The sequence below is a fragment of the Geodermatophilus sp. TF02-6 genome, from assembly GCF_003319115.1.
In the GTDB taxonomy this organism is placed as follows: domain Bacteria; phylum Actinomycetota; class Actinomycetes; order Mycobacteriales; family Geodermatophilaceae; genus Geodermatophilus.
Genome location: NZ_QOHF01000019.1, coordinates 56,274 through 99,401 on the forward strand (window position 1 = coordinate 56,274; position 43,128 = coordinate 99,401).

38 protein-coding genes (1 of these 38 cut by a window edge) are annotated in these 43,128 nt (G+C 76.0%); 35 read left to right on the forward strand and 3 right to left on the reverse strand.

Annotation, left to right across the window (positions count from 1 at the left end):
* From alaS to nusB, 12 genes are all read left to right on the forward strand, one after another.
* A protein-coding gene (gene alaS / locus DQ238_RS16815) for an alanine--tRNA ligase (protein WP_113782410.1) crosses the window boundary here: on the forward strand, positions 1–2,288 show its 3' portion. Its footprint begins 427 nt before the window's first position; 2,288 of the gene's 2,715 nt are visible here — the last part of the coding sequence; its start codon lies off the left edge, out of view; the stop codon is at positions 2,286–2,288.
* A 5-nt stretch (positions 2,289–2,293) separates the two neighbouring features.
* Positions 2,294–2,956 carry a Holliday junction resolvase RuvX gene (gene ruvX, locus DQ238_RS16820; RefSeq protein ID WP_113782411.1) on the forward strand — a complete coding sequence of 221 codons (663 nt, stop codon included), beginning with the start codon at positions 2,294–2,296 and terminating at the stop codon, positions 2,954–2,956.
* Positions 2,957–2,999: 43 nt separating this feature from the next.
* The gene (gene mltG, locus DQ238_RS16825; RefSeq protein ID WP_233496040.1) at positions 3,000–4,754 is read left to right on the forward strand and encodes an endolytic transglycosylase MltG; all 1,755 of its coding nucleotides are present in this window, start codon (positions 3,000–3,002) and stop codon (positions 4,752–4,754) included.
* The gene (locus tag DQ238_RS16830) at positions 4,747–5,577 is read left to right on the forward strand and encodes a shikimate dehydrogenase (RefSeq protein WP_113782412.1); all 831 of its coding nucleotides are present in this window, start codon (positions 4,747–4,749) and stop codon (positions 5,575–5,577) included. The genes mltG and DQ238_RS16830 overlap by 8 nt, the downstream gene beginning before the upstream one ends.
* A gap of 5 nt (positions 5,578–5,582) precedes the next feature.
* Positions 5,583–6,242 carry an A24 family peptidase gene (locus DQ238_RS16835; RefSeq protein ID WP_199506411.1) on the forward strand — a complete coding sequence of 220 codons (660 nt, stop codon included), beginning with the start codon at positions 5,583–5,585 and terminating at the stop codon, positions 6,240–6,242.
* A 138-nt stretch (positions 6,243–6,380) separates the two neighbouring features.
* Entirely contained in the window at positions 6,381–7,574 is a 1,194-nt protein-coding gene (aroC, locus tag DQ238_RS16840) for a chorismate synthase (RefSeq protein ID WP_113782413.1), read from the forward strand.
* Positions 7,571–8,107, forward strand: a complete 537-nt coding sequence (locus DQ238_RS16845) for a shikimate kinase (RefSeq protein WP_113782414.1) — start codon at positions 7,571–7,573, stop codon at positions 8,105–8,107. Before aroC ends, DQ238_RS16845 begins: the two co-directional genes overlap by 4 nt.
* A gap of 67 nt (positions 8,108–8,174) precedes the next feature.
* Complete coding sequence (aroB, locus tag DQ238_RS16850; RefSeq protein ID WP_113782415.1) at positions 8,175–9,263, forward strand: 3-dehydroquinate synthase; 1,089 nt, start codon at positions 8,175–8,177, stop codon at positions 9,261–9,263.
* Positions 9,264–9,354: 91 nt separating this feature from the next.
* The gene (aroQ, locus tag DQ238_RS16860) at positions 9,355–9,789 is read left to right on the forward strand and encodes a type II 3-dehydroquinate dehydratase (protein ID WP_113782416.1); all 435 of its coding nucleotides are present in this window, start codon (positions 9,355–9,357) and stop codon (positions 9,787–9,789) included.
* On the forward strand, positions 9,786–10,910 hold the full coding sequence (locus tag DQ238_RS16865) for a Xaa-Pro peptidase family protein (protein ID WP_113782417.1): 1,125 nt from the start codon (positions 9,786–9,788) through the stop codon (positions 10,908–10,910). Before aroQ ends, DQ238_RS16865 begins: the two co-directional genes overlap by 4 nt.
* Positions 10,911–11,471 carry an elongation factor P gene (gene efp / locus DQ238_RS16870; protein ID WP_113782418.1) on the forward strand — a complete coding sequence of 187 codons (561 nt, stop codon included), beginning with the start codon at positions 10,911–10,913 and terminating at the stop codon, positions 11,469–11,471.
* A gap of 22 nt (positions 11,472–11,493) precedes the next feature.
* Entirely contained in the window at positions 11,494–11,901 is a 408-nt protein-coding gene (nusB, locus tag DQ238_RS16875; protein ID WP_113782419.1) for a transcription antitermination factor NusB, read from the forward strand.
* Positions 11,902–11,933: 32 nt separating this feature from the next.
* On the opposite strand, the gene DQ238_RS16880 is transcribed toward nusB, so the two are convergent.
* Positions 11,934–12,371 carry a hypothetical protein gene (locus DQ238_RS16880; RefSeq protein ID WP_113782420.1) on the reverse strand — a complete coding sequence of 146 codons (438 nt, stop codon included), beginning with the start codon at positions 12,369–12,371 and terminating at the stop codon, positions 11,934–11,936.
* Positions 12,372–12,730: 359 nt separating this feature from the next.
* Positions 12,731–13,576 (reverse strand): glutaminyl-peptide cyclotransferase, encoded by an 846-nt coding sequence (locus DQ238_RS16885; protein WP_113782421.1) that lies wholly within the window; start codon positions 13,574–13,576, stop codon positions 12,731–12,733.
* A gap of 418 nt (positions 13,577–13,994) precedes the next feature.
* Here DQ238_RS16885 and DQ238_RS16890 point away from each other — a divergent pair, with 418 nt between their 5' ends.
* The 5 genes from DQ238_RS16890 to DQ238_RS16910 all read left to right on the forward strand — a co-directional run bounded on the left by DQ238_RS16890 (position 13,995) and on the right by DQ238_RS16910 (position 21,161).
* On the forward strand, positions 13,995–14,198 hold the full coding sequence (locus tag DQ238_RS16890; RefSeq protein WP_113782422.1) for a hypothetical protein: 204 nt from the start codon (positions 13,995–13,997) through the stop codon (positions 14,196–14,198).
* 375 nt (positions 14,199–14,573) lie between these two features.
* Positions 14,574–14,756: a hypothetical protein gene (locus DQ238_RS16895; protein ID WP_113782423.1), complete on the forward strand. Its 183-nt coding sequence runs from the start codon at positions 14,574–14,576 to the stop codon at positions 14,754–14,756.
* A gap of 421 nt (positions 14,757–15,177) precedes the next feature.
* A complete protein-coding gene (locus DQ238_RS16900; protein WP_113782424.1) occupies positions 15,178–15,378 on the forward strand; it encodes a hypothetical protein in 201 nt (66 codons plus the stop codon).
* A gap of 114 nt (positions 15,379–15,492) precedes the next feature.
* The gene (locus tag DQ238_RS16905; protein WP_113782425.1) at positions 15,493–18,213 is read left to right on the forward strand and encodes a hypothetical protein; all 2,721 of its coding nucleotides are present in this window, start codon (positions 15,493–15,495) and stop codon (positions 18,211–18,213) included.
* A 257-nt stretch (positions 18,214–18,470) separates the two neighbouring features.
* Positions 18,471–21,161 carry a LuxR C-terminal-related transcriptional regulator gene (locus DQ238_RS16910; RefSeq protein WP_113782426.1) on the forward strand — a complete coding sequence of 897 codons (2,691 nt, stop codon included), beginning with the start codon at positions 18,471–18,473 and terminating at the stop codon, positions 21,159–21,161.
* A gap of 74 nt (positions 21,162–21,235) precedes the next feature.
* On the opposite strand, the gene DQ238_RS16915 is transcribed toward DQ238_RS16910, so the two are convergent.
* Entirely contained in the window at positions 21,236–21,787 is a 552-nt protein-coding gene (locus tag DQ238_RS16915) for a transcriptional regulator (protein ID WP_113782427.1), read from the reverse strand.
* Positions 21,788–22,076: 289 nt separating this feature from the next.
* On the opposite strand from DQ238_RS16915, the gene pyrR reads away from it, so the two are divergent.
* The 18 genes from pyrR to DQ238_RS17005 all read left to right on the forward strand — a co-directional run bounded on the left by pyrR (position 22,077) and on the right by DQ238_RS17005 (position 42,989).
* Positions 22,077–22,676, forward strand: a complete 600-nt coding sequence (gene pyrR, locus DQ238_RS16920; protein ID WP_113782428.1) for a bifunctional pyr operon transcriptional regulator/uracil phosphoribosyltransferase PyrR — start codon at positions 22,077–22,079, stop codon at positions 22,674–22,676.
* Complete coding sequence (locus tag DQ238_RS16925; RefSeq protein ID WP_113782429.1) at positions 22,673–23,593, forward strand: aspartate carbamoyltransferase catalytic subunit; 921 nt, start codon at positions 22,673–22,675, stop codon at positions 23,591–23,593. The genes pyrR and DQ238_RS16925 overlap by 4 nt, the downstream gene beginning before the upstream one ends.
* Positions 23,594–23,702: 109 nt before the next feature.
* Positions 23,703–25,019 carry a dihydroorotase gene (locus DQ238_RS16930; protein WP_113782430.1) on the forward strand — a complete coding sequence of 439 codons (1,317 nt, stop codon included), beginning with the start codon at positions 23,703–23,705 and terminating at the stop codon, positions 25,017–25,019.
* On the forward strand, positions 25,016–26,185 hold the full coding sequence (gene carA, locus DQ238_RS16935) for a glutamine-hydrolyzing carbamoyl-phosphate synthase small subunit (RefSeq protein WP_113782431.1): 1,170 nt from the start codon (positions 25,016–25,018) through the stop codon (positions 26,183–26,185). The genes DQ238_RS16930 and carA overlap by 4 nt, the downstream gene beginning before the upstream one ends.
* Positions 26,185–29,523 carry a carbamoyl-phosphate synthase large subunit gene (gene carB / locus DQ238_RS16940; protein ID WP_113782432.1) on the forward strand — a complete coding sequence of 1,113 codons (3,339 nt, stop codon included), beginning with the start codon at positions 26,185–26,187 and terminating at the stop codon, positions 29,521–29,523. The genes carA and carB overlap by 1 nt, the downstream gene beginning before the upstream one ends.
* Positions 29,520–30,455 carry a dihydroorotate dehydrogenase electron transfer subunit gene (locus tag DQ238_RS16945; protein ID WP_233496041.1) on the forward strand — a complete coding sequence of 312 codons (936 nt, stop codon included), beginning with the start codon at positions 29,520–29,522 and terminating at the stop codon, positions 30,453–30,455. The genes carB and DQ238_RS16945 overlap by 4 nt, the downstream gene beginning before the upstream one ends.
* A 95-nt stretch (positions 30,456–30,550) precedes the next feature.
* Positions 30,551–31,462: a dihydroorotate dehydrogenase gene (locus DQ238_RS16950; protein ID WP_233496042.1), complete on the forward strand. Its 912-nt coding sequence runs from the start codon at positions 30,551–30,553 to the stop codon at positions 31,460–31,462.
* Complete coding sequence (gene pyrF, locus DQ238_RS16955) at positions 31,459–32,349, forward strand: orotidine-5'-phosphate decarboxylase (RefSeq protein ID WP_113782434.1); 891 nt, start codon at positions 31,459–31,461, stop codon at positions 32,347–32,349. Before DQ238_RS16950 ends, pyrF begins: the two co-directional genes overlap by 4 nt.
* Before the next feature lie 347 nt (positions 32,350–32,696).
* Entirely contained in the window at positions 32,697–33,050 is a 354-nt protein-coding gene (mihF, locus tag DQ238_RS16960; RefSeq protein WP_113782435.1) for an integration host factor, actinobacterial type, read from the forward strand.
* Between the two features lie 59 nt (positions 33,051–33,109).
* Complete coding sequence (gene gmk, locus DQ238_RS16965) at positions 33,110–33,670, forward strand: guanylate kinase (RefSeq protein ID WP_233496043.1); 561 nt, start codon at positions 33,110–33,112, stop codon at positions 33,668–33,670.
* A 102-nt stretch (positions 33,671–33,772) separates the two neighbouring features.
* On the forward strand, positions 33,773–34,036 hold the full coding sequence (rpoZ, locus tag DQ238_RS16970) for a DNA-directed RNA polymerase subunit omega (RefSeq protein ID WP_113782437.1): 264 nt from the start codon (positions 33,773–33,775) through the stop codon (positions 34,034–34,036).
* Positions 34,037–34,348: 312 nt separating this feature from the next.
* Positions 34,349–35,560, forward strand: coding sequence for a bifunctional phosphopantothenoylcysteine decarboxylase/phosphopantothenate--cysteine ligase CoaBC (gene coaBC, locus DQ238_RS16975; RefSeq protein ID WP_113782438.1), 1,212 nt, complete (start codon positions 34,349–34,351; stop codon positions 35,558–35,560).
* Positions 35,561–35,683: 123 nt separating this feature from the next.
* A complete protein-coding gene (metK, locus tag DQ238_RS16980) occupies positions 35,684–36,880 on the forward strand; it encodes a methionine adenosyltransferase (RefSeq protein ID WP_113782439.1) in 1,197 nt (398 codons plus the stop codon).
* Between the two features lie 340 nt (positions 36,881–37,220).
* Positions 37,221–39,176: a primosomal protein N' gene (locus DQ238_RS24265; protein WP_113782440.1), complete on the forward strand. Its 1,956-nt coding sequence runs from the start codon at positions 37,221–37,223 to the stop codon at positions 39,174–39,176.
* A gap of 211 nt (positions 39,177–39,387) precedes the next feature.
* On the forward strand, positions 39,388–39,921 hold the full coding sequence (gene def, locus DQ238_RS16990; protein WP_113782441.1) for a peptide deformylase: 534 nt from the start codon (positions 39,388–39,390) through the stop codon (positions 39,919–39,921).
* On the forward strand, positions 39,918–40,859 hold the full coding sequence (locus tag DQ238_RS16995; protein WP_113782442.1) for a methionyl-tRNA formyltransferase: 942 nt from the start codon (positions 39,918–39,920) through the stop codon (positions 40,857–40,859). Before def ends, DQ238_RS16995 begins: the two co-directional genes overlap by 4 nt.
* Positions 40,856–42,238, forward strand: a complete 1,383-nt coding sequence (locus DQ238_RS17000; protein ID WP_113782443.1) for an RsmB/NOP family class I SAM-dependent RNA methyltransferase — start codon at positions 40,856–40,858, stop codon at positions 42,236–42,238. The genes DQ238_RS16995 and DQ238_RS17000 overlap by 4 nt, the downstream gene beginning before the upstream one ends.
* Before the next feature lie 58 nt (positions 42,239–42,296).
* A complete protein-coding gene (locus DQ238_RS17005; protein ID WP_113782444.1) occupies positions 42,297–42,989 on the forward strand; it encodes a DUF1775 domain-containing protein in 693 nt (230 codons plus the stop codon).
* Positions 42,990–43,128: the final 139 nt, after the last annotated feature.

The window sequence follows — 43,128 nt, forward strand, 5'->3', positions numbered from 1 at the left end:
CCGGGCTGCCCGACGAGCGCATCCAGCGCCGCGGGCTCAAGGACAACTACTGGCACACCGGCCAGCCCGGGCCGGGCGGCCCGTGCAGCGAGATCTACTACGACCGGGGTCGGGAGCACGGCCCCGACGGCGGCCCGGTCGTCGACGAGGACCGGTTCCTCGAGATCTGGAACCTCGTCTTCATGCAGTACGAGCTCGCCGACGTGAGGTCGAAGGAGGACTTCCGCATCGTCGGGGACCTGCCGAAGAAGAACATCGACACCGGCATGGGCCTGGAGCGGGTGGCCTACCTGCTGCAGGGCGTGGACAACCTCTACGAGATCGACGAGGTGGCGCCGGTGCTGCGCCGCGCCGCCGAGCTCGCCGGGGTCGCCTACGGCCGGGGAGGGCGGGAAGGCCACGAGGACGACGTCCGGCTGCGGGTGGTCGCCGACCACGTGCGCAGCGGGCTGATGCTCATCGGCGACGGCGTCACCCCCGGCAACGAGGGCCGCGGCTACATCCTGCGCCGGCTGCTGCGCCGCGCCGTCCGCTCGATGCGGCTGCTCGGTGTCGACGAGGCCACCCTGCCGGAGCTGCTGCCGGTGTCGAAGGACGCGATGAAGGCCAGCTACCCGGAGCTGGAGACCGACTTCGCCCGGATCGCCAGCGTCGCCTACGCCGAGGAGGAGGCGTTCCGGCGCACCCTGGCCACCGGCACCACCCTGTTCGACACCGCGGTCGCCGAGGCGAAGCGGGCCGGCGCGCCGACCCTCTCCGGCGAGCAGGCGTTCACCCTGCACGACACCTACGGCTTCCCCATCGACGTCACCCTCGAGATGGCCGCCGAGCAGGGCGTGACCGTCGACCAGGAGGGTTTCCGCGCGCTCATGCAGCAGCAGCGCGACCGGGCCCGCGCCGACGCCCGCGCCAAGAGGACCGGTGCGGTCGACGTCGAGGCCTACCGCCGGCTGCTGGCCGAGCACGGGCCCACCGACTGGCGGGCCTACGACACCCTGCGCACCGACTCCCGCGTGGTGGGCGTGGTCTCGGACCTGGCCGACGACCTGGCCGACGACCTGGCCGACGAGGGCGCGGCGGTCGCCGGCCCCGGCGAGATCACCCGCGTCGTGCTCGACCGGACGCCGTTCTACGCCGAGTCCGGCGGCCAGGTCGCCGACGCCGGCGTCCTCGTCTGGGACGGCGGGCGCGCGGAGGTCCTCGACGTGCAGCGCCCGATCAGGGGCCTGGTCGCCCACCAGGTGCGGGTGCTCGACGGTGAGCTCCGCGAGGGCGCCGAGCTGGTCGCCGAGGTCGACCGCGAGTGGCGGCTGTCGGCCTGCCAGGCGCACTCAGGCACCCACGTGGTGCACGCCGCGCTGCGCCAGGTGCTCGGCCCGCAGGCGCTGCAGTCGGGCTCCTACAACCGCCCCGGCTACCTGCGGCTGGACTTCGCCTGGCAGGGCGCGCTCACGCCGCAGCAGCGGCACGACATCGAGGACGTCGCCAACGCCGCCGTCCGCGCCGACCACCGGGTGAGCGCCACCTACATGACGCTGCCCGAGGCGCAGGCGATCGGCGCCCTGGCGCTGTTCGGCGAGACCTACGGCGAGCAGGTCCGGGTCGTGGAGATCGGCGGGCCGTGGTCGCGGGAGCTCTGCGGCGGCACCCACGTGCAGGGCAGCGCGCAGATCGGCACCCTGGCGCTGACCGGCGAGTCCTCGGTGGGCTCCGGCTCCCGCCGGGTGGAGGCCGTCGTCGGCCTCGAGGGCTTCCGCTACCTGGCCCGCGAGCGCGACCTGGTCCGCCAGCTCGGCGAGATGCTCAAGACGCCGACCGACGACCTGCCCGAGCGGGTCAGCGGCATGCTGGCCCGGCTGCGCGACGTCGACAAGGAGCTGGCCGAGCTGCGCGCCCAGCAGACCCTCGCCGCGGCCGGGGAACTGGCCGCGGGGGCCCGGGACGTCGGCGGGGTCGCCGTGGTCACCGGCTCGCCCGGCGGCCTGTCCGGCGGGGACCTGCGCAGCCTCGCCCTCGACGTCCGCGGCCGGCTGCCCGCCGACCGTCCGGGTGTCGTCTTGCTCGCGTCCGAGTCCGGGGGCAAGGTGGCCCTCGTCACCGCCCTCAACCCGGCCGCCCAGCAGCGCGGGCTGTCCGCCAGTGACGTGCTGCGCGCGGCGGCGCCCCCGGTCGGTGGCCGGGGCGGCGGGAAGGCGGACGTGGCCCAGGGGGGCGGAACCGACCCCGCGGGCATCCCGGCGGCCCTGCAGGCCGGCGAACAGGCGGTCGCGACCGCCGCAGGGAGGTGAGCGAGGTGTCCGAGCAGCGCCCCGACGACACGGGTCCGGTGGGGCAGCGCCGGGTGCGCCGCCCGGCGGTGCCGCCACCCCCGCCGGTCCGACCCCGGTCGAACCCCGCCCAGCCGGTGCACCACCGCACCGAGCAGATCGACCTGTCCGCCGGGTTCCCGCCGGTGCGGCACGAGACCGCGCAGATCGACCTGTCCGGCGGGCTGCCCGGTGGCCTGCCCATCCCGCCCCGCCGGCCGCGGCAGGGACGCCGGCTGGGCCTCGACGTGGGCACCGTCCGCGTCGGCGTGGCGATCTCCGACCCGACGGGGACGCTGGCCAGCCCGCTGGAGACGGTGCGGCGGGCCCGTGACGAGTCCGACCTGGACCGCATCGCCGCCCTCGTGGCGGAACACGAGGTGACCGAGGTGGTCGTGGGGGAGCCGAGGCACCTCTCGGGTGCGTCGGGCGCCTCGGCGCGGGAGGCCCGTGCCTACGCTCGGGCCCTGGGCGGGCGCATCGGCTCCGTGCCCGTGCACCTCGTCGACGAGAGGCTCTCCACCGTGACCGCAGCCAGCTCCCTCCGGGCGAACGGTCTCGACAGCCGTCAGCAGCGCGGGGTGATCGACCAGGCCGCGGCCGTCGTCATCCTCCAGGCCTACCTGGACGCCCAGCGGGAGCGCACGTGAACGAGCGCGCGAGCTCACCGCCGAGCACAGCGGCGACGCCGGCGTGGCCGACGAGCGCCGGCGGGGCGGGCCGGTGAGCGACCCGACCCCGCCGTACCGGCAGGGTCGGCACGCCTCTCCCGACGTCCCGGGCGGGACGCCCGCACCCGCGCGGCCGGCCGGCCCGCGGGCCGCCGCCCCCCCGGCCGGCGTCCGTCCGCGCGAGGAGGCGCCGCGGCCGGGAGCCGCGCAGCGCCCCTCCGGCCCCCGGCCCACCACCCCGGACGACGACCGCAGCACCGGCCCCCTGGTCCGCCCGGCCGGCAGCACGGTCGCCGGCGCCGCGCTGCGCTCCGGCGACCCGGCGGACCCCGAGCGCCCCGCGCACCCGTCGGCCCCGCTGCCCGACCTGCCCCCGCGGCCGGCGGGCACCTGGTCGCGCCTGCAGCGCCGCGCCGACGGCGCCCCCGACGACGACGCGACCGTGGCCCGGCCCGTGGGCGCCGTCCCCGGGGTGCCCGGCGGCCCGCACGACGACGACACCGGCGCCCAGCCGCTGGACCCGCACGCCCGGGACGACCGTGCCCGGGACGACCGTGCCCGGGACGACCGGGCCTGGGACGACGAGGACTCGACCGGCGGCCTGGAGGTGCTCGGCACCGCCGGCACGGAGGAGCCCCGCCGACCGCGGCGCCGGTCCCGACGCGACCAGGGCGACCTCGACGGGGGCTCCGGCGACCGGTCCTCCGGCGGGGCGCGCCGGCCCCGCCGCCGGCGCAGCCCGCTGGCCGTCGTCCTGTCCCTCGCGGTCCTCGCCGGCCTGGTGGCCGGGATCGTGCTCGGCGGAAAGGCGCTGATCGGCCTGGTGAACCCGCCCGACGAGGACTACACGGGCCAGGGGAGCGGCAGCGTCGAGGTGCGGATCGCCGAGGGCGACACCCTCAGCGACATCGCCCGCACCCTGCAGACGCAAGGGGTCATCGCCTCGGTGGGCCCGTTCGTCGACGCTGCAGAGACCCAGCCGGCGGCGACCGGCATCCAGCCCGGCGTCTACGCCATGCGCGCGCAGATGAGCGGGCAGGCGGCCCTCGACCTGCTGCTCGACCCGGCCACCCGACAGGTCACGCGGGTGACGATCCCGGAGGGCTTCACCGTCCGGGCGGTGCTCGAGCGGCTGGCCGAGGACACCGGCCGGCCGCTGGCCGACTTCGAGGCCGCCGCCGCCGACCCCGCCGCGCTGGGCCTGCCCGCCTACGCGGGCGGTCAGCTGGAGGGCTTCCTCTTCCCGGCCACCTACGAGTTCACGCCCGACGACACCCCCGCCGACGTGCTCCGGGAGATGGTCGGCCAGTTCACCGCCACCGCCGCGCGCCTGCAGCTCGAGCAGCGCGCGGCCGCGGCCGGCCGGTCGCCGTACGACGTGGTCACCGTGGCCTCGATGGTGCAGTCCGAGACCCGGCTGGACGACGAGCGGCGAGACGTCGCGCAGGTGGTCTACAACCGGCTCGACCGGGGGATCGCGCTCGGCATCGACGCCACCATCGCCTACGGGCTGGGCAAGAACGGCAACGACCTGACCGTCACCGACCTGCAGACCGACGACCCGTACAACACGCGCACCCGCCCCGGTCTGCCACCGACGCCGATCAGCAACCCCGGCGAGGCCAGCCTCGAGGCGGCGCTGGCGCCCACCACCGGGGACCTCCTGTACTACGTGCTCGAGTCCGCCGACGGGCGACACTTCTTCACGGCCGACTACGGACAGTTCCAGGCGGCGCGGGAGCGCTGCGCCGCCGCCGGCCTCGGCTGCGGTGGCTGACCGGGCCGGTCCCGGGTCCCGGCGGGCAGCCGTCCTCGGCCGCCCGGTGGGCCACTCGCTGTCCCCGCTGCTGCACCGGGCGGCCCACGCCGCGCTCGGCCTGACCGACTGGACCTACGACGCCCTCGACGTCGGCGCCGACGAGCTGCCCGTCCTGCTCGCCGGGCTCGGCGAGGAGTGGCGCGGCTTCTCGGTGACCATGCCCTGCAAGCAGGCCGCCGTCGACGCCGCCGACGTCGTCGAGCCGCTGCCGCGGCTGCTGCACGCAGCCAACACCCTCGTCCGCACCGACGCCGGGTGGCGGGCGGAGAACACCGACGTGGCCGGCATCGGCACGGCCCTGCGCGCAGCGGGCGTCACCGAGGTCGGCCGGGCGGCGATCGTCGGCGCCGGGGGGACGGCGGCGGCCGCCGCGGTGGCGCTGGCCTCGTTCGGCGCCGAGCACGTGGACGTCGTCGTCCGGGAGCCGGCGCGCGGCGCCGACCTGCTCCGGGTGCTGGCCACCCTCGCCGTCCCGACGACGGCCGTCTCGCTGGCCGGGGCCGTCGTGGACGCCGACGTCGTGGTCAGCACCGTGCCCGTCGGCGGGCAGGACGCCGTCGCCGCGCTGCCCTGGCACGCCGAACAGACCGTCCTCGACGTGCTGTACGACCCCTGGCCCACGCCGCTGGCCACCCGGGTCGCCGCGGTCGGCGGCACCGTGGTCGGCGGCCTCGAGGTGCTGTTCTGGCAGGCCACCGTGCAGGTCGAGCTCATGACCGGGCAGCCCGCGCCGATCGCCGCCATGCGCGCCGCGCTCGACACCGTCCTCGACGCCCGCTGAGCCGGGTGCCTCCCGCCACCGTCCTCGCGGTCGCCGCCGTCGGCGCGCTGGCCCTCGGCCCGCAGCTGGCCCGCGCGTCGGTCCGCCTGGCGCTGCGCGACGACGCCACGGGGGCCGGCCCGCTGCGGACGGCGGTCACCACCGTGCTGGTGGCCGCCGCCCTCGCCGGTGCGCTGCTGCTCACCGGGTGGCGCCCGGCCACCGTCGGCCTGGCCTGGGCCGCCGCGGCCGGCGTCGTGCTCGGCGCGGTCGACCTCGCCGTCCACCGGCTGCCGGACCGGGTCACCTTCCCCGCGTACGCCGCGGTCGCCGCCGCCCTGCTGCTCGACGCGCTCCTGCTCGGCACGTGGCCGGCGCTGCTGCGCGCCGTCCTCGCCGCCGCGGCGGCGTTCGGCCTCGCCGCGCTCGCCGCGCTCGTCTCGCCCGAGGGGCTGGGCTACGGCGACGTCAAGCTGCTGGGCCTGCTCGGCCTGGTGCTGGGCTGGGTCGGCTGGGGCGCGCTGCTGGCCGGGGTGTTCCTCGGGCTGCTGACCGGCGCGCTCGTGTCCCTGGCGCTGCTGGCCACCGGCCGCGCCCGCTGGCGCACCGCGCTGCCGTTCGGGCCACCGCTGCTGGTGGGCGCCGTCCTCGCGCTGGCCCTGGAGGGCCCGGTGCCCCTGGGGTGAAGGGGCGGGCCCCCTTCTCGGCGGCCCTCCTGCAGGGGCCCGTCACGAGCCTGCGAGTGGCGGGGGGCAGGAGGTCCTTCTACCGAGCTTGCGAGGGGTGGGGAGGAAGGGGGTCCTCCTCCTGGCACAATCCGGGGCATGTTGCGCTGGCTGACCGCCGGTGAGTCGCACGGCCAGCAGCTCACCGCCATCCTCGAGGGGCTGCCCGCCGGCGTGCGGGTGCAGACCGCCGACCTCGACCTGGACCTGGCCCGCCGGCGGCTCGGGCACGGCCGCGGCGCGCGGATGTCCTTCGAGCAGGACGTCGTCACGCTGACCGGCGGAGTGCGGCACGGGCAGACGCTGGGCGGGCCGATCGCCGTCGGTGTCGGCAACACCGAGTGGCCGAAGTGGCAGACGGTCATGGCCGCCGACCCGGTCGACCCCGAGGTGCTCGCCGGGCAGGCCCGCAACGCGCCGCTGACCCGGCCCCGCCCGGGCCACGCCGACCTGCCCGGCATGCAGAAGTACGGCTTCGCCGACGCGCGGCCGGTGCTGGAGCGGGCCAGCGCCCGGGAGACCGCCGCCCGGGTCGCCCTCGGCGCGCTCGCGCGCGCCTTCCTGCGCCAGGCCCTCGACGTCGAGGTGGTCAGCCACGTGGTCGGCATCGGGCCGGTCGTCGTCCCCGACGGCGTGCTGCCCGGCCCGCACGACAACCCGCGCATCGACGAGGACCCGGTGCGCTGCGCCGACCCGGCCACCAGCGCGCTCATGGTCGCCGAGGTCGACGACGCCCGCGAGAACGGCGACACCCTCGGCGGCGTGGTCGAGGTCGTGGTGCACGGCCTGCCGCCGGGCCTGGGCAGCCACGTGCACTGGGACCGCCGGCTGGACTCCCGGCTGGCCGCCGCGCTGATGGGCGTGCAGTCGGTCAAGGCCGTCGAGGTCGGCGACGGGCTGGCCACCGCCCGCCGCCGCGGCTCGGTGGCCCACGACGAGATCGTGCTCGCGCCCACCTCCGACGGCCGGGCGCGCACCCAGCGGCTCTCCGACCGCGCCGGCGGCATCGAGGGCGGCATGAGCAACGGCGAGGTGCTGCGCGTCCGGGCCGCGATGAAGCCGATCTCGACCGTGCCGCGGGCCCTGTCGACCGTGGACGTCGCCACCGGGGAGCCGACCGTGGCGATCAACCAGCGCAGCGACGCCTGCGCGGTACCGCGTGGCGCCGTGGTCATGGAGGCGATGGTCGCCCTCGTGCTGGCCGACGCCGCGCTGGAGAAGTTCGGCGGCGACTCGCTGACCGAGACCCGCCGCAACGCCCGCGCCTACCTCGACGCGCTGGTCGTCCGGTGACCGGCCCGGTCCTGGTCCTGGTCGGGGCGCCGTCGTCGGGCAAGACGACCGTCGGCACCGCGCTGGCCGACCTGCTCGGCGTGCCGTTCCGCGACACCGACGCCGACGTCGAGGCCGCCGCCGGCCAGACCGTCGCCGACCTGTTCGTCGAGCACGGCGAGCCGCACTTCCGCGCGCTGGAGGAGCAGGCGGTGGCGCGGGCCCTGGCCGAGCACGACGGCGTCCTGGCCCTCGGCGGCGGGGCGGTGCTGTGCGCCGCCACCCGGGAGCGGCTGGTCGGCTACGGCCGCGGGGGTGGCACCGTGGTCTGGCTCGACGTCGACCTGGCCTCGGCCGCCGAGCGGGTCGGGCTCGGCCGCACCCGCCCGGTGCTGGGCCTCAACCCGCGGGCCACCCTGCGCACCATGCTCGCCGCCCGCGCCCCCCTCTACGCGGAGGTGGCCACCCTCACCGTGGCGACCGGCGACCGCGAGCCCGGCGCGGTCGTCGCCGAGGTGGCCGCCGCCGTCTGCCCGCAGCGGGTCGGCCCGTGAACGGACCGACCGCGGAGGCGGGCCGGACCCCGGAGCGGGGAGCGCAGCGCCCTGCCGGAGCGGACCGGTGACGTCGAGGCGGGTGACCGTCCCCGGTGAGGAGCCGTACGACGTCGTCATCGGGCCCGGGGCGCAGGTCGAGCTGGGCCTCCTGACCGCCACCGTGCTGGCCGGCACCGCGCGCGCGGCCGTCGTCCACGCGCCGCCGCTGGCCGGGCTGGCCGGCGCCGCGGTCGAGACGCTGCAGACCGCCGGTGTGGCCGCCGAGGCCGTCGTCGTCCCCGACGGCGAGGCGGCCAAGACCGCCGCGGTCGCCGCCGGGCTGTGGGAGGAGCTCGGCCGGCTGGGGCTGACCCGCTCCGACGCCCTCGTCGGCGTCGGCGGCGGCGCGGTCACCGACCTGGCCGGGTTCGTCGCCGCCACCTGGCTGCGCGGGATACGGGTCGTGCAGGTGCCGACCAGCGTGCTCGGCATGGTCGACGCCGCGGTCGGCGGCAAGACCGGCATCAACACCGGCGCCGGCAAGAACCTGGTCGGCGCCTTCCACCCGCCGGCCGCCGTCCTCGCCGACACCGACGCCCTCGCCGGGCTGCCCGAGGCGGAGTTCCGCGCCGGGCTGGCCGAGGTGGTCAAGTGCGGCCTCATCGCCGACGCCGCGATCCTCGAGCTGCTCGACGCCGACCCGACCGGCCGCCGTTCCACCGGGGAGCTCATCGAGCGCGCCGTGCGGGTCAAGGCCGCCGCCGTGGGCGAGGACCTCTACGACACCGGCGTGCGCGAGTTCCTCAACTACGGGCACACCCTGGCCCACGCCATCGAGCGGGTGGAGGACTTCGGCTGGCGGCACGGCGAGGCCGTCGCCGTCGGGCTGGTGTTCGCCGCCGAGCTGGCCGGGCAGGCCGGCCTGCTCACCCGCGACGAGGTCGACCGGCACCGCCGGCTGGTCGCCGCGATCGGCCTACCCACCCGCTACCTGCCCACCCGCCACGCCGGCGACTGGGACCGCATCCAGGCCGTCATGCGGGTGGACAAGAAGGCCCGCGGCGCGTCGCTGCGCTTCGTCGTCCTCGACGGGATCGGCAACCCGCGCATCCTCGCCGACCCCGACCAGGCCTGGCTCGACGCCGCGTGGGCGGCGGTGTCGGGGGCGAGGTGACGGTGGGCGAGGTGACGGTGGGCGAGGTGACGGTGGGCGACGTGTCGGTGGGCGAGGTGACGGTGGGCGACGTGACGGGGCAGGTGCAGACGTGACCGTGCAGGTGCTCAACGGGGCCAACCTCGGCCGGCTCGGCCAGCGGGAACCGCAGACCTACGGGTCGACGACCTACCTCGAGCTCGTCGACCTCATCGGCGCGACCGCGGGCGAGCTCGGCCTCGAGGTGCGGGTGCGGCAGACCGACGACGAGGGCGAGCTGCTGCGCTGGGTGCACGCCGCGGCCGACGCCGGCGACCCGGTGGTCATCAACCCCGGCGGCTGGTCGCACACCTCCGTCGTCCTGCACGACGCCCTGGCGATGCTCACCGCGCCGCTGGTCGAGGTGCACATCAGCAACATCCACAGGCGGGAGGAGTTCCGGCACTCCTCCTACGTCTCCCGCGTCGCCGACGGCGTCATCGCCGGACTGGGCGTCGAGGGGTACGCGCTGGCGCTGCGCTGGCTGGCCGCCCGGGGCGCGCGGTGAGGCACGCCGAGCGCCGGGGGCGGCTGCGGGCGACCGCGGCCGAGCGGGGCCTGGACGCCGTCCTGGTGACCGACCTGCTCAACGTCCGCTACCTCACCGGGTTCACCGGCTCCAACGGGGCGCTGCTGCTGCGCACCGATCCGTCCCCCACCCACCCCGACGTCTTCGGCACCGACGGCCGCTACACCACCCAGGCCGGTACCCAGGTCCCCGACGTCGAGCTGCTCGTCGACCGCGACACCGTCGCCGCCCTCACCCGCGAGGCCGTCCGGGGCGGCGCCGGGCGGATCGGCTACGAGAGCCACCACCTCACCGTCGACGGGCTGCACGCGCTGGAGGAGGTGCTCGCCGACGCCGCCGCCGGGGGCAGGGTGCCCGAGCTGACGTCGATCCGGCGGGCGGTCGAGGAGCTCCGGGTGGAGAAGGACGCCGACGAGGTCGACGCGCTGCGGCGGGCCTGCGCGATCGCCGACGCGGCGCTGGCCGAGCTCACGTCGCAGGGGGCGCTGCGGCCGGGCCGCACCGAGCTCTCGGTCGGCCGCGAGTTGGACGCCCGGATGCTGGCCATGGGCGCCGAGGCGCCGTCCTTCGAGACGATCGTGGCCGCCGGCGCCAACTCGGCCATCCCGCACCACCGGCCCGACGCGACCGTGCTGGCCGACGGCGACCTGCTCAAGCTCGACTTCGGCGCCACGGTGGACGGCTACCACTCCGACATGACCCGCACGCTGGTGCTCGGCGGGGCGGGCGGGCACGTGGCAGCGTGGCAGCGGGAGGTGTACCAGCTGGTCGCCGCGGCGCAGGCCGCGGGACGGGCCGCGCTCACCGTGGGCGCCGACGTGGTCGCCGTCGACGCCGCCGCCCGCGACGTCATCGCCGCCGCCGGCCACGGCGAGCACTTCTCCCACGGCCTCGGCCACGGGGTGGGGCTGGAGATCCACGAGGCTCCCGGCATCGGGCCGCGCGGCGCGGGTAGGCTGGCCGCCGGCATGGCCGTCACCGTGGAGCCGGGCGTCTACCTGCCCGGGCACGGCGGTGTCCGGATCGAGGACACGCTCATCGTCACGGACGACGCGCCCGAGTTGTTGACCCTCACGAGCAAGGAACTGCTGGTCCTCTAGATGGCTACCACCAACGACCTCAAGAACGGCATGGTCCTCAACCTCGACGGCCAGCTCTGGGCCGTCACCGAGTTCCAGCACGTCAAGCCGGGCAAGGGCGGCGCCTTCGTGCGCACCACGCTGAAGAACGTGCTCTCGGGCAAGGTCGTCGACAAGACCTTCAACGCCGGCACCAAGGTCGACACCGCCACCGTCGACAAGCGGTCGATGACCTACCTCTACCGCGACGGCACCGACTTCGTGTTCATGGACAGCGAGACCTACGACCAGATCCACGTACCGGCCGAGACCGTCGGCGACGGCGCGGACTACCTGCTGGAGAACACCGAGGTCGTCGTCGCCGTCCACGAGGGCACCCCGCTCTACGTCGAGCTGCCGGTGACCCTCGAGCTGGTCGTCGCGCACACCGACCCGGGCCTGCAGGGCGACCGCTCCACCGGCGGCACGAAGCCGGCCACGCTGGAGACCGGCGCCCAGGTCCAGGTGCCGCTGTTCGTCAACACCGGCGACCGGCTCAAGGTCGACACCCGCGACGGCCGGTACCTCGGCCGCGCCAACTGACCGGGGCGGGCGGGAAGGTCACATGGCCGCCCGGTCCAAGGCGCGCAAGCGCGCGGTCGACGTCCTCTACGCGGCCGACCTGCGCGGCCGGGACCCGCGCGAGCAGCTGGCCGAGGAGGTGGCCGCTGGTCACCCGCCGGTCAACGACCACACCGTCCGGCTGGTCGAGGGCATGGCCGAGCACGCGGCCCGGATCGACGAGCTGATCGACCGGCACGCCCACGGCTGGTCGCTCGCGCGGCTGCCCGACGTCGACCGCGCGATCCTGCGGATGGCCGTCTTCGAGCTGCTGTGGGTCGACGACGTGCCCGACCCGGTGGTCATCGACGAGGCGGTGCAGCTGGCCAGGACGCTGTCCACCGACGACTCGCCGGCCTACGTCAACGGCGTCCTGGGCGCCATCCTCGACGCCGAGGTCCCCACCAGCTGACCTCCGGGGTCACCCCGGCCGGCGACGGGGCGTCATCCCTCGACGACGGTGAACGACACCCTGTCACCCTCCACGGCGGTGCAGGTCAGCCGCAGCGCACCCACCGAGGCCGTCTGCCCCGGCGTGCAGGTGACGTCCTGGTCGTCCACGTGCAGGGCCGCCCGGTCACCGTCGACCCCCGTGAGGCCGATCGTCGTCCCCAGGACGTGCGCCTGCGAGCCGCTGCCACCCAGGGTCACCGAGCAGGAGGCTCCGGAACAGGACACGATGCTCACGGATCCGGACCCGGTGCTCACGGACCCGGCGCTCGCGGCCGTGGTGACCGCGTCGAGCAGGGCACGGATCGGGCCGACGATCGCCGCGCGGTTCCACGAGGACGACTGGGCGCACGCCGGGAGCAGGGCCAGCAGGAGCAGGAGCGCCGAGACGAGGACCCCCCTGCGCAGCGCGAGGGCGCGTCTCCTCGGCACCGACGGGAGCGTGGGCGAAGGACGGTGCACGGGACACCTCCAGACGGTGGACGGGCGGTCATCCGGTCGAGCGCGGGGCCGTCGCGGTGACCCAGCCGGCGTCGGCACCGGCCCCGAGGCGTCATCCCAGCACGGTCCGGCGGCGGCGCACCCGCCCGCCGGCACGGCTCGGGGAAGGGCCGTGGTCCCTGGTCGCACCCGGGTGGTGCGGCGCCGGTGGGGCCGTGGTGCGCGGCCACCTCGTCCGGGGTCGGGCGGAGAGGCGGCCGTGGCCGGTCGACATCCGGGGTGCGGCCCGGCGCGGCAGCCCATCGTGGGCCCCGGGAGAGGGGACCGGCTGTGGGCGGTCCGGGCACCCGCTACTCGGGCACGAACCGGACGCGGAACGAGGTCGGCCACAGCTTGCCGGTGAGCAGGTACTCGCCGCCGCCCAGCGCCGTGATGCCGTTGAGGACCGCGTCGGCGTTCGCGCGCTGCTGCGGGTCGAGCAGCCCGGCCGCGTCCACCAGAGCGGTCACCCGTCCGTTCGCCGGGTCGATGCGGACGAGGACGTCGGAGGGCCACACATTGGCCCACACCTGTCCGTCGACGCACTCCAGCTCGTTGAGCTGGGTCACCGGCTCGCCGTCGAACGTCACGGGGACCGAGCCGGTCTCGGCGAAGGTGACCGGATCGTGGAAGCGCAGCCGGTCGGTGCCGTCGCTGCGCACCAGGCGGGTGCCGTCGTAGCACAGCCCCCAGCCCTCGCCGTCCAGCGGCAGCTGCTGCCGCAGGGTGAGCGTGGCGCGGTCCCACTCGAGCACCACGTGGTCGCGCCAGGTGAGCTGCCAGATGCGGTCCCCTGCCACCGTCACGCCCTCGCCGAACAGTTGCCCGGGCAGTGGCACGGCGCGCCGCACTCCGCCCGTCGCCGGGTCGAGCTCGCGCAGCTGGGACTCGCCCGCGAGCCCGGTGCCCTCGTAGAGGGTGCCGTCGGTCAACTGCAGACCCTCGGTGAAGGCCGACGGGTCGTGCGGCACCTCGGCGAGCACCTCCGCCCGCAGCACGGGCACCGGCTGTGCCGGGTCGCTCGCGGTGGAGTCCCGGGACTGTGCCGACTCGCCGTAGAGGGAGACTTCGGTGCTCTCGCGCACGGCGCAGCCGCTCAGCACCGCGACGGTGAGGAGGACTGAGCCGAGGGCTCGACGGCGGATCTCGTGGTGCATGCAGCGGCCTCGATCCGTTCGGGTGGGGTGCTCGGGTCACCGGCGGCCGGAGCCGGCGCCGATCCGGTCGACCGGCGGTTGCGGTCGGCGACCGGGACGAGCTGCAGAGCGCAGACGCTACGACCCGTGCGGCGGATCCGGGAGCACACGCCCCCGTGACTCCGTGTCCGCCCCGCGTTCTAGGTGCCGCACGAGGCCGCAGCCGTGGTGGGCGGACCCGGGACCGGGATCCGACGCGGTCGAGATAGGTGGTCCCCCCGGATGTCTTCGGCTCCGGCGCGGCCCGAGACTCTCGCCTGCCGGTCCCGGACCGCGGCCGGGACCGGCAGTCCACGGGGCGAGCGGGGAGGTCCGGCGGCGACGCCGCAGTCCTCGCCCCCGCAGGCCCCATCCCCGGTACTGACCCTGAGGAGATCCCATGTCCGAGGACCTCGAGTTCATCGTCGACGAGCAGGTCGAGCTGCTGCCCGAGCGCACCACCATGCAGCTGTTCGCCTTCCAGAACTTCAACAGCGCCGTCGCCGCGGCCGTGAACGCCGGCAACGTCAACGTGGGCGGCGACCAGGCCAATGTCGCTGCCGCCATCTCCCTGGCCGGCAGCAACGTCTTCTTCGGAGGCTGACGTCTCGGCGTCGTGCTGACGGAGTGACGAGCGGCCCGGTCGCGTGCCGGGTCGGGGAGGGGCGGCCGGACACCGGCCGCCCCTCCTCTCGTCCGGCGGTCGCACGGTTCCCCCGAGGCGCTCCCTGCCACGGCTGCGCCTAGGTGGGGCGACCGCGGAGCACCGTGGTGAGGGCGATCGGGGACCGGGACTGCGCCGGACCGGATAGGTGGTCTCCTCGGATGTCGGCGTCCGCGCCTCCGCTCGAGACTCCATCCCGCCGATCCCGGACCGCGGCCGCGAGCGGCAGTCCACGAGGCGCACGGGAGGCCGGGCCACAGCGGCCCGATCGGCCTCTCCGGTGATGCCCACTCGTACCGATCCCGAGGAGATCCCGTGTTCGAGGACCAGATGGTCGAGCTGCTGCCCGAGCGCACCACGATGCAGGTCGTCGTCGCACAGAACGGCAACCAGGCGTTCGCCGTGGCCGCCAACGTGCTGAACGCGAACATCGGCGGCAACCAGCTCAACGCCGCCTTCGCCGCGGCGCTCGCGGGCAGCAACGTCATCGTCGGCTGACGCCTCGGCGTCGTGCTGATGGAGTGATGCGCGGTCCGGCTGTGCCGGGTCAGGGAGGGGCGGCCGGTTCCCGGCCGCCCCTCCTCGCGTGTGCGCCCGGCGCACGGCCGCAACCCCACCACGGGCCTGTCCTGCCCGACCGGGCACTCGAGGATGCGGGTCGTCGCCCGCCGGTACGTGGGCCCCCCGGGCTCACTGGTGGTCGACGGGGCGGGCATCGGTGCCAGGGCCGGAGCAGATAGGTGCCGGACGCGGATGCGCCCGCCCCCGAGCGGCTGGAGACTTCCGCGCGCCGATCCCGGACCGCGGCCGGGTTCGGCACCTCACGGGGCGAGCGGGAGGGTCCGGCGGCAGCGCTGCGGTCCTCTTCCTGGCGGACTCCATCCAGAACCGATCCCGTACCGATCCTGAAGGAGACACCATGTCCGAGGCCCTCGAGCTCATCGCCGACGAGCAGGTCGAGCTGCTGCCCGAGCGCACCACGATGCAGGCCTTCTTCGGCCAGAACGGCAACCTCTCCATCGCCGTCGCGGTGAACGCCGGCAACATCAACTTCGGTGGCGACCAGCTCAACGCCGCCGTCGCCGCGGCGCTGGCCGGGAGCAACGTCGCACTCGGCTGACCCGGTGACGGCGCGGCGGCCGCCCCGGCGTCCGCCGCGCCGAGGGGAGGGGCGGTCGGTTCGACCGCCCCTCCCCGTGTCTGGAACGGCCGACGAGGGACGAGAGAGGCGAGCGTGACGCAGAGCGAGGTCCTCGACCGCCCGGCGACGGGTGCGGTCCCGCTGCCCCGCCTGGCCCCGGGCACGGAGCTGCTGGGGGAGTACCAGGACTCCGCCTACCAGGACCCGCGGTTCCTCATCCGCCGCGCCGATGGGCAGGTCATGCAGGTGCCGCGCCTGCTCTACCGGGTGGCCGGTTCCCTCGACGGCCGGGACGCGGAACGGATCGCGGCCGACCTCGGCGCCGAGCTCGACCGGGAGCTGACCGCCGACCAGGTGACCTTCCTCGTCGAGGAACGGCTCCGACCGGTCGGGATCCTCATCAACCAGGACACCGGCGCCTCTGCCACCGAGGCCGGGAGCGCGACCCCGCAGGCGCCGATCCGCGCGGACCCGCTGCTCGCCCTCCGCCACCGCGCCGGGGTCGTCCCGGCCCGCGTCACCTGGCGCATCGCCGGGTTCTTCCGGCCGCTGTTCACCCGGCCGGCGTGGGTGGCGCTCGTCGCGGCCTTCGTCGCCGTCGACGTGTGGATCCTCGCTCGCGGCGACGTCCTCGGCCGGCTCGAGTCCGGTGTCGCGGACGTGGCCCGGCATCCGGGGCTCGTCCTGGCCCTCCTCGGCTCCACCGCGGTCTTCACCGCCTTCCACGAGTGCGGCCACGTGACCGCCTGCCGCTACGGTGGCGCCCGTCCCGGCGACCTCGGCGTCGGCCTCTACATCGTCTGGCCGGCGTTCTACAGCAAGGTCACCGACAGCTACCGCCTCGACCGGGTCGGGCGGCTGCGGACCGACCTGGGCGGCGTCTACTTCAACACCATCGCCATGCTGGCGCTGGGCCTGTGCTACCTGGGCACGGAGCAGCCGTGGCTGCTGGTCCTGCTGGTCAGCATGCACACCCAGACCCTCTGGCAGTTCCTCCCCAACCTCCGGCTGGACGGCTACTACGTCCTCGCCGACCTCGTGGGGGTCCCCGAGCTGTTCGGCTTCGTGAAGCCGGCGCTGCTCAGCCTGCTCCCCGGGCGCCCTCGACACCTGCTCCTGCGCCGGCTCAGGCCACGGGCGCGTCGGGTGATCCTGCTCTGGGTCGCGCTGATCGTCCCCGTGCTGCTCATCTGGCTGGTCGCCGTCCTCCTCGCCGTGCCGCAGCTGCTGCCCACCGCCTGGCACGCGTCGCTCGAGTACCTCCAGCGCCTCGACGCCGACGCTCGGGGCGGGGACGTACCGGCGACCACGCTCGGCGTCCTCCAGCTGTTCCTGCTGGCGCTGCCGTGGATCGGCCTCGTCCTCGTCCTCTGGTCGCTGGTCGCCCTGGTGGCCCGCGGTCCCGTCTCCCTGATCGCCCGCCGTCCCGCCGTCCGCCGGGCCGGGCGGATCGGTGCGGTCCACCGGGCGGCCGCCCGCCGGGTCGCTGCGGTGGTCGGGGTGGGAGCTCTCGGCGTGCTCCTGGTGGTGCGGGTGGCGCAGGTCGCCTGGTCGCACCCGGCCACCGCGGAGGAGCTCCGGCTGGTCGAGGGCGCGTGGGCCGCGTCGCACGGCGGGGACGGTCCCGGAGCCGGCTCGGCGACCTGGCTCCTGCGCCTCCAGCTCGCCGGCTACGTCCGGTCGACCGGCGCCTTCGGGCGGCACGACACGCTCGTGGCCGGAGGACGGGAGCTGGCCGTCGTGGCCTGCGCGGTGCTGGTCGCGGCCCTCCTGGCGTTGGCCCTGATCCGGAGGGTGCGCCCGGTCGTGGTGGCGGCACCCCTGCTGGCGGTGCTGGTGATGGGGCCGGCGGTGACCGTGCTGGCCACGCTCGGGAGCGGCATCGTCGGCACCGCGTGGGCCGCGCTGGGCGCGCTCGTCCTGACCTGGTCGCGGCGCCGCGTCACGGCGGTGCTCGGGACCACCGCCATCGCCGTGGGCGTGGCCACGGAGCCCCTGATCGCCGTCCCGCTGACCGTGGGCATCGGGATCCTGCTCGGGGGGAGCGCCCGACCGAGCGGCTCGGGACGGCACGCGGCCGGTCCACGACACGCCCGTCGCGACGCCGTGCGAGGGGACGGCCGGGCGTGGCTGGGAGTGCTCCTCGTCCTCCCCGCCGCCGTCCTCGTGGCCACGCCGCCGGGCGGTCCGCCGGAGCTGCCGCTGGGGGCTGCCGAGCGGGCCGTGCTCCTGCTCCTCGCCGCCCTGGTCGCCGGCGCCGGGCTCCTGGTCCGCGGCCTGCGCCTGCCGGCGGCGGCGGCCGGCGCGGCCGCCGTGCTCGCCGTGGTGCCCTGGCGGGGGGCGGGTGCGGCGCTCCCGGTGGCCCTGGTCGCCGTGGTCCTGCTCGGCGTGCTCCTGATGGCCGCGTGGACCGGTGGGCCCGTGCAGACGCGGCCGCACCCGCTGCTGCGGGCCGCCCTGGTCCTGCCCGTGCTCGTCCTCGTCGTCACCGGAGCGCTGTTCCTGCCGGTGAGCGGCCGCACGCCACCGCACGGGCAGCTGGGCGCCTGGATCGGCGGGCCGTCGTCGTCCGGGGGCACCGTGGCGGTGCCGCCCGGGCTCTGGGGCGACCTCCTGCGCGACGGCGTCCCGCCCGACCGGCTGGTGCGGGTGGCGCCGGGATCGGCGGAGGAGGCCGACTGGACGGTCACGGTCGGCGCCTCCGCCGCCGGCACGCCGCCGGTGACCGCGTTCGGCGGGGGGCCCGCCCTGCTGACGGTCCGACCCGGGTCGGGTTCGGCGACGCCGGGAGCCGACCCGCAAGACGCACCGTGACCTCATTCCCACGAACAGTCACGACCTCGCCGGGGGTCCGTCCGCCATGGGTCGCTCGCGGGAGGTGACGTGCCGCAGGACGGACCTGTCCCAGAACTGTCACTAGGGTGTCGGCGCGGGGATCCGTGCCAGGAGCTCGGGGGAGCGGCTGTGGCAGAGAAGCTGAAGCCGGGAGCGTTGGAACGACGGATGCGACGTGCGCGGTCGACGGGGCGCGCGCGGCCGGGTCCGGTCCCCGATCACGCTCGTCCGGTCTGATGGAGACGACGCGCTGGCCTCTCGTCGGTCGGGAGGCCGAGCTCCGCGTCATCACCGCTGCGCTCACCGAGCAGCGGGAGCGGAGCCTGGTGATCACCGGTCCCGCGGGCGTGGGACGGACCCGACTCGCCCGGGAGGCCCTGGTCTGCGCCGAGCGCAGGGGGCGCCCGACCGCATGGGCGGTGGCGACGAGTGCAGCGGCGCTCGTGCCGCTCGGTGCGCTCGCCCACCTGCTGCCCGCGGTGGACAACGGCGCCTCCGGGCTGGTCCTGCTGCAGCGGGCGACCGCGGCTCTCGCCGGGGACGGCACCGGCCCGACCCCGGTCCTCGGCGTCGACGACGCCCACCTGCTCGACCCGATGTCGGTGACCCTCCTGCACCAGCTCGCCGCGAGCGGCGCCGTCACCCTGGTCCTGACGGTGCGCACCGGAGCGGCCGAGCCGGATCCGGCCGCGCCCCTGTGGAAGGACGGGTTGGCCGACCGAATCCAGCTGGAGCCGTTGCGCCGCACCGAGCTGGTCCGGCTGGTCGGCCACGTGCTCGGCGGGGACGCGGACACCCGGACGGGCCAGCGACTCTGGCAGCTCAGCCGCGGCAACCCGCTGTTCCTCCGGGAACTCGTGGAGGACGGGATCCGGACCGGTCGGCTGAGGGACTCCGAGGGGCTGTGGCGGTGGGAGGGCGCCATGCTGCCCTCGCAGCGCCTGTGCGAGATCGTGCTGGCCCAGCTCGGCCGGTTGGACGCGGAGGAGTGGCGGGTCCTGGAGGTGCTCGCCACCGCCGAGCCGCTGCCGGCGCGTCAGGTCGAGGCGCTCAGCAGCAGCGAGGTCGTCGCCCGGCTCGAACGGCGGGGCGTCGTCGTGGACAGCGCCGACGGGTCCCCGGGGTGCCTCCGTGCGGCCCACCCGCTGTACACCGAGGTCGTCCGGAACGGCGCACCGGAGGCGGTGCTGCGGCGCATCCGGCGCCAGCTCCTCGACGAGCCGGGACACGGTCGGTCCCCGGAACAGACGGCGGCCCGATGCCTCGCGTTGCTCGACGGCGGCGAGCCGGCGCCGGATGCCGGACAACTGACCGAGGCCGCCCGGACAGCGGCCGCCGTCCTCGACCACCGCCTCGCGGAGCGGCTCGCACGGGCCGCCATCGAGGCGGGCGGCCGACCCGAGGCGCACCGCACGCTGCTGGAGGCCACGGCCTGGCCGAGCTCGCCGGCGGAGACCGAACGGCTCGCCGTGCAGGCCACCGTGGCCGCAGCCACGGACGACGACCGGGCCGAGTCCACGGTGATCCGGGTGCTCAACCTGGCGTGCGCGCTCGGTCAGGTGGAACGGGCACAGGCGGTGCTCGACGAGGCGGCGTCGGCGGTCCGGTCCGAGCGGGCGCACTGCGTCCTCGCGGCGACCGGAGCGGTCCTGGCCTTCTGCGGCGGGCACCCGCTCCGGGCCGTCGAGGAGGCGACGGCCGTGCTCTCGTCCGCACCGAGGAACGGACCGGCCCGGCAGCTGGCGACCGCGGCGGCCGCGCTGGGCCTCACGGTCACCGGTGCTCCGCGGTCGGCCCTGGCGCGGGTCGCGGAGGGGCGAGCAGGGCTCGCGTGGCCGGACCGGGCGGGCGTACCGGCCTTCGTGCACCTGGCCTTGGCGCAGGCCGAGATCATGGCGCTGTTCCTGGGCGGCCGGGCGCGGGACCTCGAGTCCCGCGCGGTCGACCTGCACCGGCACAACCTGGCCGGACCCGAGTGGTGCGGCGACGCGGTCGCCTCCCTGCACTGCGGCTGGGCCGCGCTCGTCGCCGGCCGGGTGCGGGGGGCGGTGCGCTGGCTCGTGGAGGCCCGCGCGGGTCTGCGCAGGGCCGACCCGCTCGGTCTGCTGCAGCTGTGCTGTGCCCAGCTCGCGGTGGCGCGGTCGCTCCTCGGCGACAGAGCCGCGGCCCGCCAGCTCGTCGCCGAGCTCGACGACCCCCTCGACACCGCGCTGCCGGCCTACACCCCCTTCGTCCTCTTCGCACGTGCGGTGGTGACCGGTGCCGAGGGACACACGGTCGAGGCCACCCGGCTCAGCCGGGAGGCCGCCCGCAGCGCTGCGGACCAGGGCCAGGTGGCGACCGAGGCGTTCATCCTCCACGCCACCTACCGGTTCGGGCGTCCGCGCCATGCCGCCGACCGGCTCCGGGTCCTGGCCCGGCGCCTGGAGTCGACCTTCGTCACGGACCTCGCCGACCACGTGGCGGCGGTCGCGGCCGAGGCCGGCGACGACCTGGACCTGCTCAGCCGCCACTTCGAAGAGGCCGGGCTGCTGCTGACGGCCGCGGACGCCGCCGCGGAGGCGGCCGCTGCCCACGAGCGGCGCGGCGCGCGGCGCCCGGCGGCCACGGCCATGACGCGGGCCGTCACGCTGGCCCGCGAGTGCGGGCTGTCGGGCAGCCCGTCGCTGGGGGCACTGCTGCCTCCGTCCCTCACCGCGCGGGAGGAGGAGGTGGCCCGCCTCGCCAGCTGTGGGCTGAGCAACATGCAGATCGCCGACCGGCTCGTCGTGTCGGTGCGGACCGTCGAAGCGCACCTCTCCCACATCTACGGCAAGCTCGGCATCACCGGCCGCAGCGAGCTGTCCGACGCGCTCGTGGACCCGCGGCCGCGCGGCGGTCCGGGGGAGTCCGCGCTGCGCGGTCCGCGGCTGTCCGCGCGGTCCTGAGCGCGGAGGGCCGACCGTCCCGACCGGCTCCTCCGAGCCCTCGGCGTCCCGGCGGCTCGGGAGGGGGACCTGCTTCAGCGCGGGCTGCGGCGACGCTCCCAGTTGGGGTTGGGCTCGTCCTCGTCCTCGTCGCCGCCGAAGCCGACGACGCTCTCCATGCCGGGGGAGAGCACGCCCCACTCGATGAGCCGGCTGGTCAGCTCGTCGGGGCTCATGTCGTAGATGATCGCCAGCGACTTGAGGTCCTCGGCGCGGATCGAGAGGACCTTGCCGTTGTAGTCGTGCCGCTGCGCCTGGATGGTCGAGGCGTAGCGGGCCAGCGGACCGGCCTCGTCGGCGGGCAGCGAGCCCAGCGACTCCAGGTTGAGCACGATCTTCGTCGTCGAGGTGACCGCGGAGCTCGGCCGCGGGTCGGGGAGCAGCTCGGAGACCGGGACGCCGTAGAAGACGGCCAGCTCGGAGAGCCGCTGCACGGTCACCGCCCGGTCGCCGCGCTCGTAGGAGCCGACGACGACGGCCTTCCAGCGGCCGTGCGACTTGTCCTCGACTCCCTGGAGCGAGAGCCCCTGCTGGTTGCGGATGGCGCGGAGCCGGGCACCGAGGGCCCGTGAGTAGTCGGTGCTCATCGCTTCCTGCTCACTGTCCGTCGTCGTTGGGGGGTTGTCGTCACTGACCGTACTGGTCGAACGCCTCCAGCGACACCAGGACCATCCTCCCGGGTCACGAGGGCCCGATCGCGTCCCCTTCCCGGCGCGGCGCCGGTCACGTCCGCGGGCCTCGTCCGGGGTCGACGCTGCGTCGAGGTCGAGCCCCGGACCGGCGGCGGCGCGGGTTCCACCCGGACGTGCAGTACCGTCGGCGTCGGTCCACCCGCTCCTTTAACGACCCGTCCCGTGAGGCGGGGAAGGAGGCCTGATGGCCGGCTCGTCCCCGGCTGCCCCGGTCAGCCCGCCGGGAGCGCTGCTCTCCGCCGCCGACGTCGCCCGCGTGGTCGACCGGATGGCCCACCAGCTCATCGAGAGGTGCGGCGGGGGTGGGAGGGCGGGTGACGACCGACCGACCCTCGCCGACCTGGTGCTCGTCGGCATCCCCACCCGCGGCGCCCCGCTGGCGCGCCGGCTGGCCGCCCGCGTCGAGGCGTTCTCCGGCACCCCCGTCGACGTCGGCACCGTCGACATCACCCTCTACCGCGACGACCTGCGGATGCGCGGCGTGCGGGCACTGGAGGACACCGTGCTGCCCGACCGCGGCATCGACGGCCGGCTGGTCGTGCTCGTCGACGACGTCCTGTACTCCGGCCGGTCGGTGCGTGCGGCGCTGGACGCCCTGCGCGACCTCGGGCGGCCCCGCGCGGTGCAGCTGGCCGTGCTGGTCGACCGCGGCCACCGCGAGCTGCCGATCCGCGCCGACTACGTCGGCAAGAACGTGCCCACCTCGCGCAGCCAGTCGGTCAGGGTGCACCTCACGGAGGTCGACGGAGCCGACGAGGTGCTGGTCACGGAGGCTCAGCGGTGAAGCGGCACCTGCTGGAGGCCGCCGACCTCGACCGCGCCGACGCCACGCTGGTGCTCGACACCGCCGCGCAGATCGACGCCGCGCTGGCCGGGCGCGAGGTGAAGAAGCTGCCCACCCTGCGCGGGCGCACGGTGGTCAACCTCTTCTACGAGGACTCCACCCGCACCCGGATCTCCTTCGAGCTGGCCGCCAAGCGCCTCTCCGCCGACGTGCTCAACTTCTCCGCCAAGGGCTCGAGCGTCTCCAAGGGCGAGAGCCTCAAGGACACCGCCCTGACCCTCGAGGCGATGGGCTCGGACGCGGTCGTCGTCCGGCACTCGGCCTCCGGCGCGCCGCACCGGCTGGCCACCTGGGTGCGCGGCAGCGTGGTCAACGCCGGCGACGGCACCCACGAGCACCCCACCCAGGCGCTGCTGGACGCCTACACCATCCGCTCCCGCCTCGGCCGGCTCGAGGGGGTGCGGGTGGCGGTCGTCGGCGACGTGCTGCACAGCCGGGTGGCCCGCTCCAACGTGCGGCTGCTGTCCACCCTCGGCGCGGAGGTCACCCTCGTCGCCCCGCCGACGCTGCTGCCGGTCGGCGTGGGCAGCTGGCCGGCGGAGGTCTCCTACGACCTGGACGCCGTGCTGCCCAAGGTCGACGTCGTCATGATGCTGCGGGTGCAGGCCGAGCGCATGACCGCCTCGTTCTTCCCCAGCGCCCGCGAGTACAGCCGCCGCTACGGCCTCGACGCCCGCCGGATGGGCGTGCTGTCCGACGACGCGATCGTCATGCACCCGGGCCCGATGAACCGCGGGATGGAGATCGCCGCCGAGGTGGCCGACTCCGCCCGCTCCACGATCGTCGAGCAGGTCGGCAACGGGGTCTCCGTGCGCATGGCCGTCCTGTACCTGCTGCTGGGAGGCGCCCCCTCGTGAGCCAACCCCACGAAGCCACCCCCCGACGTTGCTCCGCTCCGCTCCACAACGCCGCGGGGACCCGGGCGACCGCTCCGCTGGCGCTCCACGTCCCCGCGGGGACCCCGGCGTGACGGTCCTGATCACGGGAGCGCGCCCCTACGGGGAGGACGCCGCCGACCTCCTGCTCCGGGACGGCCGGATCGCCGCGATCGGCGAGTCGCTGTCCGTGCCCGGCGCGCAGGTCGTCGACGGCACCGGCCTGGTCGCGCTGCCCGGCCTGGTCGACCTGCACACCCACCTGCGCGAGCCCGGGCGGGAGGACGCCGAGACCGTCGAGACCGGCAGCCGGGCCGCGGCGCTGGGCGGGTACACCGCGGTGCACGCGATGGCCAACACCGACCCGGTGGCCGACACCGCCGGCGTCGTCGAGCAGGTGTGGCGGCTGGGCCGCGACGCCGGGCTGGTCGACGTCGTCCCGGTCGGGGCGGTGACCGTCGGGCTCGCGGGCGAGCGGCTGGCCGAGCTCGGCGCGATGGCCGACTCCGCCGCCCGGGTGCGGGTCTTCTCCGACGACGGGCACTGCGTCGCCGACCCCGCCCTCATGCGCCGGGCGCTGGAGTACGTCAAGGCCCTCGACGGCGTCGTCGCCCAGCACGCCGAGGAGCCGCGGCTGACCGTCGGCGCGCAGATGCACGAGGGCGAGCGCTCCGCCCGCCTCGGCCTCACCGGCTGGCCGGCCGCCGCCGAGGAGGCGGTCATCGCCCGCGACGTGCTGCTCGCCGGGCACGTCGGCGCGCGGCTGCACGTCTGCCACGTCTCCACCGCCGGATCGGTGGAGATCCTCCGCTGGGCGAAGGAGCGCGGCGTCCAGGTGACCGCCGAGGTCACCCCGCACCACCTGCTGCTCACCGACGCGTGCGCCGAGGGCCACTCCGACGGCGGCGGCAGGTGGGGTCCCTACGATCCGGTGTTCAAGGTCAACCCGCCGCTGCGCACCGACGCCGACGTCGAGGCGCTGCGGGCCGGGCTGGCCGAGGGCGTTCTCGACTGCGTGGCCACCGACCACGCCCCGCACGCGGTGGAGGACAAGGAGACCGAGTGGGCCAGCGCCCGGCCCGGCATGCTCGAGCTGGAGCAGGCGCTGTCGGTCGTCGTCGCCACCATGGTCGAGACCGCCCGGCTCGACTGGCGCGGCGTCGCCGACCGCATGTCGGTCCGCCCGGCCGCGATCGCCCGCCTGGACGGGCACGGCCGCCCGCTGGCCCCGGGTGAGCCGGCCAACCTGCTGCTGCTGGACCCCGGCGCGCGGTCGGTCGTCGACCCCTCAGGCCTGGCCAGCCGCAGCCGCAACAGCCCCTACGCCGGCCGGGAGCTGCCCGGCCGGGTGGTCGCGACGTTCCTGCGGGGGACGCCGACCGTTCTGGACGGGAAGGCGGTCAGGTGACCCAGGCGATCCTCGTGCTCGAGGACGGGCGCACGTTCCGGGGCGAGGCCTACGGCGCGGTGGGGACGACGCTCGGCGAGGCGGTGTTCGCCACCGGGATGACCGGCTACCAGGAGACGCTCACCGACCCCAGCTACGCCGGCCAGATCGTGGTGATGACCGCCCCGCACATCGGCAACACCGGAGTCAACGCCGAGGACGACGAGAGCCGCCGCATGTGGGTGGCCGGCTTCGTCGTCCGCGACCCCGCCCGGCGCCCGGCGAACTGGCGGGCCACCGGCACCCTGGACGACGAGCTGGTCGCCCAGGGGGTCGTGGGCATCAGCGGCATCGACACCCGGGCGCTGACCCGCCACCTGCGCGAGCGCGGCGCGATGCGGGCCGGGATCAGCAGCGAGGGGCTCCCGGCCGACGAGCTGCTGCTGCGGGTGCGGTCGTCGGAGAGCATGACCGGCGCGGACCTGGCGCCCACGGTCACCGCCAACGACCCCTACGTCGTCCCGGCGGTGGGGCAGCGGCGGTTCACCATCGCCGCGCTCGACCTCGGCATCAAGACCGCCACCCCGCGCCACCTGGCCGCCCTCGGCGTGGAGACGCACGTGCTGCCGGCCACCGCGACGCCTGCGGACCTGCTCGCCGCCGGCCCCGACGGCGTGTTCCTCTCCAACGGCCCCGGCGACCCCGCCGCGGCCCACTATGCGGTCGCGGCGGTGCGCGGGGTGCTCGACGCCGGCCGGCCGCTGTTCGGCATCTGCTTCGGCAACCAGATCCTCGGCCGGGCGCTGACCTTGAGCACCTACAAGCTGCGCTTCGGCCACCGCGGGCTCAACCAGCCGGTGCTCGACCGGGTCAGCGGCACGGTGCGGGTGACCAGCCACAACCACGGCTTCGCCGTCGACGCCCCGCTCGACCGGCCCACCGACACCCCCTACGGCCGGGTCGAGGTCAGCCACGTGGGTCTCAACGACGACGTGGTGGAGGGGCTCGCCTGCCTCGACGTCCCGGCGTTCAGCGTGCAGTTCCACCCCGAGGCCGCGGCCGGCCCGCACGACGCCGCACCGCTGTTCCAGCGGTTCGTCGACCTGATGGAGGACGCCCGCCGGGGCCGGGACGCGGTGAGCCCGGCGCCGACGGTCGAGCACAGCACGGGGGAGAAGAGCGCCTGATGCCCAAGCGGACCGATCTGACGCACGTCCTGGTGATCGGCTCCGGGCCGATCCTCATCGGCCAAGCCGCCGAGTTCGACTACTCCGGCACCCAGGCCTGCCGGGTGCTCAAGGCCGAGGGGCTGCGGGTCAGCCTGGTCAACAGCAACCCGGCGACGATCATGACCGACCCCGAGGTCGCCGACGCCACCTACGTCGAGCCGCTCACGCCGGAGTTCGTCGAGAAGGTCATCGCCAAGGAGCGCCCCGATGCGCTGCTGGCCACCCTCGGCGGGCAGACCGCGCTCAACACGGCGATCGCGCTCCACGAGAACGGCGTCCTCGACGAGTACGGCGTCGCGCTCATCGGTGCCGACGTCGAGGCCATCAACCGCGGCGAGGACCGGCAGCTGTTCAAGGACATCGTCCGCTCCGTCGGCGCCGACGCCCCGCGCTCGCGGGTGTGCGCGAGCGTCGAGGAGGCGCTGCAGACCGCCGCCGAGGTCGGCTACCCGGTGGTCGTCCGGCCGAGCTTCACCATGGGCGGCCTGGGCTCCGGCTTCGCCACCGACGAGGAGGCGCTGCGCCGGATGGCCGGTCACGGGCTGGCCGACTCACCGGTCTCCACCGTGCTCGTCGAGGAGTCGGTGCTCGGCTGGAAGGAGTACGAGCTCGAGCTGATGCGCGACCGCAGCGACAACGTGGTCGTCATCTGCTCGATCGAGAACGTCGACGCGATGGGCGTGCACACCGGCGACTCGGTGACCGTCGCCCCGGTGATGACCCTCACCGACGTCGAGTACCAGCGCATGCGCGACGTCGGCATCGCGGTGCTGCGCGCGGTCGGCGTGGACACCGGCGGCTGCAACATCCAGTTCGCCGTCCACCCGGAGACCGGACGGCTGGTCGTCATCGAGATGAACCCGCGCGTCTCCCGCTCCAGCGCGCTGGCCTCCAAGGCCACCGGGTTCCCGATCGCCAAGATCGCCGCCAAGCTGGCCATCGGCTACACCCTCGACGAGATCACCAACGACATCACCGGCGTCACCCCGGCCGCCTTCGAGCCGGCGCTGGACTACGTCGTCGTGAAGATCCCGCGGTTCGCGTTCGAGAAGTTCCCCGGCGCCGACCCGCGGCTGACCACGACGATGAAGAGCGTCGGCGAGGTCATGGCCCTGGGCCGCAACTTCCCCGAGGCGCTGGGCAAGGCGATGCGCTCCACCGAGACCAAGGCCGCCGGCTTCTGGACCGGTTCGGCCTGGGGCGGTGGGGCGGGTGGGGACACGGCGACCCGGTCGGCCGCCGAGCTGCTCGAGGCGCTGCGCACCCCGGTCGACGGGCGGCTCTACCTGGCCGAGGCCGCGCTGCGCGCCGGCGCCACGGTCGAGCAGGTCGCCGGGGCCAGCGGTTTCGACCCGTGGTTCGTCGACCAGGTCGCGCTGGTCGGCGAGGTCGGCGCCGAGGTGGCGGGCGCGCCGTCCCTCACCGCCGAGGTGCTGCGGAAGGCCAAGCGGTACGGCCTGAGCGACCGGCAGGTCGCCGCGCTGCGCCCGGAGCTGGCCGGGGAGGACGGCGTCCGCACGCTGCGCCGGCGCCTCGGCGTCCGGCCGGTCTACAAGACCGTCGACACCTGCGCCGCCGAGTTCGCCGCCCGCACCCCCTACCACTACTCCTCCTACGACGAGGAGACCGAGGTCGAGCCGCGGGAGCGCCCGGCGGTGCTCATCCTCGGCTCGGGGCCGAACCGGATCGGGCAGGGCATCGAGTTCGACTACTCCTGCGTGCACGCGGTGATGGCGCTGCAGGACGCCGGCTACGAGGCGGTGATGGTCAACTGCAACCCGGAGACCGTCTCCACCGACTACGACACCGCCGACCGGCTGTACTTCGAGCCGCTGACCTTCGAGGACGTCCTCGAGGTCTACGAGGCCGAGTGCGCCGCCGGCCCGGTCGCCGGCGTCATCTGCACCCTGGGCGGGCAGACCCCGCTGGGCCTGGCGAGGAGGTTGAAGGAGGCATCCGTACCGGTGCTGGGGACCGCCCCGGAGGCGATCGACGCCGCCGAGGACCGCGGCGCCTTCTCCCGGGTGCTCGCCGACACCGGGCTGCCCGCGCCCGCGCACGGCACCGCGACCACCTTCGCCGAGGCGCGGGAGATCGCCGCGGCCGTCGGCTACCCGGTGCTGGTCCGCCCCTCCTACGTGCTCGGCGGGCGGGGCATGGAGATCGTCTACGACGACGCCACGCTCGAGGCCTACATCGCCAAGGCCACCGACGTCAGCCCCGCGCACCCGGTGCTGGTCGACCGGTTCCTCGAGGACGCCGTGGAGATCGACGTCGATGCCCTCTACGACGGCTCCGAGCTCTACCTCGGCGGCGTCATGGAGCACATCGAGGAGGCCGGGATCCACTCCGGGGACTCCGCCTGCGCGCTGCCGCCGATCACGCTGGGCCCGGCCGACCTGGTGCGCATCCGCGCCGCGACGGAGGCGCTGGCCGCGCGGATCGGCGTCCGCGGGCTGCTCAACGTGCAGTACGCGGTCAAGGACGACGTCCTCTACGTGTTGGAGGCCAACCCGCGGGCCAGCCGCACGGTGCCGTTCGTGTCCAAGGCCACCGCCGTCGCGCTGGCCAAGGCCGCGGCCCGCATCGCGGTGGGGGAGTCGATCGCCGACCTGCGCGCCGCCAGGGTGCTGCCGGCGTCCGGGGACGGCGCCGACCTGCCCGAGGACGTGCCGATCGCGGTCAAGGAGGCGGTGCTGCCGTTCCACCGGTTCCGCACCGTCGAGGGGCAGAACGTCGACACCGTGCTCGGCCCGGAGATGAAGTCCACCGGCGAGGTCATGGGCCTCGACGCCGGCTTCGGGACGGCGTTCGCCAAGTCGCAGGCTGCCGCCTACGGCTCGCTGCCCACCGGGGGGACGGTGTTCGTCTCGCTGGCCAACCGGGACAAGCGGGCCGCGATCTTCCCGGTCAAGCGGCTGGCCGACCTCGGGTTCCGGGTGCTGGCCACCGCCGGCACCGCGCAGGTCCTGCGCCGCAACGGCGTGGCCTGCGAGGTGGTCGGCAAGTTCAGCGAGGGCCCGGGCAACGTGGTGGAGCGGATCCTCGCCGGGGACGTCGACATCGTGGTCAACACCCCGTTCGGGTCGCCCGGCAACAGCGGGCCCCGGCTGGACGGCTACGAGATCCGGACCGCGGCGGTGAGCCAGGGCGTCCCGTGCATCACCACGGTGCAGGGCCTGGCGGCCGCGGTGCAGGGGGTGGAGGCGCTGCGCCGGGGGGACGTCGGCGTCCGCAGCCTGCAGGAGGTCCATGCCGGTCTCAGAGCCGCGCTGACCGCCGGAGCCCGCCCGTGAGGGGCCGAAGTGGCCACTTTGGCCCCTCGCCGAGCGGCCAAAGTGGCCACAATGGCCGGCTGCTGACCGAGCCGGCGCCGGTTGCCGCCCGGCCGCCGGTGCAGCGGGTGGTCGAGGTGGTCGCGGCCCGGCCGGTCGGCGCCTACGTCGAGCTCACCCTCGCCGCCCCCGACGTCGCCGAGCGGGCCGAGCCGGGCCAGTTCGTCGCCTTCGCCGTCGGCGGGCCGACCTCGGCGATGCTGCTGCGCCGGTCGATCGCGATCGCGGGGGCGGCCAACGGCGCGGTGACCGTCGTCGTCGCGCCGCACGGACCCGGCTCCACCTGGCTGGCCGGGCTGCGGCCGGGGGACGCCGTCGACGTGGTCGGCCCGCTCGGCCGGCCGTTCCCGCTGCCGGCCCCCGGGACGCCCGCCCTGCTGGTCGGCGGCGGCTACGGCGCGGCGGCCCTGGTCGGCCTGGCCGCCCGGCTGCGGGAGCGCGGGTCCCGCGTGGTGCCGGTCGTCGGCGCCGCGTCGGCCGACCGGCTGTGCTCGGTCGACGACCTGGGCGTCCTCGCCGGCATCGTGTGGATCACGACCGACGACGGGAGCGAGGGGCGCCAGGGGCTGGTGACCGTGGCCGTGGAGGAGCAGCTCCCGGACGCCGGCGTCGTCTACGCCTGCGGACCGATGCCGATGCTCCGGGCGGTCGCCGACCTGGCCACCGCGGCCGGGGTGCCGTCCTACGTCGCGGTCGAGGAGGCCATGGCCTGCGGCATCGGGGTCTGCATGACCTGCGTGCTCCCGGTGGTGGGGTCCGACGGGCGCACCCGGTTCGCCCGCTCCTGCACCGAGGGGCCGGTCTTCGGCGGTGACCGGGTGCGCTTCGCCGACGTCGGACGGCTGCGGCCGGACGTCGTCGGCGCCGACGCGATGGGAGTGGTCGCCCCGTGAGCTCTTCCGCGCGTCCACATCGGCGATCTGGTCACCAAGAGGGCGACATGGCGACCACATCGCCGATCTGGCTGCCAGGTGAGACCCCTGTCGACATGACCACGGCGCTCGGCAAGGCCGAGATCCCGAGCCCGGTGCTCACCGCGTCGGGCTGTTCGGCGTTCGGCCGGGAGCTCGAGCCCTTCGTCGACCTGACCGCGATCGGGGCCGTCGTCACCAAGTCGGTGCAGCTGCGCCCCCGCTCCGGCCGGCCGACGCCGCGGATGGCCGAGACACCCAGCGGGATGCTCAACTCCATCGGCCTGCAGGGCCCCGGCATCGACGGCCTGCTCGCCGACGAGCTGCCCTGGCTGGCCGAGCGCGGCGTCCGCGCGTTCGTCTCGATCGCGGGCACCCGCGCCCGCGACTTCGCCGAGCTCGCCACCCGGTTGCGCGGCGCCCCCGGCGTCCTCGGGCTCGAGGTCAACATCAGCTGTCCGAACGTCGAGAGCCGCGGCGAGGTCTTCGCGTGCGACCCCGTCGCCGCCTCCGACGTCGTCAGCGCCGTCCGGGAGGCCGCCGACCCCGCCCAGCCGGTCTACGCCAAGCTCAGCCCGGACGTCACCGACATCGTGCGCGTGGCTCGCTCGGTGGTGGACGCCGGCGCCGACGGCCTGTCGATGATCAACACCCTGCTCGGGCTGGTCATCGACCCCGACACCATGCGGCCGGTGCTCGGTGGCGTCACCGGCGGGCTCTCCGGCCCGGCGATCCGGCCGGTCGCCCTGCGCTGCGTCTGGCAGGTGCACGCCGCGTTGCCGCAGGTGCCGATCCTCGGCATGGGCGGGATCCGCAGGGGCCTCGACGCGCTGCAGTTCGTCCTCGCCGGGGCGTCGGCGGTCAGCGTCGGCACGGCGGTGTTCTCCGACCCCTCCGCGGTCGCCCGGGTGCACGACGAGCTGGCGGGCGCCCTGGCCGCCCGCGGGTTCGCCACCCTGTGCGACGCCGTCGGGTACGCGCACCGATGAGGGAGCCGTTCGGCCGGCGGCTGGCCGACGCCGTCGCCGTCCGCGGCCCGCTGTGCGTCGGCATCGACCCGCACGCGCCGCTGCTGGAGCGCTGGGACCTGCCCGACTCCCCTGCGGGCCTGGCCCGCTTCACCGACGTCGTCGTCGACGCCCTCGCCGGCTCGGTCGCCGTCCTCAAGCCGCAGCTGGCCTTCTACGAGCGGCACGGCTCGCGCGGCCTGGCCGTGCTGGAGGACGCCGTCGCCCGGGCGCGGGACGCCGGCGCGCTGGTGCTGCTCGACGCCAAGCGCGGCGACATCGGCTCGACGATGGACGCCTACGCGGACTGCCTGCGCCCCGGCCACCCGCTGCACGCGGACGCGATGACGGTCAGCCCCTACCTCGGCCCGGGCGCCCTGCAGCCGGCCGTCGACACCGCCCGGCAGTCCGGCGGCGGGCTGTTCGTGCTGGCCCGTACGTCCAACCCGGACGCCGGCACGCTGCAGTCCGCGCGGGTGGGGGAGCGGACCGTCGCCCAGGTCGTCGTCGACACCGTGCGCTGCTGGAACACCCCCGACTGGGTGGTCGGCGACCCGCTGCCCGACGTCGCCGCCGTCCGCGACACCGCGAGCCGGTGGGGGCCGGCGACCGGCTCGTTCGGCGTCGTCGTCGGCGCCACGCTGCGCGCGCTGGACGTCGACCTCACCGGTCTCGGCGGCCCGGTGCTCGCTCCCGGGCTGGGCGCGCAGGGCGGGTCGGTCGCCGACCTGCGCCGGCTGTTCGGCGACGGCCTGGTAGCCGGCGCGGCCGTCGTCCCCACGGTGTCACGGGATGTGCTCGCCGCGGGTCCCGACCGGGCCGGGCTGCGCGCCGCCGCGGAGCGCTGGGCCGCCGAGCTGGCCGGCTGAGCTTGCCGGGCAGCCTTCTTCCGGCCGCGTCACCAGGGGGTTCGGTGCAGCCGTCGGCGTGTCGTCCTCCGGTGTGTCGGACGGACCCGTCCGCTGCACCGCCGGCTGCACCATGGTGCGCTCGCGCTTGTGACCTGCGAGGATGACGCACGGTCACCACTGGTCGACACGGAGAGTGGAGGCCGCCTCACCGACCGCTCGAAACCCGCGATGCGGACGGACGTGACCTGCGCATACACCGGGAACTAGGTTGACCGCCAGGCTCAGCAGCGAGCCCTGACCCCGACACAGCCCCGAGCCCCGACCGGTCGAAGACGTTGGCCGGCGACGACAGATTGGGTCGCACCATGCCACTCCCTGACCTGTCCCCCGAACAGCGCGCCGCAGCACTGGAGAAGGCCGCGGCCGCCCGCAAGGCCCGCGCCGAGCTGCGGGAGCGACTCAAGAGCAAGGGCGCCACCGTCGCCGACGTCCTCAAGCAGGGCGATACCGACGAGGTGATCGGCAAGATGCGGGTCTCCGCGGTCCTGGAGTCCCTGCCCGGGGTGGGCAAGGCACGCGCGGCGAAGATCATGGAGCGCCTCGAGATCTCGCCCACCCGCCGGGTCCGCGGCCTCGGCGCCAACCAGCGCCGGGCGCTGGAGCAGGAGTTCGGCGGCAAGGAGATCGTCCCCGAGCAGGTCCCCGAGGGCGCCGTCTGACCGTCGAGGGCACCGCAGGCACCACCTCGCACCCGACCCGCGACGTGGACCGACGAGCGGTGGAGGCCGCCCCCGCCCGCCTGACCGTCCTCTCCGGACCCTCCGGCGTGGGCAAGGGCACCGTGGTGGCCGAGGTGCGGCGCCGGTACCCCGGCGTGTGGGTGTCGGTGTCGGCCACCACCCGCCGTCCGCGCCCCGGTGAGGTCGAGGGGGTGCACTACTCCTTCGTGAGTGACGCCGATTTCGACCGGCTGATCGTCGAGGACGGCCTGCTCGAGTGGGCCGAGTACGCCGGCAACCGCTACGGCACGCCGGTCGCCCCGGTGCGCGAGCGGCTCGCCACCGGGGCGCCGGCTCTGCTGGAGATCGAGCTGCAGGGCGCCCGCCAGGTCCGCGCGCGCGACCCCGGGGCCCAGCTGGTGTTCCTCGCGCCGCCGTCGTGGGGCGAGCTGGTCAGCCGGCTGGCCGGCCGTGGCTCCGAGCCGCCCACCGTCCAGGAGCGGCGGTTGGCCATCGCCCAGGCCGAGCTGGACGCCGCCGGGGAGTTCGACGTGGTGGTGGTCAACGACGACGTCGCCCGGGCCGCGGACGAGTTGGTATGGTTGCTGACTGCGCCGTAGCCCGGCCGTCCGGTCCGGCGTGCCGACGCCTCCGAGTGATGGGGCCCGGTCCGCCCCCCCCCGACACTCCCGTCCGACGATCGCTGAGGAGCACGCCCGCCCGTGTCCGGAGTCGCACCTGCCCCCGAGGGCATCACCAACCCGCCGATCGACGAGCTGCTCGAGCGCACCAGCAGCAAGTACGGGCTGGTGATCTTCGCCGCCAAGCGCGCGCGGCAGATCAACGCCTACTACAGCCAGCTCTCCGAGGGCCTGCTCGAGTACGTCGGCCCGCTGGTCGACACCGCGCCCCAGGAGAAGCCGCTGTCGATCGCGCTGCGCGAGATCAACGAGGGCCTGCTCACCCACACTGCCGGCGATCACTGAAAGGACCCTCCTGCCCCCCACCGTTCGCAGGCTCGCGGCGGGACCCTGCAGGAGGGCCGCCCGTCCTCCCCACCCTTCGCAGGCTCAGGGTGGGACCCGGGACGGGGCCGCCCCTGCCCCCCGCCGTTCGCAGGCTCGGGGCGGTGCCCGGGACGGGGCCGCGGCGGGCCCCTGCAGAGGGGCCGTTAGCGGGGGCCGGCCCGGACGAGGGGACTGGGACTGGAGAGGACGCACCCGGCAGCACCTGCCGGGTGGGTCCTCGGGTGAGGAGGATCCGGTGGACGAGCCGGCCAGCACCCGCGGAGCACGGCCGTGAGCCGGATCGTGCTGGGCATCGGTGGGGGCGTGGCCGCCTACAAGGCCGCGCTGCTGCTGCGGGCGTTCACCGAGGCCGGGCACGACGTCCGCGTCGTCCCGACGCCGGCGGCGCTGCGCTTCGTCGGGGCCGCCACCTTCGAGGCGCTGTCGGGCAACCCGGTCACCACCGACGTCTGGGACGACGTCGACGAGGTGGCCCACGTCCGCATCGGGCAGACCGCCGACCTGGTCGTGGTCGCGCCCGCCACCGCCGACCTGCTCGCCCGGGCCGCCGCCGGCCGCGCCGACGACCTGCTCACCGCCACCCTGCTCACCGCGCACTGCCCAGTGCTCTTCGCCCCGGCCATGCACACCGAGATGTGGCTGCACCCGGCCACCCGGGACAACGTCGCCACCCTGCGCCGCCGCGGCGCGATCGTGCTACCGCCCGCGGTCGGCCGGCTCACCGGCCCCGACTCCGGCCCCGGGCGGTTGCCCGAGCCCGCCGACGTCGCCGCCCTCGCCCTGGTCGTGCTCGGCTCCGGCTCGGCCGCCCTGGCCCCGGACCTCGCCGGCCGCAGGGTCGTGGTCAGCGCCGGGGGCACCCGCGAGCCGCTGGACCCGGTCCGCTACCTCGGCAACCGCTCCTCGGGGCGGCAGGGGTGGGCGCTGGCCCGGGTCGCCGCCGCCCGCGGCGCCGAGGTCGTCCTGGTGGCGGCCAACGTCGAGCTGCCGGCCCCGTTCGGCGTCCGCGTCGTGCCGGTCGGCACCGCCGAGGAGCTGCGCACCGCGGTGCTCGCCGAGTCGGTCGAGACCGACGTCGTCGTCATGACCGCCGCGGTCGCCGACTTCCGGCCCGCGGCGGTCGCCGGCACCAAGCTGAAGAAGAACAGCGCCGCTGAGCCGAGCGCGGTGCCGCTGGTGCGCAACCCCGACGTCCTCGCCGAGCTGGTCGCCAAGCGCCCGACCGGCCAGCTGGTCGTCGGCTTCGCCGCCGAGACCGGGGACGACGAGGGCGACGTGCTCACCCACGCCCGCGCCAAGCTCGCCCGCAAGGGCTGCGACCTGCTGGTGGTCAACGACGTCTCCGGCGGCCGGGTGTTCGGCCGGCCGGACAACGCCGCCGTGGTGCTCGCCGCCGACGGCACCGCCACCGAGCTGCCCGAGGGCAGCAAGGACGCCGTGGCCGCCGGCATCTGGGACGCCGTCGTCCCCCGTCTGCCCTGAGCCGCCCACCCCGCCGCCGCCCACTGACCCGCGCCGGCGCCGGTGCACGCCGGTAACGTGCACCCGACGCACCGCCCACCTCCGGGCGCCCGCCGCCCCGACACCGAGACCAGGGAGTACCGAGTGCCACGCCGCCTCTTCACGTCCGAGTCGGTGACCGAGGGCCACCCGGACAAGATCGCCGACCAGATCAGCGACGCGATCCTCGACGCCATGCTGGCGCAGGACCCGCGCAGCCGGGTCGCCGTGGAGACCCTCATCACCACCGGCCTGGTGCACGTGGCCGGCGAGGTCACCACCGAGGGCTACGTCGACATCCCGTCGATCGTCCGGGACACGATCCTCGGCATCGGCTACGACTCCTCCCGCAAGGGCTTCGACGGGGCCTCCTGCGGGGTCAGCGTCTCCCTCGGCTCGCAGTCGCCGGACATCGCGCAGGGCGTCGACACCGCCTACGAGGCGCGCACCTCGGGCGACACCGAGGACGAGGTCGAGCGGCAGGGCGCCGGCGACCAGGGCCTGATGTTCGGCTACGCCACCGACGAGACCCCCGAGCTCATGCCGCTGCCGATCGCGCTGGCGCACCGGCTGGCGCGGCGGCTGGCGGCGGTGCGCAAGGACGGCTCGGTGCCCTACCTGCGGCCCGACGGCAAGACCCAGGTCACCGTCGTCTACGAGGACGACCGGCCGGTCGCCGTGGACACCGTGGTGGTCTCCTCCCAGCACGCCGAGGACATCTCCATCGAGCAGCTGCTCACGCCGGACGTGGAGGAGCTCGTCGTCGAGCCCGAGCTGGCCGGCCTCGGCCTGCCCACCACCGGCCACCGGCTGCTGGTCAACCCCACCGGCAAGTTCGTCATCGGCGGCCCCATGGGTGACGCCGGGCTGACCGGCCGCAAGATCATCGTGGACACCTACGGCGGCATGGCCCGCCACGGCGGCGGCGCCTTCTCCGGCAAGGACCCGTCGAAGGTCGACCGGTCGGGCGCCTACGCGATGCGCTGGGTGGCCAAGAACGTCGTCGCCGCCGGGCTGGCCCGCCGCTGCGAGGTCCAGGTGGCCTACGCGATCGGTGCGGCGCACCCGGTCGGCCTGTTCGTGGAGACCTTCGGCACCAGCACGGTGCCGGAGGAGGCCCTGGAGAAGGCGATCACCACGGTGTTCGACCTGCGGCCGGGCGCCATCGTCCGCGACCTGGACCTGCTGCGCCCGATCTACCGGCCGACGGCCGCCTACGGGCACTTCGGCCGGTCCGACGCCGACTTCCCGTGGGAGCGGCTGGACCGGGTCGGCGCCCTGCGGTCGGCCGCGGGGGCCTGAAGGGCCACCCTCCTCCCACGCCTCGGAGAGGACCCCTCTGCCCCCACTGCTCGCAGGCTCGCAGCGGGACCCTGCAGAGGGGCCGGCCGTACCCGGGAGGGGGCCTCGGGACGGGGGCCGGGACGGGGTCCTTCTCCGGTGGGGGACAAGGGAGTCCTGCCTCGACCCTCGCAGGCTCGGAGCCGGGCCGGGACGGGGCCGTGGGAGCGTCGCAGCGCCGTCATACCCCGCGGCGACACTGCCGGGTGACCGCCACGCCCGCCGAACGGAGACCCCGCTGACCTCGGCCCCGCCCCGGCTCGCTCCCGCCGGCCCCGACCCGGACACCCGCCTCCCGCGGGTGGCCCGGGTCGTCGTCGACGTGCCCCTGGCGCACCTCGACCGGCCGTTCGACTACGCCGTCCCCGAGACCATGGCGGCCGAGATCCGGGCCGGCTGCCGGGTGCGGGTCCGGTTCGCCGGGCAGCTGGTCGACGGGTTCGTGCTGGAGCTCGGCGAGACCAGCGGGCACGGCGGGGAGCTGGCGCCGCTGGCCAAGCTGGTGTCGCCGGAACCGGTGCTCACCGCCCAGGTCGCGGCGCTGGCCCGCTCGGTCGCCGACCGCTGGGGCGGCACGGCGACCGACGTCCTGCGGCTGGCCGTCCCGCCCCGCCGTGCCGCCGCCGAGAAGCGACCGGCGGCCGAGCCGCCCCCACCGCCGCCCGTGCCGGACCCGACCGGCTTCGCCCGCTACCCGACCGGCCCGGCGCTGCTGGCCGCCGTCGCCGAGGGCCGCCCGGCCCGCGCGGTCTGGACGTCGCTGCCCGGCGAGGACTGGCCGGCCCGGCTGGTCGAGCTGTGCCAGGCCGCGCTCTCCGGCGGCCGCGGCGCGCTGGTCGTCGTCCCCGACGGCCGCGACCTGGACCGGCTGGCCACCGCCGCCGAGGCTCGACTACCGGCGGGCTCGGTCGCCGTGCTGCGGGCCGACGCCGCCCCCGACGCGCGCTACCGCCGCTTCCTGGACGTCGTCCGGGGCAGCGCGCGGGTGGTGCTCGGCGCCCGGGCCGCGGTCTACGCGCCGGTGGCCGACCTCGGGCTGGTCGCGGTCTGGGACGACGGGGACGACCTGCACGCCGAGCCGCGCGCCCCCTACGCGCACGCCCGCGACGTCCTCCTGCACCGCGCCCACCTGGCCTCCTGTGCGGCTGTCGTGGCGGCGACCGCACGCACCGCCGAAGCCCAGCTGCTGGTGGAGAGCGGCTGGGCGCACGAGCTGGTCGCCGACCGAGCCACCCTGCGCGCCGCCGCGCCGCGGGTGCAGGCTCTCGGCGACGACGCCGAGCTGGCCCGCGACCCCGCCGCCCGCACCGCCCGGCTGCCCAGCCTCGCCTCCCGCGTGGCCCGGCAGGCCCTCGCGGACGGCGCACCGGTGCTGGTGCAGGTGCCGCGGGCTGGGTACGCGCCCGGGCTGGCCTGCGAGCGGTGCCGCGCCCCGGCCCGCTGCCGGGTGTGCTCCGGGCCGCTGGGCGTCTCCCCGACCCCCGGGCCCGGCGGGTCGCGGGTACCGGCCTGCCGCTGGTGCGCCCGCCCGGCCGCGACCTTCGCCTGCCCGCACTGCTCCGGCACCACGCTGCGCGCCTCGGTCGTCGGCGCCGCCCGCACCGCCGAGGAGCTGGGCCGGGCCTTCCCGGGGGCCGCGGTGCGGGTCTCCGGCCGCGGCTCCGGCGTGCTGCCCTCGGTGCCCGGCACGCCCGCGCTGGTCGTCGCCACCCCGGGCGCCGAGCCGATCGCCGAGGGCGGCTACGGCGCGGCGCTGCTGCTGGACTCCTGGGCCCTGCTCGGCCGGGCCGACCTGCGAGCCGGGGAGGAGACCCTGCGCCGCTGGATGAACGCCGCCACCCTCGTGCGGCCGGCGTCGGCCGGCGGGCAGGTCGTCGTCGCCGCCGACGCCGCCCACCCCGTCGTCCAGGCGCTGGTCCGCTGGGACCCGGCGTGGCTGGCCGCCCGGGAGCTCGCCGACCGCCGCGAGCTGGGGTTCCCGCCGGCCACCCGCATCGCGGCGCTGTCGGGTTCGGGGGCCGCGCTGGCGGAGTTCCTCGACGCGGCGCGGCTGCCGGCCGACGCCGAGGTGCTCGGCCCCGTCCCTGAGCCGCCGCGCCCCGGCCAGGAGGGAGAGCGGGAGCGCTACCTGGTGCGGGTCCCGCGCGGGGAGGGGGTGGCGCTGGCGCGCGCGCTGGCCCAGGTGCAGGGGGTCCGCAGCGCGAGGAAGGCACCCGAGCACGTCCGCGTGCAGCTGGACCCCCTCGACCTGGTGTGAGCGCCCGCGTGTCGGTGCAGGTGGCGGACCGGGAGCGGCTGACCACGGGCTCCTCGACGTCCGCCGTGGTCACCATGCCCTCGCCGTGATCATCGGTAGGTGGCCGTCCGACGCGCCGACCGGGGTCGCCACCTGACGGTGACCACGGACGGACGGGCCGCCGAGGTCGGGGCCGGAGGGAGCGCCGGCCGGTCCTGCCTAGGATCGACCGGTGAGCGTGACCCCCATCCGGCTGCTGGGCGACCCGGTGCTGCGCACCCCGGCCGCCCCGGTCGTCGACTTCGACCGGGAGCTGCGCCGGCTGGTCGCCGACCTCACCGACACCATGTTCGCCGCCGGCGGTGCGGGGCTGGCCGCTCCGCAGATCGGCGTCGGGCTGCGGGTCTTCACCTGGTACGTCGACGGCGAGGTCGGGCACCTGGTCAACCCGCAGGTCACGCCGGTCGGCGAGGACGCCCAGGAGGGTCTGGAGGGCTGCCTGTCCATCCCCGGGTTCGCGTTCGACTGCCGCCGCTCCCTGTACGTGGCCGCGACCGGCTTCGACGCGTTCGGCGAGCCCGTGCGGGTCGAGGGCTCGCACCTGCTGGCCCGCGCGGTGCAGCACGAGGTCGACCACCTCGACGGGGTGCTCTTCGTCGACCGGCTCGACGCCGAGGCCCGGGCCGCGGCACTGGCCGCGATCGCCGAGGCCGAGTGGGCCGGCGCGCAGGCGTGGACGCCGCGCGTGGAGGTCAGCCCGCATTGAGGCTCCTGTTCGCCGGGACGCCGGAGGCCGCCGTCCCCTCGCTGGAGCTCCTGCTCGGCTCCAGCCACGAGGTCGCCGCCGTCCTCACCCGGCCCGACGCCCGCTCCGGCCGCGGCCGGACGGTGAGCCGCTCCGCGGTCGCCGAGCGGGCCGACGCCGCCGGCGTGCCGGTGCTCCAGCCGCGCTCCCCGCGCGAGCCGGGCTTCCTCGAGGAGCTCGCCGACCTCGCCGTCGACTGCGCGCCGGTGGTGGCCTACGGCGCCCTGGTGCCGCAGGCAGCGCTGGACCTGCCGCGCCACGGCTGGGTCAACCTGCACTTCTCGCTGCTGCCGGCCTGGCGCGGTGCCGCGCCGGTGCAGCACGCGGTCATGGCCGGCGACGAGGTCACCGGTGCCTCCACCTTCCGGCTGGAGGCCGGGCTGGACACCGGCCCGGTGTACGGGGTGGTCACCGAGCCGATCGGCCCCCGGGACACCGCCGGCGACGTGCTCGGCCGGCTGGCGGTCAGCGGCGCCCGGCTGCTGCTGGTCACCCTCGACGGCATCGCGGCCGGCACGCTGGTGCCCCGGCCGCAGCCGGCCGAGGGGGTCAGCTCCGCGCCGCGGATCGAGCCGGCCGACGCCCGCGTCGACTGGGCGCTGCCCGCCTCCGTCGTCGACCGCCGCGTCCGCGGGGTCACCCCGGCGCCCGGCGCGTGGACCACCTGGCGCGGCGACCGGCTGCGGCTGGGCCCGGTCGAGCCGCAGCCGTCGTCGACCGGGCTGGTCCCGGGGGAGGTGTCGGTGGGGCCGGACGGCGTGCTGGTCGGCGCCGGCTCCGGTGCGGTCCGGCTCGGCCAGGTGCAGCCGGCCGGCAAGCGGATGGTGCCGGCCGCCGACTGGGCCCGCGGCGCCCGCCCGGCGCCCGGCGAGCGGTTCGGCGCGCAGGAGGGGGCGTGAGCGCCCCGCGGCGGGGCAACCGGCGGCCGCCGTCCCGCCGGCGCCGGCCGGTGCTCGACGGTGCCCGGCTGACCGCCTACGACGTCCTCGACGGGGTCTCCTCCCGCGCCGCCTACGCCAACCTGCTGCTGCCCCAGCTGCTGCGCGAACGCGAGGGCGACCTCACCTCCCGCGACGCGGCGTTCGCCACCCAGCTGGCCTACGGCACCCTGCGCGCCCAGGGCACCCTCGACGCGGTGCTCGCCCGGCTGGTCGACCGGCCGCTGGACGCCCTCGACCCGCGGGTCCTCGACCTGCTCCGCCTGGGCTCCCACCAGCTGCTCGACCTGCGGGTGCCCGCCCACGCCGCCGTCGACACGACGGTGGCGCTCACCCGGGCGATCGTCGGTACCGGCGCCTCCGGCCTGGTCAACGCGGTGCTGCGCAGGGTCGCCGACGGCGGGGACCGCGCGGCCTGGCTCGACCGGCTCGACGGCGACGCCGAGCAGCGGCTGGCGCTGGCCACCGACCACCCGCGCTGGATCGTCGGGGCCTGGCGGGACGCGCTCGGCGGCGAGGAGGAGCTCGAGGCCGCCCTGTTCGCCGACGACGCCGCCCCCGAGGTGCACCTGGTCGCCCGGCGGGTGCCCCGCGAGCAGCTGGTGGAGGAGTCCGGCGGCACCCCGGGCCCCTGGTCGCCGTACGCCGTCCGGCTGGGCAGCGGTGACCCGGCCCGCGTGCCGTCGGTGCGCTCCGGCGCCGCGGCGGTGCAGGACGAGGGCAGTCAGCTCGCCGCGCTGCTGCTCACCCGCGCGCCGCTCGAGGGCTCCGACGCCGCCTGGCTCGACGTGTGCGCCGGGCCCGGCGGCAAGGCCGCCCTGCTGGCCGCCGTCCGGCCCTCCGGGGTGCGGCTGACCGCCGCCGACCGCGCACCGCACCGCGCCGAGCTGGTCCGGCAGGCGCTGCGCGGCGAGGACGACGTCGAGGTGCTCGTCGCAGACGGCAGGACGCCGCCGTGGGCCCCGGGCTCCTTCGACCGGGTGCTGCTCGACGCGCCCTGCACCGGGCTGGGCGCGCTGCGCCGCCGTCCCGAGGTGCGCTGGCGGCGGACGCCGGACGACGTGCCGCCGCTGGTGGAGCTGCAGACGGCGCTGCTGGACGGCGCGCTGGCCTCGGTGCGCGTCGGCGGTGTGGTGGCCTACGTGACCTGCTCGCCGCACGCGGCCGAGACCGTCGCCGTGGTCGACGCCGCCACCCGCCGCGACGACGTCGAGGCGCTGCCGGTCGCGCCCCTGTTCCCCGAGGTGCCCGACGTGGCGCGCGGAGAGCACGGGCAGCTGTGGCCGCACCGGCACGGCACCGACGCGATGTTCATGGCGCTGCTGCGCCGCACCCGCTGACGACCCGTGTCCGCCGGGGCCCGGGAACTCCCGGGCTCCGGCGGGCGACTCCAGCACCGTGACCTCCTCACGCCCGGCTGCGCGCCGGACCCTCACCACCGCCCTGCTCGCCGCCGTCCTCCTCGCCGCCGGTACCGGTACCGCCTCCGCGCACGTCGAGGTCAGCGCGCCCGGGGCCGTGGCCGGCACCGGGCCGGTGGCCGTGACGTTCGCCGCCGAGGCCGAGTCGCCGGATGCGGGTGTCGCCGCCGTGGCGACCCAGCTCCCGCAGGGCATCGCCCCCGCGGACGTCACCCTGGCCTCCGGCCCGACGGGGTGGGCGCTCGCCCCCACGGGGGACGGGTTCCAGGTCACCGGGCCCGCGCTCGCCGTCGGTGAGGACGCCGACTACTCCGTCACCGTCGCGCAGCTGCCCGCCGGCACGACCGAGCTGGTGTTCCCCACCGTGGTGCGCTACACCGACGGCAGCGAGGACGCCTGGATCGAGCAGGCGGCCTCCGGCGCTCCGGAGCCGGAGATGCCCGCGCCGGTCCTGACCGTCGCCCCGGGAGCCCCGGCGCCGGCGACGAGCGCGGCCACCTCCGCGCCGGCGAGCACCCCGGCCACCTCGTCGGCAGCGGCGAGCACCCCGGCCACCGCGGTCGCGGCCGGCGACGGGACCGGCACCGGCTGGTTCGTCGGCGGCGCCGCGGTGGTCGTCGCCGCTCTCGCCGCCGGCCTGTGGTACCGCCGCTCCCGCGCGGGGAGGTGATCGCGCCGCGGGCCTAGTACTACAGGGCTACAACCTGGAGCCTGAGTCGTCGTCGGAAGTGATGGCGGCGTGCGTCGGCTTGGTGCTCGCGACGATAGGTCGACCATCGTAGAGCCGTGTGGATCCGCCGTTTTCGCTG

Bases quoted from the DNA above. Each gene is read 5' to 3' on its own strand.
- aroC (WP_113782413.1), top strand. From the start codon at position 6,381: ATGTTGCGCTGGCTGACCGCCGGTGAGTCGCACGGCCAGCAGCTCACC.
- efp (WP_113782418.1), top strand. From the start codon at position 10,911: ATGGCTACCACCAACGACCTCAAGAACGGCATGGTCCTCAACCTCGAC.
- nusB (WP_113782419.1), top strand. From the start codon at position 11,494: ATGGCCGCCCGGTCCAAGGCGCGCAAGCGCGCGGTCGACGTCCTCTAC.
- DQ238_RS16885 (WP_113782421.1), bottom strand. From the start codon at position 13,576: ATGCACCACGAGATCCGCCGTCGAGCCCTCGGCTCAGTCCTCCTCACC.
- DQ238_RS16890 (WP_113782422.1), top strand. From the start codon at position 13,995: ATGTCCGAGGACCTCGAGTTCATCGTCGACGAGCAGGTCGAGCTGCTG.
- DQ238_RS16900 (WP_113782424.1), top strand. From the start codon at position 15,178: ATGTCCGAGGCCCTCGAGCTCATCGCCGACGAGCAGGTCGAGCTGCTG.
- DQ238_RS16910 (WP_113782426.1), top strand. From the start codon at position 18,471: ATGGAGACGACGCGCTGGCCTCTCGTCGGTCGGGAGGCCGAGCTCCGC.
- DQ238_RS16915 (WP_113782427.1), bottom strand. From the start codon at position 21,787: ATGAGCACCGACTACTCACGGGCCCTCGGTGCCCGGCTCCGCGCCATC.
- pyrR (WP_113782428.1), top strand. From the start codon at position 22,077: ATGGCCGGCTCGTCCCCGGCTGCCCCGGTCAGCCCGCCGGGAGCGCTG.
- carB (WP_113782432.1), top strand. From the start codon at position 26,185: ATGCCCAAGCGGACCGATCTGACGCACGTCCTGGTGATCGGCTCCGGG.
- DQ238_RS16950 (WP_233496042.1), top strand. From the start codon at position 30,551: ATGACCACGGCGCTCGGCAAGGCCGAGATCCCGAGCCCGGTGCTCACC.
- pyrF (WP_113782434.1), top strand. From the start codon at position 31,459: ATGAGGGAGCCGTTCGGCCGGCGGCTGGCCGACGCCGTCGCCGTCCGC.
- mihF (WP_113782435.1), top strand. From the start codon at position 32,697: ATGCCACTCCCTGACCTGTCCCCCGAACAGCGCGCCGCAGCACTGGAG.